The following is a 44,547-nucleotide window of genomic DNA, read 5'->3' on the forward strand; positions in this document are numbered from 1 at the left end:
GGCAGGAAATGGCAGTCGCTCCTTCGCTCAACTGCCTCTCCAAAGAATCCTTTCTCAGCCTAAACTCAACCCCAAAAACGCCATATGCGATTCCCCTGCCCGCAAGGGGGAGATCAGCAGTTTCGGGCTCACTGCGTGTCGGCGTTCGCCCTCAACTCCGCCCGTTTCTCATCCGACACCACGGCAAGGTCGAGCACCTTCTGCAGGCCTGCCGCGTGCCGGAAGGTGGGTTCGGCCTGCACGCCGCTCCTCACCGCCTCGACGAAGCGCTGGTAGTTGGTCGGCACCGTGCCGGCATCGAGCTCCTCCCATTTGGCGTTCTCGACATTGCTGCCGACACACGCCTTCAGAGCCGAGCCCTCGAGATTGTGCACCACCTCGATGGCGCCTTTGTCGCCATGGATGCGCAGGCGCAGTTCGTTGATGTGGCCGGTGGCCCAGCGGCTGGCATGCACCACGCCGAAGGCGCCATTGGAGAAATCGAGCGTCATGGCGAAACTGTCGTTGGCGTCGAGCTGGTACTCGCCGATGCGGTTGTCCGGCGCCTTGTCGAAGGCGCGCAGCCGGCAGAACACATGGTCGATGTCGAGCGCCGCGCCATAGCTGGCGAAATCGAGGATGTGGATGCCGACATCGCCGAGCACGCCGTTGGAGCCGTGGCCGCGCGACAGTCGCCACAGCCATTTCGGATCGGTGCGCCAGTCGCCCCAGAATTTCGAGACCAGCCAGCTCTGCAGATAGGAGGCCTCGACATGGCGCACCGTGCCGATCTCGCCGGCCTGCACCATCCGGCGCGCCTTCTGCAGCGCGGCCACGTTGCGATAGGTGAGGTTGACCATATTGACGATGCCGGCGGCTTCCGCGGCGTCGGCCATTTCGCTCGCCCTGGCGAAATTCTCGGCCAGCGGCTTCTCGCACAGCACCGGCTTGCAGGCGGCGACCAGCGCCAGGGTGGTCGGGTGGTGGATGCGGTCCGGCGTGACATTGGCGACCGCGTCGAAATCGCCCCAGTCGAGCGCCGCCTCCAGCGAGGTGAAGCGCTTCGGAATCTTGAAGCCGTCTGCGTACTCGCCGACGCGCTTTTCATCGACATCGACGGCTGCCGCCAATTCCACGCCCTCGATGGCGCCGAATCGGCGGGCATGTTCCTGCGCCATCCAGCCGGTACCGAGTATCAAAAGCCGCATTTTCTGCTCCTCCGAGCGATTTGGTTCGATTCAATCATGTGGGGCGAATGTGACCCAGGCGCTGTATCGGCGCAATCCCAAGCGAAGCAGGGAAGTGCTTTTTTAGCGGAAGCCGGCCTCGCCATGCGCGTGCAGCTTGGGCCCGCGCTCCTCGATCGGCTCCAGCGCCTTCTCGACCGGCACGTTCGGCGCATCGAGGATGGCGGGCTTCGACCCCTGCGGGTTGTGCGCCCACTTCACCGCATTGCGCAGCACTTTCTGGACCGTCGCATCGTGATAGGTCGGGTAGGTTTCGTGTCCGGGGCGGAAGTAGAAGACATTGCCGGCGCCGCGCCGGTAAGTCAGGCCCGAGCGGAACACCTCGCCGCCCTGGAACCAGGAGATGAAGACTGTTTCCAGCGGCTCCGGCACGGCGAACTGCTCGCCATACATTTCCTCGTTTTCGAGCTCGAAGAATTCGCCGACGCCGTCGGCGATCGGATGGCTGGGGCTCGTCACCCAAAGCCGCTCGCGTTCGCCGGCCTCGCGCCATTTCAGCGTGCATGGCGTGCCCATCAGCCGCTTGAAGATCTTCGAGAAATGGCCGGAATGGAGCACGATCAGCCCCATGCCTTCCCAGACACGTTTTGCGACGCGCTCGACCACCTCGTCGGTCACCGCGCCATGGTCCTTGTGGCCCCACCAGACGAGCACGTCGGTTTCGGCGAGGCGGGATTCCGGCAGGCCGTGCTCGGGCTGCTCCAGCGTCGCCGTCGAGACGGAGATCGCCTTGTCCGCATTCAGCGCCTTGGCGATGGTCGCGTGCATGCCTTCCGGATAGATGCCGGCGACCACCTCATTGGTCCGCTCATGGATGTTCTCGCCCCAGACGACAGCGCGAATTGTCATGGATAGCCTCGTGTGTGATTGGGAGCCGCCCCGCGCCATAGATAGCGCCTTCGCCCGGTATTGAAAGCGGTTTTCGACCTTCGCCTCGCTGTGCATGGAGCCCGGCATGAAAGTCGCCTTACCGGCCAGCGATATACGTCCTTATGCTTCGACGTTAATTCAACCCTCGCACAGCCAATTGGCAAGCGCCGCGCCTCGGTTACAATGTCAGCCATGGGCGAAGTGCTTGTAGGGACAGCGATCTTTGCTTGCCTGGCCGGGGCCTCGCTGGTCAGCTTGATGGTGCACGAGCGCTTCCCCGCTCACCACCTTAGGGACGACACCAGCGCGGTGGTGCGGCTTGCCGCGAACCTTTTCGTGGTGATGTCCTCGCTTATGCTCGGTCTGATGATCAACTCGGCCAAGAACACGTTTGAGTCCATCAACGGCAACGTACACACCTTCGCCACCGAGATTATTCTGCTCGACCGAACACTCCGGCATTACGGACCGGAGGCGGACAGCGCCCGGCAGTCGCTTGCTGCCTATGTCCAGCGCGTCGTCGACACCTCCACCGCCGACAGCGACACAACCGTCGTCCCGAACAGGCTGTCGGAACTGCTGCTCTATCAGGTCGGAGACATCCTGGCGGGATTGACGCCCGCGGATGCCAAGCAGACCGCCGCGCAACAGGCTGCGACGCAGCAACTCCAGAAGCTGATCGAGCAGCGCTGGATACTGGCCGAGCAATCCGAGGGCGCCATCCCAGCGCCGCTGATCGTGCTGCTCGTGGCATGGCTGACGCTTATTTTCGCCAGCTTCGGCTTCCGGGCACCGCACAATGGCACCGTCGTCTTCACATGCCTCGTTTCCGGAGCGCTGGCGGCGGCGGCGGCGGTCTATTTGATCATCGACATGGACAGTCCCTTCTCAGGCCCGATCCAGGTCTCGCCGACGCCCCTGCAAAGGGCGCTGGCGGAACTAACGACGCAATGAGTTCACCGGCTAGGTTGCCCCGCCAATTCAATCAGCAGCCTTGCCGCCACCTCGGCGCCGTCGGCGCGGATCTTGCCGGCCACTGCCGCAGCACGCGTGCTAGTTTCGGGCGCCAGCGCCACATCCAACGCCGCCGACAACGACTCCGCGCTCGGCACCGGACCGTCATTCGCCGCCCCTATGCCCAGTTCGGCCACCCGCCGCGCCCAGTAAGGCTGGTCGCCGATCTGCGGCACGATCGCCTGCGGCGCTCCCGCCCGCGCAGCGGCAACGGTCGTGCCGGCGCCGCCATGGTGGATGACGGCGGCGACGCGGCCGAACAGCACCTGCTGGTTGACCTCGCCGACGGCGAAGCAGTCGTCGCGGTCGTCGACGGTGCCGAGCTCGGCCCAGCCACGCGCGATGACCGCGCGAAGGCCCCTGGCGCGGATTGCCGCGATGGCGGTGCTGCCGGCTTCCTTGGCTACCGATATCGAGCCGAAGCCGACATAGACAGGTGGCGGGCCTGAATCGAGAAAGGCTTCCAGGCCATCGAGGAGGGGCCGCTCGTCCGGCAGGATGAAGGCGCCGGTCTGGACGGCGTCGATCAGGTCCGAGCCCGGCCATGGCCCAAGCGTCGGGTCGCAGGCGAGCAGGACGGGATTGCCGTAGACATAGTCCCGGACATTTTCCACCGGGAGCAGCCCGAGCGATGCGCGCTGGCCGTTGACCGCTTCGCCGAAGAGCGCGTTCTTGGTCCGGATGTCCATCTCCCACAGCAGCCGGTTGTCGGTCACGCCGGGCGGCAGCGGATGGCTTGGATATTCATGCGGCCGGTTGTGCGGCGACGGCAGCCAGACGGGGCAGAACGTGCCGAGCATGTAGCGCATGCCGTGTTGCTCCGCGACCAGCCGCGCGGCGGCGCAGGACGGGAAGAGCCCGAACGCCACCACCGCGTCGCAGCCTTCGGCGGCTGCGCTAAGCGCCTCATATTGCCTGGCGACGATCTCGGCCGCCTGGGCGGCAATGAGCCTGGCCCGGCCTTCGGGCGACGCCGATCGCGACCGGTTGATCATTTCCTTCGCCCATTCGCGCACCGGCGCGAAGGCCGGGGCCATCGTCACGCCGGCGCGGGCGAGAAGCGCGGCAAACTCCGCGTCGCCCGGCGCGCTCACTTTGGCCTCGACGCCGTGCGCCTGCAACGCCGCGCCCAGCGCCGCCAGCGGTTCGACGTCGCCGCGCGAGCCGTAAGTCGATAACAGGATACGCATTCCGTGCTCCGTTATGGTTTTTCGGAGCAGCGTTGATACGCCATGGCCGGGGGCTTGCCGCAAGCCCGGGCTGCGCCATATCTACCATCTGGGAAGGGTCGTTATCGCTTCCTCCGATGAGGTTGCGATCGTCGCCATGGTTTAAGCGACGGCAAATACTTGGGCGCGTCTTGGCGCCAAGCCCTTCGGATCAGCAAGTGGGGATCGATAACAGCCGGCGACCAGCGCGCCGGCCGGTTCGGCTTAACCTTGGCGGCCCTCCTGGGCGACCTGGGTGGGGGACCTTGTGAGCCGCGGGACGACGACAAGACGCTTGATCTTGCCCTTTTTGTAAGCGGCGAGGAAGCGGTGGTAGTCCCTGAAGACGACGCAGCCATTGGACTCGGCGCGGCCGCCGCGCAGCATATAGGTATGCGCGAGCAGGCCGTTGCGGCCGTATTTGTTCCTGCCGCTGGCCGGCGTCAGCCGGATCGCCTCGACGCCATGGAAGCGCGATTCACGGATGGACAGATTGTATGTGTCGGGCGGTGTCGGACCGACATTCTTGCGGTCCACGAAGCGTGGCTGGTCGACCATCGAACCAAGTCCCGAATGCGCCTCCAGCTTCGAGCCGTCGGGCATGTAGACGGTCCTCGCCGAAATATCGTAGACGGCGACGCCATTGCCCGTGGAGGGACCGTTGAAAAGATTGCGGAACGCGCTGCCGAGGCCGCCTCTTTCCGGCGTGTCAGGCTTGGCATAGGCGAGCATCTCGGACGCCTGCGCCTTGCGCTTGCCGGGCTTGGAGTCGGCCACGAGCGGCTTTGAGCCCGGCACGCCCGGCAGGGCCTGGTCGCCGTTCCTGGGCGAGACCGCCGTCGGCGCGCTTTGCGCGGTGTCGGCCGGCTGCGGCTTGGCCCTGGCCGCCTGCGGCTTCGCGCTCTCTGGTTTCTGCGGCTTGGCCGCGTTCTGTTCGGGCGCCTCGGCAGCGCGATCGAGTGTGGTGCGCGGTCGAAGGCCGGGCACGGCGATGGTGTCGGGCAAATCGTCCTGCGGCGGCAGCGAGGCGACCTGATACTCGCCGTCCTGGCCGTTGTCCGGGGTGTCGGCGACATTTGGCGCGTCGCTGTTTTCGAGCGCGACGGCGGTCGGAACGTCCGCCGTATCCTCCTGCGCCACGTTGGCAAGCGCCAGCGCCAGTTCGGAAGCGCCGGCGATTTGGGCCGGCTGCGAACCGAAGCGGGCTTCTGCCGGGGCATCCGGCTCAGCGCCCCCGAAGCGGCTGGCCGAGGGCAGGCCGGCAAGCAGGAACGGCGCGTTCTCGGCGCGGGCAAAGGCTTCGGCAAGCTTCTGCGGCGAAAGCGCGGCCTTTTTCACCACGCCGTCGAAACGGTCGGCGGCTCCGGCGGCCGAAGCCACCACCACCACCTTCTCCTGCGCGACGCTGTCGGGCGCCGGCAGCCTGAGGCGCGCCATCTTGCCGTCGTGGCCTTCATTCTTCGGTTTTTCAGCAGCTTGGCCGTCATGTCTGAAGCTTGTTGCGAGGCTGAAACAGCCGGCGTCGCAGCCACCGATGAGCGAGCCCGCCTGGTAGCCGCCATTGGCGGAAAGACGCGGCGCCCAGGCGTTGGCGATCAGCCGGCGCTGGTCGCCAAGCGCGATGTTGCGCGGCGAAAGCAGGCCTTGCGGCAATCCATTGGAAGCTGCGGTCAGCGAGGTGCTCACCGAATAGAGCCCCGCCAAGGTGGCGACAGACCATAGGGCGAGAGCGGCGCCGACAGCAGGCACCACGACCCAACGATGACCAGACTTTTTCGAAGTTACCCCCCCATCAGGAGCGTCACCCCGGCTTTTCAAACGCAAAAACGCCATACGACCACTCTCAATCGGCATGCCGGTTTGCGGACCTGGCACCCGTCACGATCACAGTTCGCTGGTGCCCCCTGCACCTTCACGCGTCTGTTGCCGATTGATTCAAAAGATGGACAAAGATGGTTAACCAATCCCTCCACCAATCGCCGATTTGGCGACGGTCCATACGAAAAAAGAGCTCTCCATGGTCTGCGCCACGGTAGAAATGCTCTCCCTCACCCGACTTGCTGCCCGTTTTTCCGGCCCCTGTCAAGAAACCGTGAAGCCTGGAACCGCAGCGTCTTCAGCCGGCTAGAGGTGGATTTGGGTCAAAATGCGACAGCTTGCAGAGTAGCGGAACAAGCCAGCCGCGAAACCTTTGGGCCAGGCGAAGCGGCTTCTGGGTGGCTGGCGGCCAGCTGTTTTTTGCGAAAATCACCCCAAAAAAGTCACCGCCTGCCATCGGAACGATCCCAGCCCCGGCCTAAGGCGCAGCCAGGCTGATCGGCTGCCTCGCTTGTCCTTGGACTGGCGCTTCATCAGGCGGACCGATGGCGGAGCACGGTTCGCCACTCATGCCAGATCAGCACCATCACCACGGCATCGAAGAAGGTCAGCACCAGCAGGCCTGGCGAATGCGTGTAGGAGTAGCGATAGACCTGGTAGGCCATGAAGGCGCCGAGCGCCGCCAGCGAGGCCGGGTAGGACCAGAGCTTGCCGCGCAGCAGGCCGATAACCAGAAGCAGCTTAATCAATCCGTGGCTGAGCAGGTAGAAGGCATAGAACTCCTTGCTCGCGACGGAGAACTCGGCGGCCATACGTGACAAATGGGTGGCTATGAAGTCGTTGGGATCCTCGACCAGTTCTTCCTGGGTGAACATGTTGACCCAGGAAGCGATGGTTTCGGTGGTGACGAGGTGAAGCAGGACGGCGCCGATGCACTCGATCAAGGCATGGGCACCTTTTAGCCATACGCTGATCTCAAAGAACTGGTGAATGCGGTGCTCGCCGGCGGGCTTCAACGATCGACCTTACTTTTGGACCAGGGATATCAGGTAGGAATGGACGCTTCTCTCACGCACTGGATCAGCGCGGCTGCCGGCATCAGCCCCCTCCTTGATAGGACAATGATCGCTATCTCACAATTCGGCGTGCCGCTGATGGTGATTGCGGTCGCCATGCAATGGTGGTCCAGGGACGATCGCCTCCACGTGCGCCATGCCTGCCTGTCCGCCGGCCTTTCCTTCCTGATCGGGCTGGCGATCAACCAGGCGATCCTGTTCGTCGTCCATCGGATCAGGCCGTACGACGCCGGCGTCACGCATCTTTTGATCGCGCCCAGCGCCGACTGGTCATTCCCCTCCGATCACGCGACCGCCAGCATGGCCATCGTCGCCGCCTTCGCCATGCAGGCGCTGCCGCGCCGTACGCTGGCGCTGTTCGTGATTGCGTTCGTCATCTGCTGGTCCAGGATCTTCATCGGAACGCATTATCTCAGCGACGTGATCGGCGGCGTCGCCACCGCCGCCATAGGAGCGCTGGCGGTCCGGCTGACCTATCGGGAGAATTCACGGCTCGACGCCTTCGCCACAAGGATCCTCTGAACGCGCCGCCAAGGCGCCCGACTGCGGAGCGGGATGATGGGACGGCGCATCACAAAAATGACGCCTGGCGTCTCAACCGCGCGAACTCCTCGAGGATTGCCAAGCGCTCGCCCCAGCTTTGTCGGGCTTGGTGCTCGCCAGTCATTCACTTGCTGCCTTGCTGTACTGCGCCCGGCACGATCAGCGCTCCCTGGTCAGGCCCCGAATATTTGAAGCCGATAAAAAACAGGGCGAAGATGAGAACGCAGATTGCCAGCACCGTGACGAGGGTCCTTCCCGGGTTTTCGGCTGGCGGTTTGTCTTCCATGGCAATTCGTCTCGGGATCTAAACTCGGCGACAACGCCAGGGTTCCCGCGCCTTCGCCGGCGTCAAGGCTGACGCTTCGCCACGAAATTCTTGCAGAGGCGGCTCCGAGTCCGCGAGGGGCATCACAAAAATGACGCGCTCTCACCGCTATATGCCAAGCTGGATGCGCTAAAGCAGGGTTCATCATTATGGATGCCAGCGAATTGCAGGCCATAGGCGATACGCTGATGCGCGTTGTCACCCCCGATATGAAACCGAAAGACCTGCTCAAGGCGGTGCGAAAACTGCACCCGGACGCCAAGAAGAGGGATATTGCCCGCGCGGCCTTCCACGCCATTATCGCCAACGCCGACCAGGATCCCGGCAAGTCGCGTAACCTTCAGGCCTTCGCGCTTGCCGAGCGTACGCAGCAATCGGAATAAATTGCTGCGAATTGTAGCGTCGGGCTTGCCGGAAACTTAATAAGCAACTGCTAATTTAATGGTTCAGCCGGCAGCTAGCCCCAACCGGTAATTAGATCCCATGACCAAAAACCTCGGCAATGCCAAACCCAGTGCTCCTGCCAAGGAGATAAACACCTCGCTGTTCAGCAAGGCCGCGCCGGCGGTGTTTCCGCTGGTCGTCGCGGCGCTCGGCTATCTCGTCGGCCGGCATTTCTTCGGTTTTTGACGCGGCCGGCTTGCGGCGCGCCTTATTTCCGGTCAATCCGATCGCAATTGGCCAATGACAATTCGGCCGTCTTGACTATGCCCTTTGGTCCTAGGGCCTAGGTCGTTCTTGTCCTTGGCCGGCCCCAAGCGCATCCTCACGACAGCCGGCGGCCTCGCAAACTCCGGTCAGGCCCGGCCGCCGAACCCAGTATCACCCCCCAAGGCTGCCGGGCCGCCGGCGCGCGGCGAGTTGATCCGCACTCTCGCACGGCCAAGTGACGGACTGCGCGATCCGCAGTTCCGTTCGGACGCCCTCCAAATCCGCTGCCGACCGAACGCCATTGCGAAGTCGAATTCCGCTGCGCGACGTGCAATTGCTGCGCCATACTCGTTTTTATTCGTGAGGCTTCGCAAACAGGTCGAATAACGGCGAGCTGCTTTGCATTAAAAATCAATAACCCCTGCTTTTCGGCAACTCCAGGCGCGCTAGATCGTATTGGGTCGGAGACAGGCAATTCTTCGAGCGAAGAGCAGGAGCTGTATATGGTAACAAGCGAGCCAGACAGTGTCCGCGTAAAAGCCGTCAATAACCAATGGATCGTGCGCGTCGTCGACGGCGGCAGGCTGACGCAGCAAGTGTTCGATGTCCACGCGCAGGCCGAGATCTTTGCCGAAGAGGAGCGGCTGCGATTGGGGCTGCCCGGGGAGCCTCCGGCGGAGGAGCCGGTCAGGCCGCTGGGAAGTGGGCGGGCTCGCTGACGGACCGCGGGGAATTGTTGTCCAATGAGGATCGACGGCTCGCGGATAGCAGACGCCGGCGGTTGGCCCAGCTGCGGCCTTGAGCAGGCCAGCGCGCAGAGGCAGGTCGCGCCGCCTACCCCAGATGCTCGGCTCTCAGCTTCTGCTTCATCCGCTCAAGCGCCGGCTGGCCGCCGGCCGCCAACTCATCCGCTATCTGCGCGAGCTTGTCGTCTGCCTGTCGATATTTGCCGCCCCAGGCGCCGAGCGTGGCGAGCACCGGCAAAAGGTCGATGCCGGCATCGGTCAGCCGATAGATCGCCTTCAGCCCGTGGCTCGGGTCGTCGCTGCGGGTGAGGATGCCTTCGTCCTGCAGCGTCTGCAGCCGCTCGGCCAGCGTGCGCGACGAGATGCCTTCGTCGGATTGCAGGAATTCGCGAAAGTGCTTCTTCCCGGCGAAGATCAGGTCGCGGATGATGAGCAGCGTCCAGCGGTCGCCGAGCAGCTCGAGCGACAGGTTGATCGGGCAGCCGGATCTTCCCTTGGTCGACATCGGTATGGTTCCATTTTTAAATCACTTTACTATTGACATCGTTCTCGCGTTGCGTCAAATGGTTCCGAAAGTAAATCATTTGAGCAAAGAGGAGGAGCGTCATGAACCAGCAAGCGAACCGCACGGTGGTGGTCGTCGGTGCAACCAGCGAGGTCGGCGCCGAGGTCTTGGCAAAGCTGACCAGGGCAGGGCATACGGTACGCGGCGTCGCCCGCAGCCTCGGCGTTGCGCTTGACGACCAGGCGGCGCTCGACGCCGCCTTCTCGGGCGCCGACGGCGCCTATGTGATAATCCCCTTCGATGTCACCACGCCCGATCTGCACAGGTTCGAGGACCAAGTCGGCGCACGGCTGGCATCATCCATCGCCAAGGCCGGCCTGCGCCGCGTCGTGCTGCTCAGCGGCCTCAATGCCCATCTCAGAATGGGTACCTCGCTTGGCGCCGCTCTGATGGAAGAGCGGCTTGCCGCACTAGGCCTGGAGGAGCTCGTCTATCTGCGCGCCTCCTTCTTCATGGAGAATTTCGTCAAGGGCATGGGCTTCGTCGAGCAGGCGGCGTCCGGCGTCTTCGCCTCGCCCTTCCGCGGCGACGTGCCGATGCCGTTGATTGCCGCCAAGGACGTTGGCGAGCGCGCCGCCGCCCTGTTGAGCGCCGAACATTTTCTGGCCCAGCGCGTCGTCGAATTGCACGGCGGCGGTTCCTACACGCTCGAACAGGCCACCACCATCCTAGGCCGGGCGATCGGCAAGGATGTCACCTATCATGAAGCGCCGTTCGCCGAAGCGCGGGCCGGCATGGTCGCCAACGGCATATCGGCGAGTTTTGCCGATGCGCTAGGCGAAACGGCGGCAAGCTTCAACAGAGGCGAGCGCTGGGCGCTGGAGGCACCCTCGGCCGAAAACGCCACGCCGACCACCTTCGAAGACTGGGCGCAGGCTTTCGCCCGTTCGCGCTGAGCCGCCTGAACCTTCACGGCAGAAATTCCTAGCGAGGAGACCCAAAATGAAAAAGCTCATCCTTCAGATGCAGATGTCGGTCGACGGCTTTGTCGGCGCGGACGAGGGGCATCGCTGGCAGCTCTGGGAATGGGGCGATGACAATGCCTGGGACGAAGAACTCAAGCAGGATTTCAACGCTGTCTTCCAAACAATCGACACCATCCTGTTGAGCCGCAAGATGGCCGAGGAGGGGTATCTGACCCATTGGGGCAACGCGGCGAGAAAATACCCGAAGGATCGCTTCTATGCCTTCGCGCGACGCATCGTCGAGGCTGAGAAGATCGTGGCGAGCGACAAGCTCGAGGCTTCGCGCTGGGAACGCACCCGCGTCGTCAGTGGCGACCTGCCGCGCGAGGTCGATGCGCTGAAGCAAGGCGCGGGCGGCAACATCGCCGTGTTCGGCGGCGCGGGCTTTGCCGCCGCGCTGATCGCCGCCGGCCTGGTCGACGAGTTCCAGCTCTTCATCAATCCGGCGGTTCTGGGCAGCGGCCGCCGCATCTTCGAGAAGGGTGGTTTTGCCAAGCTGAAGCTCCTCGGCTCGAAGCCCTATGCCAGCGGCATGGTGGTGAGCCGCTACGGGCCGGCACAATGAGGAGCGACACCGAGGTCGCGCCGGCTTGAATCAATCCGTCAGTGCGTCTTCTCAACCGCCTGTTTGGCCGTGCCTTTCGCGCATCGGCTGCGAGCCGCCTCCGCTGACCAACCGCAGGTGCGCGCCTGGCCGGCCGCTCCGTGGCCAGGCCGCCTGGTCGTTGCCCGCGGCGACGAACCAGCGGGCCTCGCGCGATGTCAGGCCGATAAGCACCCGGCCGGCATATTCGGCCGGCGCGCCATTGCCCGCATCGAACACCGCCCAACTGCCGCCGGGCGGCTCCTGCACCGCGACGAACCTCATCGCAGACTCCATCTGTGAAGAGGTGGGCAATATAGCAGGCGCGACTTGGCGTTCCTATGACGTGGCTCACATTGGCACACTTTTGCGGTGGATAGCTCGGCTCCGGCTGCAAGCAGGCCGTGTGTTCCACCAGTCTCCTTGGCTGCCCGGTCGCCCTATTGACCAGCCTGGTCGGCGTCGGTCAGCGTGCCGAGGAAAGCGACGATGTCGTCGATCTCGGCGTCGTTTAGCGCCGGCTTGTCGCCCGGCTTTTTGCCGTTGAAGGGTGGGTCGGTGTTGAGGTTCGGCCAGTAAGCCTTTGGCAGGTCGTCGAATTTGTCGACCGTGCCGTCCGTCTTCTTCGGATACCAGCGCCCGGGATCCGTATCGCGGCTGGCGTAGAAGGCGACCGCCTCGCGCAGCGAGTGGAAATAGCCGTTGTGGAAGAAGCTCTTTCGCAAGGCCACGTTGCGCAGGGTCGGCGTCTTGAACAGGCCGCAATATTCGGCGCGGCCTTTGAAATCGGTGCGCAGCGGTCCGCACAGGCCGAGGTCGACATAATTGGGATCGGCGTTGGCGGGGATCGCCGGATTGCGCGGCACGGCGATCGCGATCAGGCCGTAGTCGGTGAACTGCGGCGGCTCGCCGTCATTGGCGGGCTCGCTGAGATGGCAGCTCGCGCAATTGCCCTTCGCTTCGTCCTCGAACAGCATGCGGCCGCGCAATTCCTGCGCCGAGAGCTGCGCCTTGCCGGCGAGGAAAGCATCGTAGCGGCTGGAATAGGGATAGAAATCGGCGCTGCTCTGCTCGAATGTGCCGAGCGCTTCGACCGCGGCGTCGAAGGCATCCTGCGGGTGCTCAAACACATCGGCGCCGAACGCCGCCTCGAAGGCGCCGGCATAGGGCGCCTTGCGCAGCGCCGCGACCACCTCGGCCTCGTCCTTGTTGCCCATCTCGAAGGGCGACAGCAGCGGGATCCTCGCCTGGTCCTTGCCGTGGTCGGCGCGGCCGTCCCAGGTCAGGCCGCCGGTCGGGCCATTGTCGACGCTCTCGTCGCCTTCGTCCTCGGAGTCGTAGAAATGCTCGGTGAAGGCAGGCGCCGCCTGCAGGTAGCGCAGCGACGGCACGGCGCGAACGCCGGGCTGGTCGAGCTTGGCTCCGCCCATCTCGATGGGTGCCGCCGAGGCCGGCCCGAAGGCGTGGTTGGGATCGTGGCAGGACGAGCAGGCCTGCTTGCCCGAGGCGGAGAGCGAAGGGTCAAGGAACATCTGCCGCCCGAGCGCCGTCAGCGCGTCGGCGCGGGCGAAGGCTTCCTGGCGCGACATCGGGCCGGGGTGGACACCGGACCGCTCCGCGGTGCTCGCAGGCGCGGTCAAGCCGACGATCGAGGCCGCCAGAAGGGTGATCGCGTGATTTTTCCGTCCCATCGTCTGCGGCGACATCCCTGATTTCCTTCGCCCGATTTCGTTCGCGACGTAAGGATCGAGTGCAACGGATTGATGACCGGCTTTCTCGCTCACGAAACCGTGTTCGGACACTGCGGAAATGTCACATGGGTGACAAGGCTCCGAAGTAGCTCGGCATTGATGCAGTTGCGTTCCTGCATTGCCGTCCTCCAGCCATTCCTAAGCCACGAGGCATTTCCCGATGACCCGATTCTTTCTCTCCCCCCGGTCCTTCCTCTCGCTTTGCCTTGCCTCCACGGCGCTGGCATCGTTCTCCGCTGCTGCCCACGCGGCTCCTCCCGGCTACGACAAGATCGACACCGTCGTCGTCATCTACGCCGAGAACCGCAGCTTCGATAACCTCTACGGCGGCTTCCCCGGCGCCAACGGCCTGGCCAACGTTTCGCCCGACCAGGCGCGTCAGCTCGACCGCGACGGCAAGCCGCTTTCCGAACTGCCGCCGGCCTGGGGCGGCTTGACCGGCAAGGGCGTCACGCCGGCGGTGACGGAGGCGCAGAGCGCGCATCTGGCCAACGCCACCTTCGCCATCGACGATCCCAAGGGCTTCAACGAGGGCACCAACGTCGTCACGCACGACCTCTGGCACCGCTTCTACCAGGAGCAGATGCAGATCGACGGCGGCCGGAACGACAAATTCGTCGCCTGGGCCGATTCCGGCTCGCTGGTCATGGGCCACTATGACGGCTCCAACCTGCCAATGTGGGCGATCGCCAAAAAATACGTGCTGGCGGACAATTTCTTCCAGGGCGCCTTCGGCGGCTCCTTCCTCAACCACTTCATGCTCGCCTGCGCCTGCGCGCCCCACTATCCCAATGCCGACACCAGCCCGGTGAAGGGCCAGATCGCCGTTGTCGAGCCGGATGGCGTGACGCTGAAGCCGGCCGACAACTCGCCCGCCTCGGCGCTGGGCGGCGTGCCGAAATTCGCCAATGACGGCGCCATCACGCCCGACTTCTACGCCGTCAACACCATGCAGCCGCCTTACCAGCCGAGCGCCAACAAGCCGGCCGAGGGCGGCGACAAGACGCTCGCCGATCCGGCGCAGCCGACCACGCTCCCGCCGCAGCACGAGATCACCATCGGCGATCTGCTCTCGCTCAAGGGCATTTCCTGGGCCTGGTATGCGGGCGCCTGGCAGGCGGCGCTCGACGGCAAGAACGCGACGCCTGTGCCGAACTTCCAGTTCCACCACCAGCCCTTCAACTATTTCGCGGCCTATGCCCCGGGCACGACCGCGCGGGCCGAGCACCTCAAGGATGGCGGCCTTGACGGCGTGGAGTTCATCAAGGCGATCGACGACGGCAAGCTGCCGTCCGTCACCTTCTATAAGCCGCAGGGCAACCTCAACGAACATGCCGGCTATGCCGATGTGACCTCGGGCGACCAGCACTTGGCCGACCTCGTTTCGCATCTGGAGAAGAGCCCGCAATGGGCCCATATGCTGGTCGTCATCACCTATGACGAGAATGGCGGCTTCTGGGATCACGTCGCGCCGCCCAAGGCCGACCGCTGGGGCCCGGGCAACCGCATCCCGGCCTTCATCATCTCGCCCTATGCGAAGATGGGCACGGTCGACCACACCCAATACGACACGACCTCGATCCTGCGTTTCATCACCGCCCGCTACGACCTGCCGGTGCTGCCGGGCCTCATCGCCCGCGACAAGGCGCTGCGCAACAACGACCAGCCGCCGATGGGGGATCTGACGGCGGCGCTCGACCTGACGAAGTAGCGTTTCAGAACTGGTTCCTCTCCCCGCCAAGAGGCGGGGGAGAGGTGTCCGCGAAGCGGACGGAGAGGGGGCCTTCGTAGGGCGCTCCCCTCTCAGTCTCGGCTTCGCCGAGCCACCTCTCCCCCATTTCATGAGGGCGAGGAAACGCCAATCGCCCACGGCCTGCCTCGGCGATTGCCTCAGTGAATTCACGTCCGCTATCAATGTCTCCGAATTGGAGACCACGCGATGGCAGACCTGAAAGTCAGAACCCGAAACGCCGGCGCGCTCGCCGTCCTGCCACCGGTCGGCCTGCCGCTGGTCACGACACCGACCGGCGGCACCGTCGATGTGGTCACGCAGGTGAGCGCCCAGGGCTTCAGCCCGCTCGATCTGCTCTATGCCTCTTTAGCCGCCTGCATGGTGCTCAGCGCCCGCATCGCCGCCACCCGCCTAGGGGTCGCCGACCGGCTGGGCGAGGTGAGGGCGGATGTGACCGGCGACAAGGCGAAGGACGAGCCGTCGCGGCTGGAAACCTTCAATATTCGCCTGACGATCGCCGGAGACCTCGATGCCGCGACGAAAGAGCGGATCCTGGCGGATGCCGAGGATATCTGCACCGTCTCAAACACGCTGCGCGGCGCGCCGGCACTTCACGCGACGCTCGGGTGAGACCGATGGCGCATCTTTCGCCGATCGACTACGCGACCGCTTCCGTCGAGATCCGCGCCGAGCACGACCGCGAGCTCGCCCTGCGCGGCCGCATGACCAACATGAAGCGCATCCTGCTCCACTCGCCGGCCGCGCATCGCATCTACGCCGAATGGTTCACGCTGCGCGACCTCTTGCGCCCCACGCTCGATGACCGCGCCATCTGGCTGTTCTCGAAGACGATCGCCGAGGCGATGCGGGCAGAAATCCCGGTTACTTTCTTCCGCCGCGCGCTGATCGATAGCGGCCTCGATCCCGAGGCGATCGAGCCGTCGACCGACGAGGCGCTGCTGATCGGTTTCGGCAAGGCGGTCGCAGCGGACGCCAATGCCGTTCCGGACGAGACCTGGGCCGCGCTCAAGGCGCGCTACGACGAGACGCTGCTCATCAACCTCACCGCCTTCGCCGGCATCATGGTGGCAACCTGCGTGTTCGCCAATGCGGTCAAGGTGGATCTCGATCCGGAGCTGGAGACGTATCGCCAGCAGTGAAGCTGCTGATCTCCCCCCGCAAGGACGGAGATTGGCAGCTCGAGCGCCTCGCCACTTTGCCATGAATCGGGTGGTTTGGCCCCGTCGCTCGCCCCATCTTCGGGTAAGCAAGCGATGGAGCCAACCCATGACCATCCATTCCCTGAACACCAAACGCGCCAGCCGCTCAACCGAAGCCCGCGTCGCCGCGCAGGATTGGCGCGTCCTGGTCACCGAGCTCAACGTCAATGGCTGCGCCGTCATGCCGGACCTGCTCGCGCCCGAGGAATGCGCCGACCTCGCTGCGCTCTATCCGCATGAAGAGCATTTCCGCAGCCATGTGGTGATGGCGCGTCACGGCTTCGGCAAGGGCGAATATCGCTACTTCAAATATCCGCTGCCGGACCTGATCGAGGGCCTGCGCACCGCGCTCTATCCGCGCCTCGCCACGGTCGCCAATGACTGGAACGAGAAGATGGGCGTGGCGCTGCGTTATCCGGCCGAACACGCCGCCTTCCTGAAGCGCTGCCACGACGAAGGCCAGGTGAGGCCGACGCCGCTTCTGCTGCAATACGGCCCCGGCGACTTCAACTGCCTGCATCAGGATCTTTACGGCGCACTCGCCTTTCCGCTGCAGGTGGCGGTCCTGTTGTCCGAGCCGGGTGAGGATTTCACCGGCGGCGAATTCGTGCTCACCGAGCAGCGCCCGCGCATGCAAAGCCGCGCCGAGGTGGTGCCGTTGAAGCGCGGCGATGCGGTGATCTTTGCGGTTCACAACCGGCCGGTGCAAGGCACGAAGGGGTACTATCGCGTCAACCTGCGCCATGGCGTGAGCCGCTTGCGGTCGGGGCGGCGGCATACGGTCGGGATCATCTTCCACGACGCGAGATGAGTAGGCAGTAGGTTACGTCGAGGCCGACAAGCGATGAGGGGTTCCTTTATCCCGCGCATTCGATTATTGGCCCTACTCCCTACTCCCTACTCCCTACTCCCTACGAGCCCATGATCCGTCTTGAAAATATCGGCAAGCAGAACGGCCGACAGATCGTCTTCATCGAAGCCTCGGCCGCCTTGCAGAAGGGCGAGAAGGTCGGACTGGTCGGCCCGAACGGCGCCGGCAAGACGACGTTGTTCCGCATGATCATCGGCCAGGAGCAGCCGGACGAGGGCCAGGTCTCGGTCGATCGCGGCGTCACCATCGGCTATTTCAGCCAGGATGTCGGCGACATGGGCGGTTTGAGCGCCGTGGCAGAGGTCATGGAGGGCGCAGGGCCGGTCAGCGCGGTGGCCGCCGAGATGCGCGAGCTCGAGCATGCCATGGGCGATCCCGACCGCGCCGACGAGATGGACCAGATCATCGAGCACTACGGCGAACTGCAGCACCGCTTCGAGGAACTCGACGGCTATGCGCTGGACGGTCGCGCCCGCGAGGTGCTCGACGGCCTCGGCTTCAGCCAGGAGATGATGGACGGCGACGTTTCGAAACTCTCCGGGGGCTGGAAGATGCGCGTCGCGCTTGCCCGTATCCTCGTGATGCGGCCCGACGTCATGCTGCTCGACGAGCCGTCGAACCATCTCGACCTCGAAAGCCTGATCTGGCTGGAGAAATTCCTCAAGGATTACGACGGCGCGCTGCTCATGACCTCGCACGACCGCGAGTTCATGAACCGCATCGTCAACAAGATCATCGAGATCGACGCCGGCGCGCTGACCTCCTATTCCGGCAATTACGAATTCTACCAGGAGCAGCGCGCGCTGGCCGACAAGCAGTTGCAAGCGCAGTTCGAGCGCCAGCAGGCGATGCTGGCCAAGGAGATCGCCTTCATCGAGCGGTTCAAGGCGCGCGCTTCCCATGCCGCCCAGGTGCAGAGCCGGGTGAAGAAGCTCGACAAGATCGACCGCGTCGAACCGCCGAAGCGCCGCCAGACGGTGGCCTTCGAGTTCCAGCCGGCGCCGCGCTGCGGCGAGGACGTGGCGACGCTGAAGGGCATCCACAAGGCCTATGGCAGCCGCAACATCTATTCGGGCCTCGACTTCCAGATCCGCCGCCGCGAGCGCTGGTGCGTGATGGGCGTCAACGGCGCCGGCAAGTCGACGCTTCTGAAGCTGGTCGCCGGCGCCTCCGAGCCGGACGAGGGCTCCGTCGCGCGCGGCCCGAGCGTCAAGATGGGCTATTTCGCCCAGCATGCCATGGAGCTGCTCGATGGCGAGCGCACCGTCTTCCAGACGCTGGAGGACTCGTTTCCGCAGGCCGGTCAGGCGCCGCTGCGCGCGCTTGCCGGCTGCTTCGGCTTCTCCGGCGACGAGATCGAGAAGAAGTGCCGCGTGCTGTCGGGCGGCGAGAAGGCGCGGCTGGTGATGGCGCTGATGCTGTTCGACCCGCCCAACCTACTGGTGCTCGACGAGCCGACCAACCACCTCGACATCACTACCAAGCAGATGCTGATCGAGGCGCTGGCGCAATATGAAGGCACCATGCTCTTCGTCTCGCACGACCGCCATTTCCTGGCGGCACTCTCCAACCGCGTGCTGGAACTGACGCCAGACGGCATCCACACCTATGGCGGCGGCTATACCGAATATGTCGCCCGCACCGGCCAGGAAGCGCCGGGGCTGAGAGGGTAGGCAGGCCGGCCCTCGGCCGACAGCGCCTCATCTGGCGTCAGAGCGCGTCGTAGACGGCGTCGATCAGGGCCTTGCGGCGCGGGTCCACATCGTCGAAACCCACCATGCGGTTGGTGACATAGCCGAACCCAACGCCGGCGCCTGGGTCGGCAAAGCCGATGGCGCCGCCCCAGCCGGTATGGCCGAATGTCTGCGGCGATGCGCGGTCGGCATAGACAGGATCCTCGATTTGATAGCCGGCGGCGAAGGCAGCCGGCAGCGCGAAGCTGTCGTCCATGCCGCGAAAGCGCGGCCGTGCGGCTTCTTCGATCGCCGCGCGGCCGATCAGGGGCTTGCCCTCAAAGCTCCCGCCCGCCGCCATCATGCCGTAGATACGCGCCAGCGCGTGCGCGGTGGACTGGCCGTTGCCGCCCGGCACCTCGGCGGCGCGCCAGGCGCGGTCGTTGGGCGCCAATGCGCGGGGCGTTGGGTTGTCGCATGCGTGGGGAAAGGGAGAGGCGCGCACGAAGTCGACCCAATCGGACGTCTTCGAGCCCTCGATCATCTCGGCGGCACGGGAATCCTGGGCTTGCGACAGGCCGACATGGAAATCGGCCCCAAGCGGGACTGCGATCTCTTCCGCGATGAAGCGGCCGATGCTGCGCCCGTCGACGCGCCGCAGCACCTCGCCGGCAAGATGGCCGTAGGTCAGGGCATGGTAGACACAGCGGCTGCCGGGCTCCCATAGCGGCGACATGGCGGCAAGCGCGTCGGCATAGGGCGCCCAGGCGAGCAGGCCAGCCTCATCCATCGGCACGGCAAGACCGTTCAGCCCTGACTGGTGCGACATCACCTGGTCGAGCGTGATGAGTTCCTTGCCGCCGTCCGCGAATTCCGGCCAATAGCGCGCCACCGGTGCGGCATAATCCAGCTTGCCGCGCTCCACCAGCATCGCGATCGCCAGCGCCACGACGCCCTTGGTCGAAGACCAGACGTTGACCAGAGTGTCACGCCGCCACGGGCGGGTGCGCGCGGCATCCGCATGGCCGCCCCAGAGATCGACGACAGTCCTGCCGTGGACCACGACCGAGACGCCGCCGCCATGCTCGAGGCCTTGAGCGAAACACCAGGCGAACGCATCGCGCACTCCGGCAAAACGCGGATCGCAGACGCCGTCTATGGTCATGCGTGGATTCCCACCAAAAGCGCCTCAACCGAACAGCTTGGTCACAAAGCCGCTGAACCAGGCAAGCTGGGCTGCGTGGTGGGCTGCCATCAACCTGTCCTGTTCGTCCCGGTCCTGCGCGCCGAGCGTTCCGTAGGGCGCGCCTTGCCGTTCCTGCCAGCGCCGAAAGCCGGCCGGCCCCTGCTCGGCATGGAATTGCAGCGCATAGGTCTTGTCGCCGATCCGGAACGCCTGGTTGGGGAACGTGTCGCTCGAGGCGAGATGCACGGCGCCGGCCGGCACGGCGAAAGTATGAAAGTGGTTCTGCGGCAGGAAGAGCGGCCGGTCGAGGAAATCGCCGGCTTCGGCCGTCGGCGTGATCTCGAAATAGCCGAACTCCCGGATGCCGCTTTCCACCGGCCCGACATTGGCGCCGAGATGCCAGGCGATCTGCTGCGCGCCTTGGCAGATGCCGAGCAGCGGCAGGTCGTTGTCCAGGCAATGCTCGATCAGCGCGGCTTCGTCGTTTAGGAACGGGTGTATGTCGGTGTCGAAGACATTGAACGGACCGCCATAGATCACCGCTCCATCGACGGACCCGAGGTCGATCGGATCGCCCTTGAACGGCATCGCGGTCGTGATCGCATGGCCGTTCGCCTCAAGCGTCGTCTGGACATGATCGTCGCCTGGCTCTTCCGAATGCCTGACCAGAACAATGCGCTTCATAGGAACACCTGCCGCTCATGCCGTAGGAATACGATAAAGCTAAGCGGGCTGCCGAAAATGTGCCAGCGCCCAGTTCCGGCTGGACGCCGGCAGGCCGCGCAAGCGCGGCGCCGGGGCTCACCCTCTCGCCAACCCGCGATCGATCAGTCGCGCCAGGCGCGCCGAGAAGGCCTTGGCGTCGGCCGGCTTGTCGCCGTCGAGCACGCGCGCTTCGTCGTAGAGCAGGTGCGCTGCGTCTTCCTTGAACGCTTTTTCGTCGTCGCCGAGCTTTGCCAGCGCCGCCACGCGCTCATGGCGCGGGTTGATCTCGAGGATCGGTTTGGCGGCCTTCTCGAGCCGGCCGGCGGCGTTGAGCAGACGTTCGAACTGGCGGTCCGGGCCATGCTCCGGCGCGACCAGGCAGACGGCGCTTTCGGTCAGCCGGTCGGAGGCCTTCACGTCCGACACCTCCTCGCCAAGCGTGGTCTTCACGAAGGCAAGGAACGTCGCGATGTCGGATGACGTCTCGGTGTCCGGCTTTGCTGCGTGCTCGGGCAGCGCGACATCGGCAAGCTCGGCCGCGCCCTGCGTCACCGACTTGAACGGCTTGCCGTCGAACTCCGGCGCCATCGTTACCCAGAAACTGTCGACCGGGTCGGTGAGCAACAGCACCTCGATACCGCGTGCGCGAAAGCCTTCCAACTGCGGCGAGGCCTCCAGCCGGGCGCGGTCGTCGCCGGCCATGAAGAAGATCGCCTTCTGGCCTTCCTTCATCGCTCCAACATAGTCGGCAAGGCTGCGCCAGCCTTCGCCTGAAGTCGTCGAACGGAAGCGGGCAAGCTTCAGCAGTTGCTCGCGCCGCTCGTAGTCCTCGTAAAGCCCTTCCTTCAGCACGACGCCGAAATTTTCCCAGATTTTGGCGTAGGCTTCGGCATCGTTGTCGGCGAGCTTTAGGAGATCGCCGAGAACGCGGTTGGTCACGCCCTTGCGGATCGCTGCGAGCAACGGGCTTTCCTGGATCATCTCGCGCGACACGTTGAGCGGCAGGTCGGCGGAATCGACCAGGCCGCGCACGAAGCGCAGGTAGCGCGGCAGCACGTCGGCGTCGTCGGTGATGAAGACGCGCCGCACATAAAGCTTCATGCGGCCCTTGCCGTCCTGGTCGAACAGGTCGAACGGCCGCGATCCCGGCACGAAGGCGAGCACGCTGTATTCCTGCCGGCCCTCGGCGCGGAAATGGATGGTCGAGGCCGGCTCGTCATACTGGCCGGCGATGCTGCGGTAGAAGTCGGTATATTCTTCCGGCTTGATCTCGCTCTTCTGCCGCACCCAGAGCGCCGTGCCGTCGGCGATGTCGCGCGGCTCGGCGCCGGGTTTCTCGACAAGCGTGATCGGCACGGGCACATGGCCCGACTGCGACTTCGCCAGGCCCTCGAGCCGGTAGGGCGTGGTGTAGGAGGAGGCGTCCTCCATCAGATGCAGCACCACGCGCGTGCCGCGCTTGGGTGCTGCCTCGAGCGGCGCCGGCGCTATCTCGTAGGTGCCCTTGCCGTCGGACGACCAGCGGAAGGCCTCCTCGCTGCCGGCCTGGCGGCTGATGACGTCGACCCGGTCGGCGACCATGAAGGCCGAGTAAAACCCGACGCCGAATTGGCCGATGAGCTGCGTGTCTTCCGCCGCCTTGCCCGCCTCTACGCGCTCCAGGAATGCGCGCGTGCCGGAGCGCGCGATGGTGCCCAGCGCCTCGGCCATCTCGTCGCGGCTCATGCCGATGCCATTGTCCTCGACGACAAGCTCTCTGTTGTCCGGATCGGCAGCGATCGTGATGCGCGGCTTGGCATCGTCACCCAGCAGCTCGGGCCGGCTTACCGCCTCGAAGCGCAGCTTCTCGCAGGCATCGGCCGCGTTGGAGATCAGCTCGCGCAGGAACACATCGCGGTCCGAATAGACCGAATGCACCATCATGTGCAGCAGCCGCGAGACGTCTGCCTCGAATGTCCTGGTTTCCGTATTCTGATCCGTCATCTCGCCTTTCCCAAATCTCCACTCTGCCTGACGCGCCAGAAGCGTTTCAGGGATTCATCCCACGATTGTGCAATTGTGCCGCGGCCCGGGCGGGACCGGCTTCGGCACGACAATATCGGGATGCGAGGGGAAGGCAACAAGAGGCGGCGAGAGGTATGTGGAAAGCCGACTCCATCGAACGCTCTGCGATCGGGTCGGCAGGGGGACTCTGTTTTTAGTGCTCGTTTGTGGCTTTGAAAGTCTTCGCATCGCTCATGTGAATGATGACAAGCAGCTCGCTGTCTTTCCCTTTTGCTGGGCATGCTTTCAGCACCTGCCCTGAGAGAAAACTAACATATGTTAAGAGCGGAAGAAGGGATCACCTAGGGCGGAACCGCATAAGGTTGGGACCGGCGATAACCTTAATTCTGGTTTCCTTTGCCCAGGCTTCCCGAACCGAAGGTAAAGGGATAGATTAGCAATTCGTTAAGTACGCTTGGGGCGAGCGTAAAAGGTGTGTCGTCGATCGTAAGGGATGTGCCGTGATGAATTTCAAGTCTCTGATCAAGCGGGCCGAGGACGTCGATAAGGAATTTCAGGAACTCCAATCAGATCTGGCGGAAGCATTCGAGGACGTTCTTAAAGATGATGAACAGCAGTCCTCGGAGGACGATGCCGTTGCCGGCCAGGAACTGGTGGCAAGCGACGAGAATCCGCCTGCCGAAGAGCCGTCCGGCACAGCGACATCGCGGCTGACACCGCATACCCAGACGCGGCTGGCCGCGCTGGAGGCCGTCGCCGGGCTTTTCCGGGATGGCCAGGGGCATCTGCAGGAGATCGAAGCAAAGCTGGCGGAGATCGCCACCGCGCACCATATGACGCGCGAAGTCCTCAACGTGTTCCATCGCGATGTGTTGCGCTCCAACGAGCTGGAACTGGCAAACCTCGCTCTCACCACGGAACACAAAACGCTTTCAGAACAATTGCTTGACGCCGCCCGCAGGCAGCGCGAACGCGACGGCGCGGCCGAGACGTGGCAGCAGCGCGAGGCGAGTCTCGTTCAGGACCGGGAGCAACTGCGCTCAGCGCTTGCGGCCGTGCGCCTGGAGCTTGTGGAGATGGGCAACGAGAGCACCAGGCGCGAGACGGAGTTCGGCGAGATCGCCAAGGCTCTGGCGGCCAAAACAGTGGAGCTCGACAGACGCGGCGCCGAGAACAAGCTGCTGCGCGAAAAGCAGGTCGGCCTCTCGGTCGATCTGGAGCAGGCGCAAAAGCGCGAGGCGGAGGCCCGGCACAAGTTCGACGAGTTCGCGGCAACCCACGCCGGCGAAACCGCCCACATCGCCGAGCTGATGGCTCAACTCGGCAACCACGAAAAAGAGGAAAGCCGACTGCAGAAAACGCTGGAGGCAACGCAAGCCAAGCTTGCCGAAACCGCCGAGATGGCGCGGATCGCCGAAAGCGACAGTGCCGCCGAACTGGCGCGCGGTCAGGCGGAAATGCGCGGTTTGCGTGCTGAGATCCAGGAACTGCAATCGCGCCTGGATCACGTCTCGGCCGACAACGGCGAAGCCACGGCCGAGATCGCCAGGCTCAGGGCGCAGTTGAACGATGCCGTCACCGAACGCCAGATTGCGGAGGAAAGGCTCGCCGTTCTCAAGGACGAGAGCGAAACCGACAAGAAGAACCTGTCCGCGGTCAGCACCAATCTCTCACAGCTTTCGCTGCAGCAGGCGTCCGAGCAGATCCAGCTCGATATCCAGAAGCAGGAATGCGAGGATCTGCACGCCGAGGTCGAAGCGCTCAATGCCCGCATCCGGGAATTGCTGCCTTACGAGCGGCTGCATCGGGTGACCGACGCAAGGTCGCGCAAGGATGCCCCGCCTCAGGCCAATGGGATCATCGCGGAAGCGGGGCGCGCCACCGCCCGGCGTGTTGCTCGGCGCAACATGCGGGCGAACGGAAGCTGAGAAATCGCTGCGTAATTCCGGAGATCGCTCTGCCGGCTATTGCCCCGCCATGCCGTCGGCAAGATCCTGCGCCTGCTTGAGCAACGTCGGGAAGGACGGATCACCAGGCAGGCGCTGGGCCATGCAGGCGCGGTAGTTGGCGTCGCCCTTTTCCCAGGCGGCGTTGGCGGCATCGGTGGCAGTCGAGTCGTCCTGGTCCGCGCCATCATCGCTCTGCTGGGTTTTCTGCGCGGCGGCGTCGGCGGCTGCCCACAGCGAACCGCACGCCGCGATCTTCGGCACGGCGGGCGAGGCGGGCGCTTCGGCAATCAGCACGCGATCGCCCTTCACGACCGCCACGACGACGTGCTGGTCGTAGATCGGTCCGACATCCTGGGTCCAGCCACCGAGCCGGGCGACCACCGCATCGGCGCCGTCGGGTTTCTTCAGCGAAAAATCGAGCGTGCCGGAGAATGCCGCGTCGCTGCCGATGGCCTGGGTGTAGAAATTGTCGAGCTTCAGCGCCGCGCCGATATCGGCGGGCAGCTTGAAATCCGCTTCCGTTTCGGCCGATTTGGATTTGAGCCAGCGCTCGGTCAGCCCGCGCGTCGAGACGACGATGCTCGGACCGTCGTCGCTCTGGGCGTATCGCAGACCGTCCAGCATGCCATAGCCGATGTCGGAAGCGTTGAGGCTTTCGACGTTCATGGTGCCCGTCGTTGGAAAGCCCTTGACCGCAAGCGGGCCGAGAATGGCGGCGAGACGCTGCTGTAGGTCGGCCAGCGCCTTCTCGTTCTGGGCATCGATGGTTTCGATTGCGGTGTTCGCGCTTTCCTGAGCGGTGATGTCGGCAATCGCCTTGTCGCGCGCCGCGACGTAATCGTCTTCCGGCGAGGCGGCGAGCGCCGTGCTGCCCGCCAGTGCAAAGAGAAGCGTTAAAACCAACCGCATGCTGCACCCCAAGGTAAGCGATCAAGAACCCTTGCGAGCCATCGCCCGACTTGGCGGCTTTTGCGTGGCGGAAATCAAGGCAGCGGCAAATCTTTATTCCGCTTTGCGCTTCTCCACCTCGGCCTTCCGCAGCAGGAACCGCTGGATCTTGCCGCTTGGCGTCTTCGGCAGTTCGCTGACGAACTCGACCTCGCGCGGATAGGAATGCGCCGACAGGCGCTTCTTCACATGCTGGGCGAGTTCCTCGGCCAGCGCCTCGCTGCCCTTGAAGGCGGGCGCCAGCACCACGAAGGCCTTGACGATCTCGGTGCGCTGCGGATCGGGCACGCCGACCACCGCCGCCTCGTTCACCGCCGGATGCTCTATCAGCGCGCTTTCGACATCGAACGGCCCGATGCGGTAGCCGGACGAGGTGATGACGTCATCGGCCCGGCCGATGAAGGAGACCGAGCCGTCCGGCTCATATTCCACCGTGTCGCCGGTGCGATAATAGCCGCCCACGATCGCCGGCGTCTCGGCCTCGTGGTAGCCGCCGAACCAGCGCAGCGGCGATCTGGCGATATCGACCGCGAGCACGCCCGGCTGGTTGGGGCCGAGCTCGTTGCCTTCGTCATCCAGAACCACCATGCGGTAGCCCGGCATGGCGAAGCCGGCCGAGCCTGTGCGCACGATATGCGCCAGCCCATGATGGTTGTTGACCATCATGCCGTTCTCGGTCTGGCCGTAATGGTCGTGGATCGGCGCGGCGAGGTTGGCGTCGAACCAGCGGATCACTTCCGGGTTGAGCGGTTCGCCGGCGCTGCTCACGACGCGCAACCTGCCTTTGACGCGCGCCGCGGCCTCGGGCCCTTCCGCCATCAGCAAGCGATAGGCCGTCGGCGAGCCGGCGAGGCTGGTGACGGCCAGGCGCTCGATGATGTCGTAGGTCGATTGGGCGTTGAAGGCGCCTTCGTAGAAGGTGGTGGCGATGCCGAGCTGCAACGGCCCCGTGATGGCGTAGTAGAGCCCATAGGCCCAGCCGGGATCGGCGATGTTCCAGAAGATGTCGTCGGGCGTGAGCCCGATCGCGTCGCGCATATAGGCGCCGAAGGCGAGCAGCGCGCTGAGCGGCACCGGCACGCCCTTCGGGTGCCCGGTGGTGCCGGAGGTCGACATCATCATGAACAGGTCCGGGCCCTTGCGCATCACGGGCTCGCAGTCGGGGGAGGCGGTCGCGAGCGCCGCGCGGAAATCGATGTCGCCGGCGGGCAGCATGTCGCCGCGGCCAAGGATGGTGGCGATGCGCGGACGGTTCTCCACCTCGTCGAGCTTGGCGCGGTTGGCGGGATTGGTCACCACCAGCCTGGCCTTGCTGTAGCTCAGGCGATGCTCGACCGCCTTCGGCCCGAAAGCCGTGAACAGAGGCTGGTAGACCGCGCCGACGCGCCATGTGCCGAGGATCAGCGCCCCCAATTCAGGGATGCGCGGCAGCATGCCCGCCACGACATCGCCAGGCCGTACGCCAAGTTCCTTCAGCATTGTGCCGACGCGGCCGGACATGTCGGCGAGGTCGTCGAAGGAATATTCGCGCAATTCCCCGCCGGCCGAGATCGCGCGGAGCGCCAGCCGGCTCTCGCCCGTGTAGCGACCGCAGCATTCGACATAGGCGTTGATGCCGGTGGCCGGGTCGCCATGAAGGCGCGCGATCTCGTCCTCGATGCGGAATTGCGCAACGGCATCCTCATAGCGCGGCCGCGCTTGCGTCTTGGTCATCGCAATCCTCCCTCGGCGGCGCACATCTCCCCATGATCGCCGCTGGGCGAGATTGCATGAAAAGAGGACGCGGGTCGATTGCGGCGAAAGTCGAGAGTGAGGCGACGACGGTTGCGCGAAGGAACGCAAGCTTTCGCCGCTCAAAGCGTTTCCAACCAGCAAGTTAGTGGCCAGCTAGCTTTGCGGCAGTTGAATTCCCTGCGCTTCCATGTGCCGTTTCCAGCGGCCGCGCAGCTCAGCCGGCCGGCAGCCGATGCGCTCGTCGAGAAAAGTCGCGGCGGATATCCGGTCGGTGCGGAAATGACGGAAATCCTGGCGCAGCTCGCACCAGGCGGCGAGCAGCCGCACCGTTTCGGCATAGCCGATCATCGTCGGCCAGACGACGCGCTCACTCTCGTCGCCCTGTTCGTTGCGGTAGAAGATACGGATCTTGTGGCCGTTGCGGATCGAGGCCCGCGCCCGCGCGATATCCAGCCCGTCGGGCAGGCTCGCGCGGCTGAGCGGCGCGCCGACGCTGGGCTGGCTGACGAAGGGGCGCAGCCGCTCGGGTACGACGGTGGTGATCTTGGCGATCAGGTCGCGCGCCGCGCCCGCCAGCACCGCATCGCCCTTGTCGGCCACCCATTGCGCGCCGAGCACCGCCGCCTCCAGCTCGTCCGGCGTCAGCATCAGCGGCGGCATGTCGTAGTCGCGGTCGAGCACATAACCGAGGCCGGCCTCGCCCTGGATCGGCACGCGCTGTCCGATGAGGTCGGCGATGTCGCGATAGACCGAGCGGCGCGAGATTTCGAGCTCTTCGGCGATCTGGCCGGCGGTGATCGGCCGGCTCGAGCGCCGCAGGATCTGGATGATCTGAAACAGTCTGTCGGCGCGGCGCAAGGCATGTCTCCTGTTGCCACTATGGTGGCAGCAGGCCTGGTCCACAAGTCGGGGCAGGGCGCCTGGACGGGCGCGTCCAGCCGCGAGGATTTCTTCGTCGGCCAGTCCACGGAGAAGACCAAATGAATTTCGTTTCGACCCGCATCATCACGACCGACGTCAAGCGGCTCGTCGCCTTCTACCAGACGGTCACGGGCATCAAGCTCACGCTCTACACCGAGGATTTCGCCGAGCTCGTCACCGCGGCCGGCACGCTGGCGATCGGCAGCACGCGCACGCTTCGACTCTTCGGTGGCGACCATGTCGCTAGCCCCGCCGAGAACCGCAGCGCCATCGTCGAGTTCCGGGTCGCCGATGTCGATGACGCGTACCGTCGGCTGGGCGGTTTCATCGATGGCGCGCTGGTGCAGGCGCCCACCACCATGCCATGGGGCAACCGCTCGCTTCTGTTTCGCGATCCCGACGGCAATCTGGTGAATTTCTTCACCCCGGTGAAGGCTGAGGCGATCAGGAAGTTCGAGCGGTGAGGCAGATCGACAGGGGCGGGCGCATTTCGCCAGTGTTTCCCCTCCTGCCCATTCCGAAGCTGCTGCGGAGGATAGTTGTGCAAGGATTGGCCGCGTGCGCACCACCCTGTACTATGGCCTGGTGAATGCAGGGAGGGGAGGGCGCGCATGCGGCTTGATCGGAATCTCTGTCGTTTCAGGATTTGGTCCGTCGTCGCGGGGCTCGCACTTTGGCCCCATGCGACGGCGGCTGACCCCATCACGCCCGAGCGGATCACTGCCGCGCTATCCAGGCTCGAAGTGCTGGCGCAAGGCGCCGTCGCCAATGGTGATGTTCCCGGCCTCGCCATCGCCGTCGTGCACGACGACGAGGTGGTCTTTCTCAAGGGGTTCGGTCATCGCGAAGCCGGAAAGCCGGAGGCCGTCGATGCCGACACGGTGTTCCAGATCGCTTCGCTCTCCAAGCCGGTCTCGGCCACGGTCGTAGCCGCGCTGGTCAGCGACGGAGCGGTATCCTGGGATTCCAAGGTCGTCGACCTCGATCCGGCCTTCCGGCTTGCCGATCCCTATCCAACCAGTGAGCTCACCATCCGCGACCTGTTTTCGCATCGCAGTGGGCTTCCAGGCACCGCTGGAGACGATCTCGAGGACATAGGCTATGATCGCGCCACGATCCTCCACCGCCTGCGCTTCGTGCCGCCATCGTCGAGCTTTCGCGCCGGCTACTCCTACTCCAATTTCGGTCTGACCGAAGGCGCCGTCGCGGCCGCCAAACCGACAGGCAAGCCGTGGGAAGAAATCGCCGAGGAGAAACTCTACCGTCGGCTCGGCATGGCCTCGACCAGCTCCCGTCACGCCGACTTCATGAGGCGCGCCGATCGCGCCGCGCTCCACGTCAGGGTCGACGGCGTCTGGGCTGCCAAGATCAGGCGCGATCCGGACGCCCAAGCGCCTGCCGGCGGCGTCAGCTCAACCGCGCGCGATCTCGCGCAATGGGTACGCCTCCTGCTCGGCGACGGTTCCTATGCCGGCAAGACCCTGATTGCCGCCGATGCGCTGGACCAGACCCACGTGCCCTTGATGACGCGCGGCAAGAACCAGGTCTCCGGCGGCGAATCCTTCTACGGCCTTGGCTGGAACATCGAATTCGGCCGGCACGGCCTGAGCTGGAGCCATGCCGGCGCCTTCAGCGTCGGCGCCCGCACCCTGGTGACGATCTTTCCAAAGGAGAAGCTCGGTATCGTCATCCTCGCCAACGCCTTTCCGACAGGAGTGCCGGAGGGGCTGTCCGACAGCTTCGCCGATCTCGTCTTCGACGGTAAAGTCGAGAAAGATTGGATCGCGGCGTGGAACGGCATCTATGTCGGGCTGTTCGGCCCGATGATCGAGGCGGCCAAGGCCGCCTATGCTAGCCCGCCGTCCAGGCCGACCCCGTCCCGGCGCGCCGGCGCCTATGCCGGCCGCTATGCCAACGACTTCATCGGCGATGCCGTGGTGTCGGGCGCCGGCGAGGGCCTTGTGCTCAAGCTCGGACCGTCAGGGGCGCGATCCTATTCGCTGGCGCATTTCGACGGCGACCGCTTCATGACCTTCCCTGACGCGGAGACACCCGACAGGCCCGCCGGCGTCAGCTTTGCCGTCGGCCCCGACGGCAAAGCGTCGGCGATGACCATCGATTTCCTCGACGACAATCACATGGGCACGCTGCGGCGTATCCCCGATTGAAAGCGGTCGGGCGGTCAGGACGCCCGCCCGTACTGGAGCAGCGCGAAACAGTCGCCGCTGCCTGATTTCGACTGCGTCAGCACCGGCTTCGACCGGTCGAGCCATTGCTGGTGCGATTTGGCATCGGCCTCGATCTCATCGACCGGGACAGCTTTGACGAAGCCGCGCCCCTGGCTGAAAAGCCAGCAGGCCCGGGCCAGATGCCTTCTGGCGCGCTGGCGCAGCAAGTCGGCATCGTAGAAGATGTCGAGCACCTCCTGTTTGATCCTGCGTCCCTTTTCGGGATCGGCGACCCCTGTCTGCGCCGGCTCGCCGCCGATCGTCTGCTGCAGGTCCTTGTAGTCGAGCGCAAGCTGTGTGGTGGCGTATTTGATCTCGCTCTCGTCGCGCACGATGTCGAACCACAGCCTGGGATCAAGCTCATTGACGACGAAGGAGGATTCGAAATCGCGCGACAGGTTCAGTATTTCGAAGTCGCCAAGATCGACGTCGCGCTCGACCAGGAGGATCTTGGCCGCCTGTTTGCCGAGCTCTGGCCCCTGTAGGCTGACGGCGGTGTTCTTGCCGCCGAGATCGGGGCTGAGATACGAGCCACCCTCATCCAGCAACTCGTCGAACTCATCGAGCGACTGCATGACCGGCGCGCCGCGGGCGATGCGCGCGGCGAGCTTGGCGAGCACCTGCTGCAGCTCGGTCTCGCGTTTGCGCTGGTCCTGGTAGTTCTGCTGGAAGAAGAAGATGAACAGCGAGACGCCGATGCCGATCAGGATCACCCCCAGCTGCGAGAAGACGTTGCGGTAGTATTCCAGCAGTTTTTCGCGGTGGCGCACGTCGTCGCGCACGCTGAGGGCTACGCGCAGATTTACGATCAGCGAGAGGATCAGCAGTCCCGCGCCGACCAGGATGAGACCGCCGATGAGGAGGTAGCCATGACCTGCGCTGAAATTCATCTGTGTCGTCCCGAAGCCCCTGAGAGCGCAGACTAAAGCTATTTCGCTCAAATACCTATGGTGCTGCTGGAGCCGCGACGTCGCTCGCCATTGACCCCGCCGTCGATCGGGCCGATATCCCGCGCGAATTGCCACCCGAGATCCCGATGACCTCAGACCTCAGAGAACCGGCCGCCGCGGGCGATCCTGATTCCGCCCGAAAAAATGGCGCCGCCTGGCAAGACGAAGTCCGCGCCGGTGTGCGCCATGTCCGCGACCTCGCGTCCCTGCCGCTCTCGCCAGCCGAGCGCGCCGCCGCGCAGGAAGCCGCAACCGCGCACAAGGTGCGCGTGCCCAAACCCTATCTCGATCTGATCGACTGGAACGACCCTGACGACCCGATCCGCGTCCAAGTGATCCCGTCGCCCGACGAACTGGTCGCCGCCGATGGCGAGCTCGACGATCCGATCGGCGACCATGCCTTCAGCCCGGTGTCCAGGCTGACGCACCGCCATGCCGACCGCGTGCTTCTGTTCCCCACCTATCAATGCGCGGTCTATTGCCGCTTCTGCTTCAGGAAAGAGTCGCTGACCTCGATCGGCCGCGGCTATACGCGCGAGGCGCTGGAGCCGGCGCTGGCCTATATCGCCGGACACAAGGAAATCCGCGAGGTGATCCTGACCGGCGGCGATCCGCTGTCGCTGCCCGACAAGGCGCTGGCCGAAATCCGCGCCCGCCTGGAGGCGATCCCGCATCTCAGGCTTCTGCGCATCCACACCCGCGTGCCGGTGGCGCTGCCGTCGCGCATCACACTCGGCCTGGTCGAGGCGCTGCATGGCCGGCTGATGGTGACTGTTGTGACCCACTTCAACCATCCGCGCGAGCTCACCGCCGAAGCCGAGCCCGCCTGCCGCACGATGCGGCAGGCGGGCTTCGTGCTGCTCAACCAGAGCGTCCTGCTGAAAGGCGTCAACGACAAGGTCGAGGTGCTGGAGGAGCTCTGCCGCGAGCTGATGTACCGGCTGGGCGTGAAACCCTATTACCTGCACCACGGCGACCTCGCGCGCGGCATGGCGCACCGCCGCACCACGATTGCCGAAGGCCAGGCGCTGGTCGCCGAACTGCGCCGGCGCCTCTCCGGCATCTGCAACCCGACTTATGTCATCGACCTCCCCGACGGCGGCGGCAAGGTGGCGCTGGCCGCGAGCCATATCGAGGGCCGCGAAGGCGATACCTGGCGGATCAGCGGCCAGGACGGCAAGGTGCGGGAGTACAAGGAAGTGATTGTCTAGACCGCCACGATCTGCGTTACCGGCGTTCGGCGACTGCGCGTGCCTGCCCGACTTTGGCCCCATTGCGCGGCACAAGGAACTCCATCCCGCGCCCTGCATTCTATGAGAGGGAGCTGAAGGAGCGTTGCGTGAAGGCTTTGTTGGGAATTGCCGGCGGCTTCGTGCTGACCTTGGCCGTGTTTGCCAGCGGGCTTGCCTTCGCCACCTGGCTGCTCGCCGCCAAGCCGGTGCGGCAGGCAACGCCTGCGATCGGCGTTTCCGAGCTCTGGACGAAGGATGCCCAGCCGGTCGATCGGCAGGAACAGAACCTTCAACGCATTCCCGCCCGACAGGTAGTGGCTGCGCCCGCCAAGACTGGCGAGCCGGCCAAGGCCGATGGCGGAACGCAGACGACGGCGCTTGGCGGGGCCACGGCGGCTCCTGCGGCGCCGCCACTGCAGCCATTGCCCGACGTCTCTGGCCCGGGCCAGCCAGCGCCCAACGCTGGCGTGGCCAAACAGCCGGCGACAGTCGATCAGCAGGCACAGCAGCAGCAATTGCCCGTCGCCCACTTGCAATGGTGCGCCACCCGCTATCGCAGCTACCGCCCGGCGGAAAACAGCTACCGCTCCTACAGCGGCGAGCTGCGCCCCTGCGTCTCACCCTATTACGATCCCGGCGACGGCCGCACCGCCTCGACGGGCGCAGGCCAGAATGACCAGACAGCAGCGAGCGATCGCCAGAACGCCATGCCTGACGATCGGACGAGCGACGACCAGGCCGAGATGGAAGGCTACGCCCCGTCGGCCGACGGCTACGCCACCACCTATGGCGGCCCGCCGGAAGAGATTTCGCCCGAGGCAGAGGCCGCCCGGGAACAGGCATCGGGTCGCCCGGTATCGGGCGACCACGTCGACTACTGCTTCAGCCGCTACCGCTCCTACGATCCGCAGGACAACACCTACCAGCCCTTCGACGGCGGTCCGCGCCGCCAGTGCGAGTAGGGGGAAGAGTCGCACTCCGAAAGGCTAGGGCCGCCAACCTCACCCTACGACCTTCCCCGGATTCATCACATTACCCGGATCGATCATCTCTTTGATCGCCTTCGCCAAATCCTGCTTCACCGGGTCCGCGTGCCGCTCATAGGCATCGCGCTTCTCCAGCCCGACCCCGTGCTCGGCCGAGAATGAGCCGCCGGCCTCGCGCAGACCCTCGTAAAGCACGTCCTCGATCGCCGCGTGCCGCTCATGCGAGACCGGCCCGTCGCAATTGATCGAGATGTGCAGATTGCCGTCGGCGAGATGGCCGTAGACGTATGGTGCGTAAGAGGCGTCGAGCGTCTTCAGCCCCGCATCGATGCGCGCCACATATTGATCCAGCGCGCCGCCCGGCACCGACACGTCGAAGGAGGGCGCCATGGGATGCGCGCGCTCGATCTGCTCCGTCTCCTCGCGCAGCCGCCACATCGCGGCGGCTTGCGCCTCGGAGCTCGCCACCAGCCCGTCGATGATGCCGGCCTCTTCCCAGACCGCCGCCAGCCCGTCCTCCAGCACTTGTCGAGCCGCCTCGATGCTGTCGGCGCCGAGCCCCAGCACCAGAAGGCAGGGCGCGTCGAGGGGCAGGCTGCCTGGCGCATAGTTCAGCGCCCGCTGCATGAGCGACGCGAAATTGCGCCACAGGATCTCGGCGCCGGTGAGCCGGGCGCTGGTCGAGCCCAGAAAATGCCGCACGATGCGCTGCGCGCTGGCGGCATCCGTCACGCCGACAAGCGCGGTGGCGCTGGCGCCGGCAACCGGATCGAGCCGCACCGCCACGCGGGTGACGATGCCCAGCGTGCCCTCCGCGCCGATGAAGAGATGTTTCAAATCATAGCCGGCGCTGGTCTTGAGCACCCGGGTGAGATCGCAAAACACCCGCCCGTCCGGCAGCACGGCTTCCAGGCCGAGCACGCGGTGGCGCATCGTGCCGTTGCGAAACGCCATGATGCCGCCGGCATTGGTGGAAACCATGCCGCCGATCGTGGCGCTGCCGCGCGCGGCAAGGTCGATGCCCGGATCCAGCCCATGCCGGGCCGCCGCCTCCCGCAACGCGCCGAGCGTCACGCCCGCCTGAACGATCGCCACGCGCGCGAAAGGGTCGATCTCCTCGATCCGGTTCAGCCCGCCGAGATCGCAGATCACCTGGCCGGAGCAAGTCGCCGCCCCGCCCGCCAGCCCCGTGCGCCCACCCTGGGGGACAAGGCTAATGCCATGCTCCGCGCAGAATTTCACCAGCGCCACAACACCCTCGACATCGCGCGGCCGCACCAGCGCCGAGGCGCCGAAATTGCGGGCATCGAAGCCGGGATCGCGCGACGCGAGCTCGGCGGCGTTCCAGATGGTCGAGGTGGCGCAGGCAATGCGAAGGGAGGTGATGAGGGCTTTGTCGTCGCTCACGCTGGCTGGCTCCATCCAGGAATCCTTACCCTATAGATGCAGCAAAGCATGTGAGTCACCCGCCTTGGCGGGATCAGGATGTCCTGTGAGCGTCTTCCCGCCGTTTGACGTCTTGGATGTTCAGTTCGACAACCAGCTTTTCGGCGCGGCGTGTCCTGATGCCGACCATGATCTTCTGCTCGACCTCGGCAGGTTGGCCGGTGAAGATGTCGAAGACGGTCCAGCTGTTTGGCCGGTCCATTCGAAGCGCGTAACGGTTTGCCATGCTCACATTCCTTTCGTTTGCGCCTCAGGCGACGGGCCGACCTTGTCAGGCCTTCACCATGACAAATACCGACACCGCCAAGGCGACGATCCAAAGCATCACATACAGCTTCAAGGCGAGAGATCCGTGTGAAGAGAGCGCCGCCAGCCCGCGCGCCGCTGCATTCTCCAGGCGCTTCGGTCTGGCTGGCTCCGTCACGGCGGCCGGCGCCTTGGCGTCGAATTTGCCGAGGGCGTGAGGCGTCAGTTCAGGCATGGAGAGGACCCCGAGTATCGAGGTGGTGGCGGGTGCCGGGAGCGGCGCGCCGGATGACGCGATTGTTTGGGAGAGCGGATTTCAAGGGTGCGTCTTCCTGTGTCGGCAAAGGCGAGGATGCCTGTCTTTATAGACGGCCTGACGGGCGATAGATAGGAATGCCGAAATCAACAGCTGGATTCCGTAAAAATATCGGGCGGAATAATTACGAGACTCGGAAAATATCAGCGCGGATGAGAAGAATTCTGTTTGTTTTTCAGTCTCCAAGCGACGCTTTTTTATTTAACCGGGAAAAATAAAGCGCGTCCGCCATCTTGTTCGCAGCGTAATTGGGGTGCATACATAAAATTCGTTGATTTGGTCGAGGTGGCTTTCGTCATAGTGAAGCCTCGCCATCCGCCTCCGAATTTTCGATAGCGAAAGCACTGCGCCGCTCCCGGCGCGGCAACTCGCTTCGTTTGAACCCTGAAATGATGCCGGCGTTGACCACGGATGTACTGGCAGCGTCGGACATCGTTTCGGCGGTTCGGCTGGAATTGAAGCGGAAGGCGCATGCGCGCGTTTCCGCAGGAAGCCGCAAGTGACCACTCGCACCACGCCGACCGTCGTTCGCTTCAATGCGGCGTTTATGCTGCCGGGCTTCGATGCGCCGCGGCCGCCCGGCGACTACCGCGTCGATCTCGATGACGAATCCTTCGAAGGGGCGCGCAGCGCATGGCGCCGCGTGGCCGCCTTCGTTCACCTGCCGGCGATCTCCGCAAAAGAGTCCACGCGGCAAATGGTACCGATCGAACCGGCCACGCTCGAGGCCGCGCTCGTCGAGGACGGGAGACAACCATGACAACCCTCTTGCAACGCAACGCACGCCCCATCCAGCACGGGGCTCCCCCTCGTCTTTTTGACATCGGACAAGCGGTCCGGCTGAAGGGCGGTGTTGGCGCCGGTCCGAAGACTGACGAAATCTATCGTGTCACCGGCACACTGCCGCCAAAGGGAAGCTCCCCACAATACCGCATCCGCAGCGACGGCGAACCGCATGAGCGCGTGGTGACCGAGGACAGTTTGGAGCGTGTCGAGACGCCGGCATCGGACAATGGCATTGCCCTCATCGAAAGGACGTTCGGACATGGCCAGGGCACATAAGCGTTCCAACCGCGAGGCCAGGAAGCCGAAGCAGGAAAGTCTGTTTGGCAACCAGATCGAGTGCGCCGTCATCAATGCCCAGGCGAAGGCCAAGGACTGATGGCGCGGCGGACCCCGATGAAGGTCGTGATCGAATTTTATCGCACGCGTGTCGCCGACGACGCGCGTGCCGTCATCGGCCGCGAGACGGCGCTGGCGGCCGATCTCGATAACGCCATCGCGATCGCGCGGCTCTTGGCGAGAACGCTGAACATGCCGCAATGGCCGGACGCCGTCACGATCTCCGAAGCCGATGGCGCAGCCCTTTATTCGGAGATCATTGCCGCGCAGGGAGGCGGGGAAAGACGGGTATGAACAGAACCATCCCCAACGACGAAACCGAGCGGGTTCAAAATACCGTATTCGGCGGCTCGCGACATAACGGCGGCATCTTGGGCCATGACTTCAGCGACCTTCAATATGGTCGCCGCGTCGAATTTGATCATTCCTGGACCGTCTACCACGTCTTCACGGGAATTCCCGCCTATGTCGACGGCGTTCCGATGGTCGGTCTCACCCATGCGCATGCGACGAAAAGGATGTTGGATCTCAATCGTCGCAATGCCGAGGGCCGAAAGGAATGGAACGGGGCCCGGTTGGCACTTGAACATACCGAAATGCGGGCGGATCAAACATGACGCTTGCCTTTCCAAATCCCAGCCGAAGTTTCGACGAGACGCGGAACGCCGTATGCTTCATTGGGCATGACGGTATGTTCCAGGTCCGTTTTTTCGTCGAAGTAGAGGCATTAGGCACATTTGGCGACCATCCTGGCGGCAAGGAAACTGCCGAGAACGCATACCTTTCGGCATTCGACGCGTTGCGCGGTTCCATCCAAGACGCCGCAAGCAAAGCTTATGCGCGCGAGCGGCGGAACTCCTACACCTTGACCTCCACCGGTTTCCGATAGGCGGGGAGCCGATATCGAAAGAACGAGCATGCAGGCAAGCGATGCGGCGGCTGGCAGTCCCCCTGGCTGTCGTCTTACGTGAAAGGATAACGCCGATGCGTTCGATGAAAACCCCCGAGGCACCGCCGGTCGCTATCAAGCCGGTCGTGAGGCGCTCAGACATCATGCCAGTGCGGCTGACGATCAGGAAGGACGAGGCAGCGCGGCGCAAACTCGCGGACACCGACGGGACAGTCAGGCGGGCACGCGAGATCGCGGAACGCAATCGCCTGATTTGATATTCCGCCACCGTCCGTTTGGGCCTTCTATCCTATGACCGGTTGCGACCCCAGGCATACCCAAATCCAGGCCGTACAATGATCCAGCGGGAGAAATGCCATGGCGATGAAGCCCAACTATCGATACGAGCGCAGTAGGCGCGATCAGGCGAAAGCGGCAAAGAAGGAGGCGAAGCTCGCGGCCAAAGAGGCGAAAGGCAAGGTAGTGGAGCAGGAAAACGAGCCGGAGCGGAATACTGACAACGGATGATGCCGCGTCAGGCCAGCCTTGGGGACTGCGATGACAAAGCGAGAGTCCGACCACTTCGAAATCGATGTCGAATGCCCTCGGTGCCACCACCAGGCCAAAACACGCGTAGGCTGGATTCGCACTCACACCCAGATGGAGTGCGAAAATTGCGGCGACATCATCGATATTGAAAACAGGAATTTCAGGTCACGTGAGGAGCCCTAGGAGGTCACCAGAATAGCGGCCTCGCGGGCGGCGACTATGAACGCCTTTCGCGCGAATGAGGCCGGGCGGCGCCCACTATTGGTATCCGCGCAGGCCTGAACGGCCGCACGATGCTTTTCGCTGCGTTTGCCGCGCCATCTTCTGAGCAGGAAGTCCAGGCACGCGGCCGCGTCGCCGATTGTCTCGTGCCCGCCGCCAGTCAACTCGGTGACAACCGTCACCGGCTGGTCGAATTTTTCATTAGCCATTGCTGGGCTTAGGCCGGCGCCCCCAACATAGCAAGCATTGTTCTTACGGACCTGTCGAAAGGCAACCTCGATCGGGTCGCTCGGGCCGCGCGAAACAAAAAATATTTTAGACGCGCGAACGCGGGTCCATATCCATACGAAGCGACAGCGAAGCTTCTGGACCGTCCGAAGCGAAGCTTCTGGACCGTCCGAAGCGAAGCTGCTGGACAGCCCGACCCGTTTAGCAAGAGGTCAAGCCGGACTGTCCTCGCCGCATCAGCGAGAGTCCACTGTGCGCCCACATTTCCTGCCTGGCTAGCGGAACTATCGAGAAGCGAGAGCCGTTGGGGACGAAAGGGGAATGCAATGGCGCGCGACAAAGGCCAGCCGACGCTTGACGATATCGTCAAGCGGCTAGTGCGGCAGACCGGCATCACCGAAGCTCAGGCGCTCGAACTCATTTACCTTGTCGGCCTGAACTGGCCATCTCTTGTGAGAGAGGCAAAGGCGCTCAAGGCCGGGAAATCATAGTCGGGTCCATGCGCCTGGCATTCGACGCCCCTTGCACGACAAATCCACCTGCATCCTTGCGCGTTCTTTCGTCGCTTGTACGCTGGCGCCGATTGCCGACTGGCTGGAGCAGCTCAATCATCCGTCTGCGACGACGTACTCTGCCGCGACGCTCCCAGCCATCGTAGCCACGGCCAATCCCGCAGCAGACCTAGCTCACCCAGATCGAGCACCCCATCTTCTGCCCCGTGGCCGGGTCCCGCACCGTCTTCGCGAACGTCCGGCGCAGCCCAACCCTGCTGGATGCGACATCCTTGCTGGCGAGATAGGCCGGGTCGCCGACTTCCCAATGGTAGCGTGTGTTTGCAGGCGCCCGTTTCCAGGTGAATTTCGAGCGGTAGGCCACCTTGCCAGGCGTGGTGTCGGCGAACCGGCAGTTGATGGTCGCCGGCATCATGCCCTTGGCGCTCATCGCGCTGACCGCCTTGTCGGCATCGTCGGTCGTCAGCCATTGGTCTATGCTGCTCGTCCGGTATGCGTCCGTGCCAGTTGGCTGGTGCGTCATACATCCTGCAAGCAGCATCAGCGCTGCCATGGCGGCCCCTGTCTTGCCTGCTCGCTTGCTGTCTTGCCGATCGATGCCCATGCCCGTCTCCTTCCTGAAGAGAGTGGAAAGTCTCGGGCAAGAGGATGGTCCGCGCGCATCGCTTCGTATATTAGGCGCTTCACACGCCTTGCGAGCTTGGCCGCTATCTCCTCGCGTTGGCAGGGGGAGTGATCGCCCCTGGAACAATGTCGGTGTTTTGGGCCACCTTTATCTGCCAGCCGGCCTGTTCCTTCCCCACCACCAGAAGCAGGATGCCTTCCCGTGTTCCGGCTGGCGAGCCATCCGGAGCAGAGGCGCCGGTCAGGGTCCATCTATAGTGCACCGATGCAAGGCCAGGAGACAACTCGACTACAGACGAGACGACACCCTCCAACCGGCTGTCGCGAAACATAGTCCCATGAGTCGCGCGGTGCGCCGCTTCGATCTCTGCGCGGCTTTTCCACCACATGCCCACGACATTGACGAAATTGGCATCCTCGGAAAACAGCGCCGTGAAGTCGTCCATGTCATGTCTGTTCCAGGCATCGGCAAAGGCAATGGCCGCATCCTCTGGTCTGCCGACCTCCAACCTCATGACATGATCTCCCTTGCTTTGCGCCAGCTTGGGATGAGACGATAGCGGCATTGGCAAGCCCTGTCACCGCGCTGCCACAGAACTCAGCCGCGTCAGTTGTTAACGGCCCCAATCCCCAAAATTAACCTTTTGTTAACCATTGCCCCGGCACCCTTTAACCATTGAGTAAGGATTCGCTTGGACGTGACCTTCGCCGCCCCTTTGCACAACAAATCGATCCGCTTTCGCGCCCGTTCGTTCGTCGCTTTCACGCTGACGCCGGAGGCGCCGATCGCCGACTGGCTGGAGGGATTGGATCACTGGATCGCCAACTCGCCGGGCTATTTCAACGGGCGTCCGGTGGTGCTGGATCTGAACATTTTGCAGCCGGGGCCGGAGGAGATTGGCGCGCTTGTCGGCGTGCTCGGCTCGCGCGGCATCCGCGTCTACGCCATCGAGCTGGAAGGCGCCGAGCTCGGGCCCGATCTGCCGCCTCTGCTCGCCGGCGCCAAGGAGGCGACCGCCGAGGGGCTGCTCGGCCGGGCAGCCCGCAAGGCGCGAGCGGAAGAACTCGAAATGGCCGCCGCCGGGGAGCGGGTGCAGGTGACCCAAGAAACCATCCAAGCGGCGGCGTCGGCCGAGGCTCCGCAGATCGAGATGTCCGGCGACGAGCCGGTCGATCCCGAGCTGGCAAGGCTCGAAGCGGTGCGGATCGAGCCGGCGCAGACCGAGGCGGGGCAGGGCGCCGAGAGCGTGCGGACCGAGCCTTCGGCCGGCACTTTGATGATCAAGGCGCCGATCCGCTCCGGGCAGTCGGTCTTCCATCCGCATGGCGACGTGATCGTGCTGGGCTCGGTCGCGTCCGGTTCCGAAATCGTCGCCGGCGGCTCGATCCATGTCTATGGCACGCTGCGCGGCCGCGCGATCGCCGGCTCGGAAGGCAATATTTCGGCGCGCATCTTCTGCCGCAAGAACGAGGCCGAGCTGCTTGCCGTCGATGGCTGGTACACCACGGCCGAGGAGATGGAAGGCGTCTCGCGCGGCAAGGCGGTGCAGGCCTTCCTCGACAACGATGCGCTGTGCGTGGTGCCGCTCGGCTAGTCCGGCGGCGCAAGCTTCGGACCGGTTTCGCGTGCCAAAGTTGTTAACGAGTCCGCCGTGCCGCGCACGGCCAGAGAATAAAAACCGCCAATGGAGGCTGGATATATGGGCAAGGTAGTCGTGGTCACATCGGGCAAGGGGGGCGTCGGCAAGACGACCTCGACGGCCGCGCTCGGCGCCGCCGTGGCCAAGACCGGCAAGAAGGTGGCGCTGGTCGATTTCGACGTCGGCCTGAGGAACCTCGACCTCATCATGGGCGCCGAGCGCCGCGTGGTGTTCGACCTCGTCAACGTCATCCAGGGCTCGGCGAAGCTGTCGCAGGCGCTGATCCGCGACAAGCGGCTGGAGACGCTCTATCTGCTGCCGGCCTCGCAGACGCGCGACAAGGACGCGCTGACCGAAGAGGGCGTGGCCGAGGTCATCGCCCGGCTGCGCTCGGTGTTCGACTACGTGTTCTGCGACAGCCCTGCCGGCATCGAGCGCGGCGCCCAACTCGCCATGCGCTTCGCCGACGAGGCGGTCATCGTCACCAACCCGGAAGTGTCGTCGGTGCGCGACTCCGACCGCATCATCGGCCTGCTCGATGCCCGCACCATGAAGGCGGAGCAGGGCGAGCTGGTGCAAAAGCACGTGCTGGTCACCCGCTACGACGCGGCGCGCGCCTCGCGCGGCGAGATGCTGTCGATCGACGACGTGCTGGAGATACTCTCCACGCCGCTGCTCGGCATCATCCCGGAAAGCCAGGATGTGCTGCGGGCCTCCAACCTCGGCTCGCCTGTCACGCTCTCGGAACCGCTCAATGGTGCCGCAAAGGCTTATCTCGAAGCGGCAAGACGCCTGGAAGGCGAGGACCTGCCGGTGGTCGTCCCCTTCGAACGCAAGGGCTTCCTCGACCGGCTTCTCGGAAGGAGGGCCGCATGAGCATCCTCGATCTCTTCAAGCGGCGCACCAGCGCGCCGGTAGCGCGCGAGCGGCTGCAGCTGCTGCTCGCCTATGAGCGCCAGAGCCGCAGCCAGCCGGATCTCGTCTCCATCCTGCGCGAGGAGATCATGGCGGTCATTGCCAGGCATGTGCAGATCGACCAGGACTACCTCCAGGTCTCGATGGATCGCGGCGCCACCATGTCGACGCTGGAGATCGACATCCAGATCCCCAACAAGAGCGCCGCGCCGCTCGCCATGGCGGGGTGAGTTGATGGGGTAGGCCGATCCGCGCAGCGGATCGGGGAAGGGCGTGCCCTGACGCTCGTCATCCTCGGGCTTGACCCGAGGATCCATTCCGTGACCTTGCCACGAGTTCGGCCGTGGAGAATTCTACAATCGTTGCAACGCTTTAATGCATGTCGCGCAAAAGTGACCTCGGTTTTGCGACAACGACATGCATCAAGCAACGACCTAAAGCGCGTCGCGTGAATCCGTTTCGACGCGACGCGCTTTAGCGTAACGGCATAGATCCTCGAGTCTGCGCGCGTTGCTTCGCTCCTTGCTCCGCCCTGGGACGGCGAAGGCGACAAGCCTCGCTCCCCTTGCCCCATCGATCCGCCTCCCGCTGCCTCACGACAGCGTGGCGCCCGCGTCCTATCTCCATATCTGAACCAGGGATGGAGCCAGGATTGACCGTAGCACAGGAAGCTAACCAACAGGCCCCTGTCGGCGTCATGCCGGTGCTTGGCCTGCTCGGTGCAATGCTCTCCGTGCAGGTCGGCGCCGCCTTTGCCAAGGGGCTGTTCCCGGTTCTGGGCCCGGAAGGCACGACCATGCTGAGGCTCGCCATTGGCGCGCTGATGCTGGCGGCGGTGCTGAGGCCCTGGAAAGTGCTGCCCTCGCGCAAAAACCTGCCCTGGCTCGCCGCCTACGGCATCACCGTCTGCGCCATGAACATGTTGTTCTATGCCGCGCTCCAGCGCATTCCGCTCGGTGTCTGCGTGGCGCTCGAATTCACCGGGCCGCTGTTCGTCGCCACGCTCGGCTTCAGGCGCCTGCTCGACCTTGTCTGGGTGGCGCTGGCCGTCGTCGGCATCGTGCTTTTGTCGCCCTTTGCCGGTATCAGCCGCGGGCTCGATCCGACAGGCGTGGCGCTGGCGCTGGCGGCGGGCGCCTGCTGGGGGCTCTACATCATCTTCGCGCAGAAGGCCGGCGCCGAACTCGGCGTGCGCACCTCCGCCTACGGCATGGCGATCGCCGCCGTGCTGGCGCTGCCCTTCGGCTTCAACGCTGCTCAGGCCTATCTCACCGATTCGCACATCATGGCAGGCGCCGCCGTGGTCGGCCTGTTCTCCAGCGCGCTACCCTTCTATCTGGAAATGCTGGTGCTGGCCCGCATGCCGGCCAAAGTTTACGGCATGCTGGTCTGTCTGGAGCCGGCGGGCGGCGCGCTCACCGGCTTTCTATTCCTGCATGAAAAGCTCGACCTTTTGCAATGCGCAGGCATCGCCGCCGTCATTGCCGCCGCTTTCGGCACGGCGGTTGCGGCGCGGCGGCCAATGCCTTTGCCGGCCTGAATCCATCTTCCGAACCAGGGCGATTCCTGGAAATGCGCGAAACGGTCAGGCCCAGCGCTTCGCCGTGGCCTTCCGCCCGGAGCTGCTTCAAAACAAGGAGGCGCGGTGGTTTGCCGTTTCCGTGAAACAGTGAACCGCTTCGGAGCCCGCTGCTCGGAATTGGTAGGCTTTGGAAAATGCACCTCTGCGGCGGCAATGTTCGGCCGCACCCAGTGGTTGAAATAAGACTTAGGTCCTATGCAAGAATTGCAATAGGTCCGAGTGGACAAGACAAGGGTCGTGGGCCACTTCCTTATGCCTTGCCGATTGGGGATGCTTATGCTGCGACATTGCCGGTGGGGTAGTTCGGCCGACGGGCTGAAGGGTTGGCATGGGGAGAGCGGAATGCGCGCGTCGCGCGGGGGCTGCAGGCTAGTCTTGCCAGCACTGGCAGCGTTGGCGCTTGTCGTCACGCCTTTCAGTCTCTCCATTGATGGTCTCGTCGTGACCAAGGCCTATGCCGGCAAAGGCGGCGGTGGCGGTGGTAATGGCGGCGGTGGAAACGGGAACGGTGGTAATAGCGGCAACGGCAGTGGCGGCAATTCGGGTTCCGCCGCTATTGCCGGCGCCGGCATCGGC

At 64.5% G+C, this 44,547-nt stretch carries 52 protein-coding genes and 1 pseudogene; 31 read left to right on the forward strand and 22 right to left on the reverse strand.

Going from position 1 to position 44,547, the window contains the following annotated elements; translation table 11 throughout:
- Positions 1–128 precede the first annotated feature (128 nt).
- A complete protein-coding gene (locus FJ417_RS29765) occupies positions 129–1,187 on the reverse strand; it encodes a Gfo/Idh/MocA family oxidoreductase (RefSeq protein WP_140785905.1) in 1,059 nt (352 codons plus the stop codon).
- A 102-nt stretch (positions 1,188–1,289) separates the two neighbouring features.
- A complete protein-coding gene (locus FJ417_RS29770) occupies positions 1,290–2,075 on the reverse strand; it encodes a ThuA domain-containing protein (protein WP_140785906.1) in 786 nt (261 codons plus the stop codon).
- A 213-nt stretch (positions 2,076–2,288) separates the two neighbouring features.
- On the opposite strand from FJ417_RS29770, the gene FJ417_RS29775 reads away from it, so the two are divergent.
- Complete coding sequence (locus FJ417_RS29775; RefSeq protein WP_246687592.1) at positions 2,289–3,050, forward strand: DUF4239 domain-containing protein; 762 nt, start codon at positions 2,289–2,291, stop codon at positions 3,048–3,050.
- A 2-nt stretch (positions 3,051–3,052) separates the two neighbouring features.
- Here FJ417_RS29775 and FJ417_RS29780 read toward each other — a convergent pair whose 3' ends face one another.
- The 3 genes from FJ417_RS29780 to FJ417_RS29790 form a co-directional block, all read right to left on the reverse strand.
- Positions 3,053–4,300, reverse strand: a complete 1,248-nt coding sequence (locus FJ417_RS29780) for a glycosyltransferase (RefSeq protein ID WP_140785908.1) — start codon at positions 4,298–4,300, stop codon at positions 3,053–3,055.
- 243 nt (positions 4,301–4,543) lie between these two features.
- Positions 4,544–6,067 carry a tlde1 domain-containing protein gene (locus FJ417_RS29785; protein WP_348639956.1) on the reverse strand — a complete coding sequence of 508 codons (1,524 nt, stop codon included), beginning with the start codon at positions 6,065–6,067 and terminating at the stop codon, positions 4,544–4,546.
- A 602-nt stretch (positions 6,068–6,669) separates the two neighbouring features.
- Entirely contained in the window at positions 6,670–7,152 is a 483-nt protein-coding gene (locus FJ417_RS29790; protein ID WP_140785910.1) for a DUF2127 domain-containing protein, read from the reverse strand.
- Between FJ417_RS29790 and FJ417_RS29795 the strand changes: the two genes are divergently transcribed.
- On the forward strand, positions 7,132–7,734 hold the full coding sequence (locus FJ417_RS29795; RefSeq protein ID WP_348639957.1) for a phosphatase PAP2 family protein: 603 nt from the start codon (positions 7,132–7,134) through the stop codon (positions 7,732–7,734). The two genes, FJ417_RS29790 and FJ417_RS29795, sit on opposite strands and share 21 nt — an antisense overlap.
- 145 nt (positions 7,735–7,879) lie before the next feature.
- On the opposite strand, the gene FJ417_RS33295 is transcribed toward FJ417_RS29795, so the two are convergent.
- Positions 7,880–8,041, reverse strand: a complete 162-nt coding sequence (locus FJ417_RS33295; protein WP_181167121.1) for a hypothetical protein — start codon at positions 8,039–8,041, stop codon at positions 7,880–7,882.
- A 188-nt stretch (positions 8,042–8,229) separates the two neighbouring features.
- Here FJ417_RS33295 and FJ417_RS29800 point away from each other — a divergent pair, with 188 nt between their 5' ends.
- From FJ417_RS29800 to FJ417_RS29805, 3 genes are all read left to right on the forward strand, one after another.
- Positions 8,230–8,463 carry a hypothetical protein gene (locus tag FJ417_RS29800; protein WP_095767121.1) on the forward strand — a complete coding sequence of 78 codons (234 nt, stop codon included), beginning with the start codon at positions 8,230–8,232 and terminating at the stop codon, positions 8,461–8,463.
- 100 nt (positions 8,464–8,563) lie between these two features.
- Positions 8,564–8,710, forward strand: coding sequence for a hypothetical protein (locus tag FJ417_RS33300; protein ID WP_181175240.1), 147 nt, complete (start codon positions 8,564–8,566; stop codon positions 8,708–8,710).
- A 524-nt stretch (positions 8,711–9,234) separates the two neighbouring features.
- Positions 9,235–9,450 carry a hypothetical protein gene (locus FJ417_RS29805; protein ID WP_140651930.1) on the forward strand — a complete coding sequence of 72 codons (216 nt, stop codon included), beginning with the start codon at positions 9,235–9,237 and terminating at the stop codon, positions 9,448–9,450.
- Positions 9,451–9,565: 115 nt separating this feature from the next.
- Here FJ417_RS29805 and FJ417_RS29810 read toward each other — a convergent pair whose 3' ends face one another.
- Positions 9,566–9,982 carry a helix-turn-helix domain-containing protein gene (locus FJ417_RS29810; RefSeq protein WP_140644987.1) on the reverse strand — a complete coding sequence of 139 codons (417 nt, stop codon included), beginning with the start codon at positions 9,980–9,982 and terminating at the stop codon, positions 9,566–9,568.
- Between the two features lie 101 nt (positions 9,983–10,083).
- On the opposite strand from FJ417_RS29810, the gene FJ417_RS29815 reads away from it, so the two are divergent.
- Positions 10,084–10,938: an NmrA family NAD(P)-binding protein gene (locus FJ417_RS29815; RefSeq protein WP_140785912.1), complete on the forward strand. Its 855-nt coding sequence runs from the start codon at positions 10,084–10,086 to the stop codon at positions 10,936–10,938.
- A gap of 46 nt (positions 10,939–10,984) precedes the next feature.
- Positions 10,985–11,572, forward strand: a complete 588-nt coding sequence (locus tag FJ417_RS29820; protein ID WP_140785913.1) for a dihydrofolate reductase family protein — start codon at positions 10,985–10,987, stop codon at positions 11,570–11,572.
- A 51-nt stretch (positions 11,573–11,623) separates the two neighbouring features.
- Here the strand turns inward: FJ417_RS29820 and FJ417_RS29825 are convergent, their stop codons facing one another.
- Together FJ417_RS29825 and FJ417_RS29830 are read right to left on the reverse strand one after the other, a co-directional pair.
- Entirely contained in the window at positions 11,624–11,875 is a 252-nt protein-coding gene (locus FJ417_RS29825; protein WP_140785914.1) for a hypothetical protein, read from the reverse strand.
- A gap of 155 nt (positions 11,876–12,030) precedes the next feature.
- Entirely contained in the window at positions 12,031–13,296 is a 1,266-nt protein-coding gene (locus FJ417_RS29830; protein WP_140785915.1) for a cytochrome c peroxidase, read from the reverse strand.
- Positions 13,297–13,501: 205 nt separating this feature from the next.
- On the opposite strand from FJ417_RS29830, the gene FJ417_RS29835 reads away from it, so the two are divergent.
- From FJ417_RS29835 to FJ417_RS29855, 5 genes are all read left to right on the forward strand, one after another.
- Positions 13,502–15,052: an acid phosphatase gene (locus FJ417_RS29835; protein WP_140785916.1), complete on the forward strand. Its 1,551-nt coding sequence runs from the start codon at positions 13,502–13,504 to the stop codon at positions 15,050–15,052.
- A 228-nt stretch (positions 15,053–15,280) separates the two neighbouring features.
- On the forward strand, positions 15,281–15,703 hold the full coding sequence (locus FJ417_RS29840) for an OsmC family protein (protein ID WP_140785917.1): 423 nt from the start codon (positions 15,281–15,283) through the stop codon (positions 15,701–15,703).
- A 5-nt stretch (positions 15,704–15,708) separates the two neighbouring features.
- Positions 15,709–16,233 carry a hypothetical protein gene (locus FJ417_RS29845; protein ID WP_140785918.1) on the forward strand — a complete coding sequence of 175 codons (525 nt, stop codon included), beginning with the start codon at positions 15,709–15,711 and terminating at the stop codon, positions 16,231–16,233.
- A 127-nt stretch (positions 16,234–16,360) separates the two neighbouring features.
- The gene (locus tag FJ417_RS29850) at positions 16,361–17,104 is read left to right on the forward strand and encodes a 2OG-Fe(II) oxygenase (RefSeq protein WP_140785919.1); all 744 of its coding nucleotides are present in this window, start codon (positions 16,361–16,363) and stop codon (positions 17,102–17,104) included.
- Between the two features lie 110 nt (positions 17,105–17,214).
- Complete coding sequence (locus tag FJ417_RS29855; protein WP_140785920.1) at positions 17,215–18,837, forward strand: ABC-F family ATP-binding cassette domain-containing protein; 1,623 nt, start codon at positions 17,215–17,217, stop codon at positions 18,835–18,837.
- Between the two features lie 37 nt (positions 18,838–18,874).
- Here FJ417_RS29855 and FJ417_RS29860 read toward each other — a convergent pair whose 3' ends face one another.
- The 3 genes from FJ417_RS29860 to htpG form a co-directional block, all read right to left on the reverse strand.
- Positions 18,875–20,002 carry a serine hydrolase domain-containing protein gene (locus tag FJ417_RS29860; protein ID WP_140785921.1) on the reverse strand — a complete coding sequence of 376 codons (1,128 nt, stop codon included), beginning with the start codon at positions 20,000–20,002 and terminating at the stop codon, positions 18,875–18,877.
- 24 nt (positions 20,003–20,026) lie between these two features.
- Entirely contained in the window at positions 20,027–20,707 is a 681-nt protein-coding gene (locus tag FJ417_RS29865; protein ID WP_140785922.1) for a glutamine amidotransferase, read from the reverse strand.
- A 117-nt stretch (positions 20,708–20,824) separates the two neighbouring features.
- Complete coding sequence (gene htpG / locus FJ417_RS29870) at positions 20,825–22,711, reverse strand: molecular chaperone HtpG (RefSeq protein ID WP_140785923.1); 1,887 nt, start codon at positions 22,709–22,711, stop codon at positions 20,825–20,827.
- Between the two features lie 524 nt (positions 22,712–23,235).
- On the opposite strand from htpG, the gene FJ417_RS29875 reads away from it, so the two are divergent.
- Positions 23,236–24,660 carry a hypothetical protein gene (locus tag FJ417_RS29875; protein WP_140785924.1) on the forward strand — a complete coding sequence of 475 codons (1,425 nt, stop codon included), beginning with the start codon at positions 23,236–23,238 and terminating at the stop codon, positions 24,658–24,660.
- A 36-nt stretch (positions 24,661–24,696) separates the two neighbouring features.
- Here the strand turns inward: FJ417_RS29875 and FJ417_RS29880 are convergent, their stop codons facing one another.
- The 3 genes from FJ417_RS29880 to FJ417_RS29890 form a co-directional block, all read right to left on the reverse strand.
- A complete protein-coding gene (locus tag FJ417_RS29880) occupies positions 24,697–25,590 on the reverse strand; it encodes a hypothetical protein (protein ID WP_140785925.1) in 894 nt (297 codons plus the stop codon).
- Positions 25,591–25,683: 93 nt separating this feature from the next.
- A complete protein-coding gene (locus FJ417_RS29885) occupies positions 25,684–27,342 on the reverse strand; it encodes an acyl-CoA synthetase (RefSeq protein ID WP_140785926.1) in 1,659 nt (552 codons plus the stop codon).
- Between the two features lie 174 nt (positions 27,343–27,516).
- Complete coding sequence (locus FJ417_RS29890; protein WP_140644973.1) at positions 27,517–28,221, reverse strand: YafY family protein; 705 nt, start codon at positions 28,219–28,221, stop codon at positions 27,517–27,519.
- Between the two features lie 3 nt (positions 28,222–28,224).
- Here FJ417_RS29890 and FJ417_RS33885 point away from each other — a divergent pair, with 3 nt between their 5' ends.
- The 3 genes from FJ417_RS33885 (at position 28,225) to FJ417_RS29900 (ending at position 30,452) form a co-directional block, all read left to right on the forward strand.
- Positions 28,225–28,347 carry a hypothetical protein gene (locus tag FJ417_RS33885; RefSeq protein ID WP_281405936.1) on the forward strand — a complete coding sequence of 41 codons (123 nt, stop codon included), beginning with the start codon at positions 28,225–28,227 and terminating at the stop codon, positions 28,345–28,347.
- Positions 28,344–28,748: a VOC family protein gene (locus tag FJ417_RS29895; RefSeq protein ID WP_140785927.1), complete on the forward strand. Its 405-nt coding sequence runs from the start codon at positions 28,344–28,346 to the stop codon at positions 28,746–28,748. The genes FJ417_RS33885 and FJ417_RS29895 overlap by 4 nt, the downstream gene beginning before the upstream one ends.
- Before the next feature lie 147 nt (positions 28,749–28,895).
- Entirely contained in the window at positions 28,896–30,452 is a 1,557-nt protein-coding gene (locus FJ417_RS29900) for a serine hydrolase (RefSeq protein WP_140785928.1), read from the forward strand.
- A gap of 14 nt (positions 30,453–30,466) precedes the next feature.
- Here the strand turns inward: FJ417_RS29900 and FJ417_RS29905 are convergent, their stop codons facing one another.
- The gene (locus FJ417_RS29905; RefSeq protein WP_140785929.1) at positions 30,467–31,402 is read right to left on the reverse strand and encodes a hypothetical protein; all 936 of its coding nucleotides are present in this window, start codon (positions 31,400–31,402) and stop codon (positions 30,467–30,469) included.
- Between the two features lie 146 nt (positions 31,403–31,548).
- On the opposite strand from FJ417_RS29905, the gene FJ417_RS29910 reads away from it, so the two are divergent.
- Positions 31,549–32,673 (forward strand): KamA family radical SAM protein, encoded by a 1,125-nt coding sequence (locus FJ417_RS29910; protein WP_140785930.1) that lies wholly within the window; start codon positions 31,549–31,551, stop codon positions 32,671–32,673.
- 128 nt (positions 32,674–32,801) lie between these two features.
- Complete coding sequence (locus FJ417_RS29915; RefSeq protein ID WP_140785931.1) at positions 32,802–33,656, forward strand: BA14K family protein; 855 nt, start codon at positions 32,802–32,804, stop codon at positions 33,654–33,656.
- Between the two features lie 39 nt (positions 33,657–33,695).
- Here the strand turns inward: FJ417_RS29915 and FJ417_RS29920 are convergent, their stop codons facing one another.
- The 3 genes from FJ417_RS29920 to FJ417_RS29930 form a co-directional block, all read right to left on the reverse strand.
- Positions 33,696–35,087, reverse strand: coding sequence for an FAD-binding oxidoreductase (locus FJ417_RS29920; protein WP_181183333.1), 1,392 nt, complete (start codon positions 35,085–35,087; stop codon positions 33,696–33,698).
- A 73-nt stretch (positions 35,088–35,160) separates the two neighbouring features.
- Positions 35,161–35,352, reverse strand: a complete 192-nt coding sequence (locus tag FJ417_RS29925; protein WP_140644967.1) for a hypothetical protein — start codon at positions 35,350–35,352, stop codon at positions 35,161–35,163.
- Between the two features lie 45 nt (positions 35,353–35,397).
- Positions 35,398–35,607 carry a hypothetical protein gene (locus FJ417_RS29930; protein WP_140785933.1) on the reverse strand — a complete coding sequence of 70 codons (210 nt, stop codon included), beginning with the start codon at positions 35,605–35,607 and terminating at the stop codon, positions 35,398–35,400.
- Between the two features lie 580 nt (positions 35,608–36,187).
- Here FJ417_RS29930 and FJ417_RS29935 point away from each other — a divergent pair.
- The 7 genes from FJ417_RS29935 (at position 36,188) to FJ417_RS33305 (ending at position 38,227) form a co-directional block, all read left to right on the forward strand.
- Positions 36,188–36,448 carry a hypothetical protein gene (locus FJ417_RS29935; RefSeq protein ID WP_140785934.1) on the forward strand — a complete coding sequence of 87 codons (261 nt, stop codon included), beginning with the start codon at positions 36,188–36,190 and terminating at the stop codon, positions 36,446–36,448.
- Complete coding sequence (locus FJ417_RS29940; RefSeq protein ID WP_140644964.1) at positions 36,445–36,750, forward strand: hypothetical protein; 306 nt, start codon at positions 36,445–36,447, stop codon at positions 36,748–36,750. The genes FJ417_RS29935 and FJ417_RS29940 overlap by 4 nt, the downstream gene beginning before the upstream one ends.
- Positions 36,751–36,867: 117 nt before the next feature.
- Entirely contained in the window at positions 36,868–37,104 is a 237-nt protein-coding gene (locus FJ417_RS29945) for a hypothetical protein (protein ID WP_140645013.1), read from the forward strand.
- Entirely contained in the window at positions 37,101–37,427 is a 327-nt protein-coding gene (locus FJ417_RS29950) for a hypothetical protein (protein WP_140785935.1), read from the forward strand. Before FJ417_RS29945 ends, FJ417_RS29950 begins: the two co-directional genes overlap by 4 nt.
- The gene (locus FJ417_RS29955) at positions 37,424–37,699 is read left to right on the forward strand and encodes a DUF1488 domain-containing protein (RefSeq protein WP_140658409.1); all 276 of its coding nucleotides are present in this window, start codon (positions 37,424–37,426) and stop codon (positions 37,697–37,699) included. The genes FJ417_RS29950 and FJ417_RS29955 overlap by 4 nt, the downstream gene beginning before the upstream one ends.
- Positions 37,700–37,794: 95 nt before the next feature.
- Positions 37,795–37,977 carry a hypothetical protein gene (locus tag FJ417_RS29960; protein WP_140658411.1) on the forward strand — a complete coding sequence of 61 codons (183 nt, stop codon included), beginning with the start codon at positions 37,795–37,797 and terminating at the stop codon, positions 37,975–37,977.
- A 100-nt stretch (positions 37,978–38,077) separates the two neighbouring features.
- Positions 38,078–38,227 carry a hypothetical protein gene (locus FJ417_RS33305; protein ID WP_181183334.1) on the forward strand — a complete coding sequence of 50 codons (150 nt, stop codon included), beginning with the start codon at positions 38,078–38,080 and terminating at the stop codon, positions 38,225–38,227.
- 200 nt (positions 38,228–38,427) lie between these two features.
- On the opposite strand, the gene FJ417_RS29965 is transcribed toward FJ417_RS33305, so the two are convergent.
- Complete coding sequence (locus FJ417_RS29965; RefSeq protein WP_140658413.1) at positions 38,428–38,679, reverse strand: DUF982 domain-containing protein; 252 nt, start codon at positions 38,677–38,679, stop codon at positions 38,428–38,430.
- Between the two features lie 345 nt (positions 38,680–39,024).
- Here FJ417_RS29965 and FJ417_RS33310 point away from each other — a divergent pair, with 345 nt between their 5' ends.
- On the forward strand, positions 39,025–39,189 hold the full coding sequence (locus tag FJ417_RS33310; RefSeq protein WP_181181612.1) for a hypothetical protein: 165 nt from the start codon (positions 39,025–39,027) through the stop codon (positions 39,187–39,189).
- Between the two features lie 190 nt (positions 39,190–39,379).
- Here FJ417_RS33310 and FJ417_RS29970 read toward each other — a convergent pair whose 3' ends face one another.
- Both FJ417_RS29970 and FJ417_RS29975 read right to left on the reverse strand, forming a co-directional pair.
- Positions 39,380–39,814, reverse strand: a complete 435-nt coding sequence (locus FJ417_RS29970; protein ID WP_140785936.1) for a hypothetical protein — start codon at positions 39,812–39,814, stop codon at positions 39,380–39,382.
- A gap of 103 nt (positions 39,815–39,917) precedes the next feature.
- Positions 39,918–40,349 carry an SgcJ/EcaC family oxidoreductase gene (locus tag FJ417_RS29975; protein ID WP_140785937.1) on the reverse strand — a complete coding sequence of 144 codons (432 nt, stop codon included), beginning with the start codon at positions 40,347–40,349 and terminating at the stop codon, positions 39,918–39,920.
- Between the two features lie 183 nt (positions 40,350–40,532).
- On the opposite strand from FJ417_RS29975, the gene minC reads away from it, so the two are divergent.
- The 5 genes and pseudogenes from minC to FJ417_RS30000 all read left to right on the forward strand — a co-directional run.
- Positions 40,533–41,429 carry a septum site-determining protein MinC gene (minC, locus tag FJ417_RS29980; protein WP_140785938.1) on the forward strand — a complete coding sequence of 299 codons (897 nt, stop codon included), beginning with the start codon at positions 40,533–40,535 and terminating at the stop codon, positions 41,427–41,429.
- 105 nt (positions 41,430–41,534) lie between these two features.
- On the forward strand, positions 41,535–42,350 hold the full coding sequence (minD, locus tag FJ417_RS29985) for a septum site-determining protein MinD (RefSeq protein ID WP_140644956.1): 816 nt from the start codon (positions 41,535–41,537) through the stop codon (positions 42,348–42,350).
- The gene (minE, locus tag FJ417_RS29990; protein WP_140785939.1) at positions 42,347–42,619 is read left to right on the forward strand and encodes a cell division topological specificity factor MinE; all 273 of its coding nucleotides are present in this window, start codon (positions 42,347–42,349) and stop codon (positions 42,617–42,619) included. The genes minD and minE overlap by 4 nt, the downstream gene beginning before the upstream one ends.
- Positions 42,620–43,041: 422 nt before the next feature.
- The gene (locus tag FJ417_RS29995; RefSeq protein WP_246687594.1) at positions 43,042–43,929 is read left to right on the forward strand and encodes an EamA family transporter; all 888 of its coding nucleotides are present in this window, start codon (positions 43,042–43,044) and stop codon (positions 43,927–43,929) included.
- A 417-nt stretch (positions 43,930–44,346) separates the two neighbouring features.
- Positions 44,347–44,547, forward strand: a pseudogene (locus tag FJ417_RS30000) (hypothetical protein); the annotation flags it as partial.

Origin of the sequence: Mesorhizobium sp. B3-1-7, from assembly GCF_006439385.1 — a bacterium.
GTDB lineage: Bacteria > Pseudomonadota > Alphaproteobacteria > Rhizobiales > Rhizobiaceae > Mesorhizobium.

Bases quoted from the DNA above. Each gene is read 5' to 3' on its own strand.
- FJ417_RS29765 (WP_140785905.1), bottom strand. From the start codon at position 1,187: ATGCGGCTTTTGATACTCGGTACCGGCTGGATGGCGCAGGAACATGCC.
- FJ417_RS29770 (WP_140785906.1), bottom strand. From the start codon at position 2,075: ATGACAATTCGCGCTGTCGTCTGGGGCGAGAACATCCATGAGCGGACC.
- FJ417_RS29775 (WP_246687592.1), top strand. From the start codon at position 2,289: ATGGGCGAAGTGCTTGTAGGGACAGCGATCTTTGCTTGCCTGGCCGGG.
- FJ417_RS29780 (WP_140785908.1), bottom strand. From the start codon at position 4,300: ATGCGTATCCTGTTATCGACTTACGGCTCGCGCGGCGACGTCGAACCG.
- FJ417_RS33295 (WP_181167121.1), bottom strand. From the start codon at position 8,041: ATGGAAGACAAACCGCCAGCCGAAAACCCGGGAAGGACCCTCGTCACG.
- FJ417_RS29800 (WP_095767121.1), top strand. From the start codon at position 8,230: ATGGATGCCAGCGAATTGCAGGCCATAGGCGATACGCTGATGCGCGTT.
- FJ417_RS33300 (WP_181175240.1), top strand. From the start codon at position 8,564: ATGACCAAAAACCTCGGCAATGCCAAACCCAGTGCTCCTGCCAAGGAG.
- FJ417_RS29805 (WP_140651930.1), top strand. From the start codon at position 9,235: ATGGTAACAAGCGAGCCAGACAGTGTCCGCGTAAAAGCCGTCAATAAC.
- FJ417_RS29810 (WP_140644987.1), bottom strand. From the start codon at position 9,982: ATGTCGACCAAGGGAAGATCCGGCTGCCCGATCAACCTGTCGCTCGAG.
- FJ417_RS29815 (WP_140785912.1), top strand. From the start codon at position 10,084: ATGAACCAGCAAGCGAACCGCACGGTGGTGGTCGTCGGTGCAACCAGC.
- FJ417_RS29820 (WP_140785913.1), top strand. From the start codon at position 10,985: ATGAAAAAGCTCATCCTTCAGATGCAGATGTCGGTCGACGGCTTTGTC.
- FJ417_RS29825 (WP_140785914.1), bottom strand. From the start codon at position 11,875: ATGAGGTTCGTCGCGGTGCAGGAGCCGCCCGGCGGCAGTTGGGCGGTG.
- FJ417_RS29830 (WP_140785915.1), bottom strand. From the start codon at position 13,296: ATGTCGCCGCAGACGATGGGACGGAAAAATCACGCGATCACCCTTCTG.
- FJ417_RS29835 (WP_140785916.1), top strand. From the start codon at position 13,502: ATGACCCGATTCTTTCTCTCCCCCCGGTCCTTCCTCTCGCTTTGCCTT.
- FJ417_RS29840 (WP_140785917.1), top strand. From the start codon at position 15,281: ATGGCAGACCTGAAAGTCAGAACCCGAAACGCCGGCGCGCTCGCCGTC.
- FJ417_RS29845 (WP_140785918.1), top strand. From the start codon at position 15,709: ATGGCGCATCTTTCGCCGATCGACTACGCGACCGCTTCCGTCGAGATC.
- FJ417_RS29850 (WP_140785919.1), top strand. From the start codon at position 16,361: ATGACCATCCATTCCCTGAACACCAAACGCGCCAGCCGCTCAACCGAA.
- FJ417_RS29855 (WP_140785920.1), top strand. From the start codon at position 17,215: ATGATCCGTCTTGAAAATATCGGCAAGCAGAACGGCCGACAGATCGTC.
- FJ417_RS29860 (WP_140785921.1), bottom strand. From the start codon at position 20,002: ATGACCATAGACGGCGTCTGCGATCCGCGTTTTGCCGGAGTGCGCGAT.
- FJ417_RS29865 (WP_140785922.1), bottom strand. From the start codon at position 20,707: ATGAAGCGCATTGTTCTGGTCAGGCATTCGGAAGAGCCAGGCGACGAT.
- htpG (WP_140785923.1), bottom strand. From the start codon at position 22,711: ATGACGGATCAGAATACGGAAACCAGGACATTCGAGGCAGACGTCTCG.
- FJ417_RS29875 (WP_140785924.1), top strand. From the start codon at position 23,236: ATGAATTTCAAGTCTCTGATCAAGCGGGCCGAGGACGTCGATAAGGAA.
- FJ417_RS29880 (WP_140785925.1), bottom strand. From the start codon at position 25,590: ATGCGGTTGGTTTTAACGCTTCTCTTTGCACTGGCGGGCAGCACGGCG.
- FJ417_RS29885 (WP_140785926.1), bottom strand. From the start codon at position 27,342: ATGACCAAGACGCAAGCGCGGCCGCGCTATGAGGATGCCGTTGCGCAA.
- FJ417_RS33885 (WP_281405936.1), top strand. From the start codon at position 28,225: ATGTCTCCTGTTGCCACTATGGTGGCAGCAGGCCTGGTCCACAAGTCG.
- FJ417_RS29895 (WP_140785927.1), top strand. From the start codon at position 28,344: ATGAATTTCGTTTCGACCCGCATCATCACGACCGACGTCAAGCGGCTC.
- FJ417_RS29900 (WP_140785928.1), top strand. From the start codon at position 28,896: ATGCGGCTTGATCGGAATCTCTGTCGTTTCAGGATTTGGTCCGTCGTC.
- FJ417_RS29905 (WP_140785929.1), bottom strand. From the start codon at position 31,402: ATGAATTTCAGCGCAGGTCATGGCTACCTCCTCATCGGCGGTCTCATC.
- FJ417_RS29910 (WP_140785930.1), top strand. From the start codon at position 31,549: ATGACCTCAGACCTCAGAGAACCGGCCGCCGCGGGCGATCCTGATTCC.
- FJ417_RS29925 (WP_140644967.1), bottom strand. From the start codon at position 35,352: ATGGCAAACCGTTACGCGCTTCGAATGGACCGGCCAAACAGCTGGACC.
- FJ417_RS29930 (WP_140785933.1), bottom strand. From the start codon at position 35,607: ATGCCTGAACTGACGCCTCACGCCCTCGGCAAATTCGACGCCAAGGCG.
- FJ417_RS29940 (WP_140644964.1), top strand. From the start codon at position 36,445: ATGACAACCCTCTTGCAACGCAACGCACGCCCCATCCAGCACGGGGCT.
- FJ417_RS29945 (WP_140645013.1), top strand. From the start codon at position 36,868: ATGAAGGTCGTGATCGAATTTTATCGCACGCGTGTCGCCGACGACGCG.
- FJ417_RS29950 (WP_140785935.1), top strand. From the start codon at position 37,101: ATGAACAGAACCATCCCCAACGACGAAACCGAGCGGGTTCAAAATACC.
- FJ417_RS29955 (WP_140658409.1), top strand. From the start codon at position 37,424: ATGACGCTTGCCTTTCCAAATCCCAGCCGAAGTTTCGACGAGACGCGG.
- FJ417_RS29960 (WP_140658411.1), top strand. From the start codon at position 37,795: ATGCGTTCGATGAAAACCCCCGAGGCACCGCCGGTCGCTATCAAGCCG.
- FJ417_RS33305 (WP_181183334.1), top strand. From the start codon at position 38,078: ATGGCGATGAAGCCCAACTATCGATACGAGCGCAGTAGGCGCGATCAG.
- FJ417_RS29965 (WP_140658413.1), bottom strand. From the start codon at position 38,679: ATGGCTAATGAAAAATTCGACCAGCCGGTGACGGTTGTCACCGAGTTG.
- FJ417_RS33310 (WP_181181612.1), top strand. From the start codon at position 39,025: ATGGCGCGCGACAAAGGCCAGCCGACGCTTGACGATATCGTCAAGCGG.
- FJ417_RS29970 (WP_140785936.1), bottom strand. From the start codon at position 39,814: ATGGGCATCGATCGGCAAGACAGCAAGCGAGCAGGCAAGACAGGGGCC.
- FJ417_RS29975 (WP_140785937.1), bottom strand. From the start codon at position 40,349: ATGAGGTTGGAGGTCGGCAGACCAGAGGATGCGGCCATTGCCTTTGCC.
- minD (WP_140644956.1), top strand. From the start codon at position 41,535: ATGGGCAAGGTAGTCGTGGTCACATCGGGCAAGGGGGGCGTCGGCAAG.
- minE (WP_140785939.1), top strand. From the start codon at position 42,347: ATGAGCATCCTCGATCTCTTCAAGCGGCGCACCAGCGCGCCGGTAGCG.